We start from the raw sequence: 57671 nt of genomic DNA on the forward strand, positions 1-57671 counted from the left end.
CCAAGCCGTTAGTGGTTAAGCCTAAACAGCCTAAACTGAACGATGAGCAACAGTTATTGAAACTTGAAGAAGACCCAAGACTAAATCAATTGCTTGACCAACTTGAAGAAGGTCGCGATTTATCTGACACGGATCAAAAGTGGTTGAACAATCAATTAGACAAGATTGAGCAACTGATGTTAAGTTTAGGCCTTACTGAAGGTGATGATACGCCAACGGCCAGCCCTAAAAAGCAACTGAGCGACGATGAATTATTAAATCGTTTTGAATCAGGTGCTGATCTGCTCAAAGATTATCAACACAAAGATTAATCTGCTTGATGACAGTAATACCAAGCTATTTCTTGGTTTGATATAAAAAAACTGGCGCATCTTGCGCCAGTTTTGTATTCAGAAAAGGATAAATTGTGTCAACAACCGCCATCGTTATTGCTTTGCTCATTATTGTTGCCCTTGCAGCCTACGCAACACACTTACTGTTAACGCTTAAACGTCAAACACAAGCTAATCAGCAGGCATCATCAGAGCGTAAGGCCAAAGCTGACGAGCGTAGACAACAAATACTTACTGATATTCGCTACATAGCAGCGGCGATGTTAGAAGATCGCTGTGAACTGTCTGAAGGCGTTGTGCGCATAGGCAAATTATTTGATGTCTTATCACTGTCAGAACAAGTTGCGCCTGACTTCCCTAACCTATTTATCCATTATGACCTCATTAGAAACCATCCCATCATGGAAGCGCGTCAAGCCTTACCTAAACAACAACGAATGAAGTTTGATTTTGAGCGGATGAAATCAGAAGCAGAATTAGAACAAGGCATCCTAGAAGAAGCCAAATCCATTGCTAAGTTTGATAAACCGACCACTCACTAGCACTTTTCAACCGATTAGATCACCTCAACCCGGGATGATAAACCGTTATTGCAGCGCTATTGACCCTCTAACGGCGTCGCACTCACCATCGCCCAAGCTATTGACGTGTACATTTGCCTTGTTAGCAAAGCAAACAGCAAGTTTGAAGTAAAATACAGAACATATTCAGACACTTATCGATTCATCCTATCTACTATCCTCGGTTGAGCTTAAGCGTCGAATTAGCACGATGATAGGTTATGCTGAGATCACATAAGCTAACGGGGCACATCACAAGGTATAACAAACCTATATTAGATGTGTTTATTGTCCGATTAATATCAACCCCTTAGATAATGCACAGTAACAACAAGAAGCTTAATAAAGCTCAATAATTGGGATCACATTATGTTTAGTTCACTTTGCTCTGGGTTACTCAAAATACTTGGTTGGAAATTAGATGGTCAACTTGATAAAACCAAACCCTGCGTCATCATTGTTGGCCCGCATACCAGTAATTGGGATTTCATTATTGGCATTATCGCCCGCAGCGCCTTAGGAACTAAAATACACTTTTTGGGTAAGCATCAGCTCTTTATTCCGCCTTGGGGATGGTTATTTCGCGCCATGGGTGGTAGCCCCGTTGATAGACGTAAATATAATAGCTTAGTCGATGGCGTGGTACTGTTATTCCAACAAGATCCACTTTATAAACTGGCCTTAGCACCAGAAGGTACACGCAGCCCAGTAACCCGTTGGAAAAGTGGCTTTTACCATATTGCAGCCAAAGCGGATGTTGATATTGTGCCAATCGGATTAGATTTCGGCCGCAAAGCGATTGTGATCGCCAAGCCCTTAAGACCGACAGGAGATATTGAACGAGAAATAAATCAGTTAATGGATTTCTATCGTTCAATCAAAGGATGTCATCCCAAAAAGATCCCCAATTATCAACAAAGCAGTGACGTTAAAAAATAACTACAATTCAATATAATCATCTGTGAGTGCTAAGAATAAAGAAAAATAACACGCTGCGGTGCGCTACAAGACACTTTCTAAACTCTCAGAAGCTAACACGTAGCTGCCACCTAAACGGGTAATATGTGTTGGTGTATGGATCCGCACTAAAGATAGCACCAACCGCGTCGACGCTTGTGATATAAACACAGGAGAACTACCCCAAAATGTTACCCCGGCTAAATCAAACCGACTTTGAGTACTATTAATTCCACCCAAAAAATGAGCATCTGTGGCGCTAATAGTACTGCGCGTTATCATCATTTTGTTTAACGGTACACCTATGCGGCTAGACTTAATTGTCACAATCGAGTCGCTGATAGTGAGCTCGTTTACATCAGCATTATCTACAAACACCAACTTACAGTCATCAATCATTAGCTGGTCATAGTGCCCCGAAAAATATTGTTGGCTATCTTGATAGCATTTGCCAATGCGCTTACTTTGATTTTCAGAGCCTTGTTCGCGAGCTAAAGGCGTCGACGCAAGGCTGGTTAGCAGCATCTGATTAAAAATGCGTTGATGAGACTTCATCGGGACATGTCCGGCACCGTCAATAACCCGTAGTTGTGCCCTAGGTAATATATGCAGTAGTGCTTGAGCGGTTCGCAATGGTGCAACCTGATCATCCGCTCCCCAAATGAGCTGCGTAGCGGGCATCTGTTGGTAATTAAGCACAGAGAAGTTTTGTTCCATTAATGCTAATGCCGCATTGGTATTCGTTTGCTCGCCAATGGTCATATTACGAATAGACTCGTTGCGACTCAGCAACTGAGTGGGATCAAACCCTGTCCCTGTTTTCTCTAGTATTTTGTCAGCAAAATTATCAACCCGCGCCAATAGTCGGCGAAAACCTTGTGGTAATTCGCTATTGGCCATGTTCCTCTTAGAAATTTGCTTTAGATAGGCTGTACGGTCCAAAATACCAGCAGCATCGACCAACACAAGTTGTTCAACGTTGCCAGGATATTGGCTAGCATAGTATAAACTGATCGCCGCCCCCATCGAGTGGCCCACTAAATGCACCTGAGCATCTGGATGGCGGTAACGGCTTACAACCCAATCGATAACCTTGGCATATTCTTTTGGCGAGTAAGTAAATACAGCACCTTTTGATAAGCCAAAACCGGGTAAATCAATAGCAACAACATGGTACTGCTTTGCCAATGCAGGAATAACCGTTAACCAGTCTTTAGAGGCTAAATCGCCTAAACCATGAATAAGCACAACCGTGTCACTATGCTCAAGCCCAGCTTGCAGCACAAACAGCGGCGCTTGGTGGCTGGGTACTATCACGCGTTCAAATTGATAGCCCGCAGGGTAATCGGCTAATTCTGCCGCGGTTAACGGTTCAACCATCAATGGTTTTTGGTTACCGATTGCACCAACTTGCTTACTGATGTCATTAAACCAACTGGCTGGCACGGGTATCGCCCACAAGAACGACACCATTAATAGCAAGAGTAATAAAGGTGATTTAACCACCGCAGAAGTCCGCTTTCTGGCAGCTTATCACTCTTGTTCGGTGCATTGCTTTATGCTGCGAATATCGGTTCCTGTCGGAATTTGAAACGCGCGCAAACCAAACTCTGGTAACACGGCAAAAATGTGGTCAAAAATATCCGCTTGAATGGCTTCATAATAGGTCCAACGAATATCATTGGTAAAAATATACAACTCTATCGGCAGGCCTTCAGTCGTTGGGGCTAGCTGCCTAACCATCAATGTCATGTCTTTATGTACTTTTTCATGACGATGTAAATACTCTTGTAAGTACGCTCTGAATGTTCCGATATTGGTTAAATGACGGCCGTTCACCTTCATCTCGATATCACTCACATTGGCATTAGCGACACTAATTTCACTAAAGATTTGTGGCAAGTATTCTTTTAAGTAATTCACCTTGCCCAAGCGTAAACGCTCTTCATCCGTTAAAAATTGAATACTATTAACATCAATATTGATTGAACGCTTAATCCGTCGACCGCCAGACTCAGACATGCCGCGCCAGTTCTTAAATGCATCAGAGACCAATGCATAGGCTGGGATCATGGTGATAGTATTGTCCCAATTGCGTACTTTGACTGTCGTCAATGTCACGTCTTCAACTGCGCCATCTGCAGCGTATTTATCCATTTGGATCCAATCGCCTTTACTCACCATGCGATTAGCGGCAAGTTGAATCCCAGCAACAAAGCCTAAAATGGTGTCACGAAATACCAGCATAACAAGACCGGTTGCAACCCCTAAACCACTAAAGAAATAAACAGGCGACCGGTCGGCTAGCACCGCAAACACAACAATTAACCCAATGAAAAACAAGAATAACTTAGTCAGTTGAACAAAACTTTTTACCGGTAAACGGCGATTAACATGATTAACATCGGCAATTTCATCGATGGCATTTAATCCGCCATACACAGCTCGAATAATAAAAAACACTAACAAAGCGCTAAGTAAACGGTCAATAAACGCACTGATCAACTCGAGTTCAGTTAACACTATGGGGATCAATAAATCGAGGATTAAAATGGGCACCAAAATAGCGAGACGCTCAAACACCTTAAAACGCATGAAAATATCGTCCCAAGTCACCGAGGAACGACGGATCACAGCATTCACACCGTGAACCACAAATCGGTGAGTAATGAAATAACTTAAACCTGCCACAATCAAACAGGCAAAAATCAATATCAAGGTGGCGACGCCATCCGATGGTTGGCTACTAATACCTAACTGGGTTAACCAAGCCGCGATTTCAACTCGAACATCTATATTCACAAACAAATCCTTAGCAATCTTTTATCTTTACTCAATCAACAGACTTAAATTAGCCCGCATAAAAACAATGAAGCTCTCGTAGGCTTATCACTATACTCATTATGCCCTGTGTTGATGTAGAACGTTAATGAAACATCAACACTATCAGCCAAGATACCGAATATAAATGCAAGCCACTCTTTTCACTATTATTTTAAATTTTTGACTTATCTGAGTATCCCCATACAAGATTAGAAAAAATGATCTTTTTCCCCATGGAAAACAAAAGACAATAAAAAAGGACCTTGCAGTCCTTTTATCCAATTTATCATCAATATAGCATGCTAATAATATGTTACTTAGCCCAACTAAAAGCTCGGTAACATACCTTGTGGTAACAGCCTGTTGAAGCTCGCGCGACACAACAAGTTAACCGAATTGTCGATATCGGGTGAAAAATAACGGTCTTTATCATAAAACGTCACGATTTCACGCAGTTCAGCTTTGGCCATTGCGACGGCCGCGCTCGGTTGCAACGGCGCTCTGAAGTCTAAGCCTTGTGCGGCAGCTAACAGCTCAATCGCCAACACGCCACGGGTATTTTCGCTCATGTAACGTAAGCGCCGTGCAGCAAACGTGGCCATCGACACATGATCTTCTTGGTTAGCCGAAGTGGGCAAACTGTCTACCGATGCCGGGTGAGCGTAGGTTTTGTTTTCAGAAGCTAACGCCGCTGCGGTTACTTGAGCAATCATAAAACCTGAGTTGACACCACCGTTATCCACTAAAAATGGCGGTAACTTAGACAGGCTAGAATCAATCAATAACGCCATTCGGCGCTCCGAAATTGACCCCATTTCAGCAATCGCAATCGCAAGATTATCAGCCGCCATCGCCACGGGTTCAGCATGGAAATTACCACCCGAAAGAATATCGCCCGTATCTTGGAATACCAAGGGGTTGTCGGTAACCCCGTTGGCTTCAGCACCCAACACTTCTGCCGCTTGGCGGATTTGGGTTAAACACGCGCCTAACACCTGCGGCTGACAGCGCAGTGAGTAAGGATCTTGCACTTTTTCGCAATTGCTGTGACTTAGGCTAATTTCCGATTCGTTAGTGAGCAAATGACGGAAAATGGCTGCCGAATCAATTTGACCTTTTTGCCCCCGGGCAGCATGAATACGCACATCAAACGGACTACGACTGCCCATCGCGGCTTCAACGCTCATAGCGCCAATCACCGAGCTGGCGGCAAATAAATCTTCGGCATTAAACAAGCCTTCAAGTGCAAGTGCGGTCGATGCTTGGGTACCGTTGAGTAACGCTAAGCCTTCTTTCGCCGCCAATTCCAATGGCTCAAGCCCAGCGATTTTAAGGCCTTGTGCTGCTGAAATAATCTGCCCTTGATAACTCATTTCGCCTTCGCCTAATAACGGCAAACACATATGCGCTAATGGCGCTAAATCACCCGAGGCACCGACTGAACCTTTTTCTGGTACACACGGATACACACCGGCATTCACTAGCTGAATGAGAAACTCAATCACCTCTAAACGAATACCCGAAAAGCCGCGGCTTAATGAGTTAATTTTTAACACCATCATTAAGCGCACAGTGGCATCTTGCATGTATTTACCAATACCCGCGGCATGGGATAATACAATAGAGCGTTGCAGTAATTGCAGATCTTCTGGGACAATTTTAGTATTAGCCAATAAACCAAAGCCAGTATTGATACCGTAAACAGTGCGGCCTTCGCGCAACACTTGTTGGACGATTTCGGCACTTTGATTAATGTCTTTAATGGCTTCTTTCGCAAGGGTCAGCTTGACACTCTTACGACTGATATCGCGGGTTTGTGCCAAGGTTAACGTCCCTGGTGTAAGTTCAAATGAATAAGTCGACATGGGTTACGCTCCTAACATCGGCAGGTCTAAGCCTTGCTCTTTGGCACAATTTTTTGCAATCTCATAGCCAGCGTCTGCATGACGCATTACCCCAGTAGCGGGGTCGTTCCACAATACTCGGCCTAATCTCACGGCAGCCTCATCAGTGCCATCGGCCACGATCACCACCCCAGAATGTTGACTAAAGCCCATGCCAACGCCGCCACCATGATGCAGTGATACCCAAGTAGCACCACTGGCCGTATTGAGTAAAGCGTTCATTAATGGCCAATCTGACACCGCATCTGAACCATCTAACATGGCTTCAGTTTCACGATTTGGACTGGCAACTGAGCCAGAATCTAAATGATCACGACCAATCACAATGGGTGCCGCTAACTCACCGTTTTTGACCATTTCATTAAAGGCTAACGCCAAACGAGCGCGATCTTTTAAGCCGACCCAGCAAATACGAGCAGGCAAACCTTGAAACGCAATACGCTCACGCGCCATATCTAACCAATTATGTAACTGCGGATTATCAGGGATCAGCTGTTTGACTTTGGCATCTGTTTTGTAGATATCTTCAGGATCGCCCGACAAGGCGACCCAACGGAATGGGCCTATGCCTTCACAAAATAACGGCCGCACATAGGCTGGCACAAACCCAGGGAAATCAAACGCATTCGCCACGCCTTCTTCAAAGGCCATTTGACGAATATTATTGCCATAATCCGTGGTTGCCGACCCTGCCGCTTGCAATGCCAACATGGCTCTAACTTGAACCGCCATTGACTGTTTAGCGGCTTTCACCACTGCAGCTTCGTCGGTTTTACGCATTTTAGCTGCGTATTCTAAGGTCCAGCCTTGAGGTAAATAGCCGTTTAAGGGATCGTGAGCCGAGGTTTGGTCGGTGACCACATCGGGGGTAATACCCCGAGTCACTAACTCAGTAAACACATCTGCGGCATTGCCGAGTAAGCCTACCGAAACAGGCTTGCCGCTTTGATTGGCTTCATCAATCATCGCTAAGGCTTGGTTTAATGAAGTGGCTTTTTTGTCGACATAACCGGTGCGTAAGCGAAAGTCGATACGCGTTTCATCCACTTCACAGGTTAAGACTGAATAACCCGCCATGGTGCCTGCCAATGGTTGTGCGCCGCCCATGCCACCTAAGCCACCGGTTAAAATCCACTTACCGGCTGATGAACCATTAAAGTGCTGTTTAGCCATAGCCACAAAGGTTTCGTAAGTGCCTTGAACAATGCCTTGCGAACCAATATAAATCCACGAACCCGCCGTCATTTGGCCGTACATCGCCAAGCCTTTTTTATCCAGTTCGTTAAAATGCTCCCAATTAGCCCAATGTGGTACTAGGTTTGAGTTAGCAATAATCACTCGCGGCGCATTAGTGTGGGTGGTAAACACCCCAACGGGTTTACCCGATTGCACCAACAAGGTTTCATCATCTTCAAGACGCTTTAGCACCTCAATAATTTTGTCATAACTTTGCCAATCGCGCGCGGCGCGACCAATACCACCGTACACCACTAAGTCTTCTGGGCGCTCGGCAACATCTGGGTGGAGGTTATTCATTAACATCCGCATTGCCGCTTCGGTTAACCAGCTTTTACACTGTAATTGAGTACCGTGCGGCGCAATTATGCGCCGGCTTGGGTCATGTCGTTTATCCATATTATCCTCTTCAACCGACTATCTTAGGTTTGGTTTTTTTATTAGTCTTGTTGGTTTATGTCTTATTGTTATGACTGTCAGCTAAGGTTTAAAGTGATACTTATTCGTATCATCTCTTAACCAAAGCTGAGGTTAATTTAAACTTACTGCCCGGATGCACTAAGCGTGCAAAACTGACCACACCTTGGCGTGACCAGGTACGACGTAAAATTTGTAAACAAGGTTCAGTCGCCGCAATAGCCAAACGTTGCTGTAACAGCTCGTTAGCCATAATGGCTTCAACGGTATGCCGAGCTTCTGTCAGTGGCGCCACGGCCGATAAATATTCATGGGGAGTATGTATAATAAAGTCTTGTTGCAGGTAATCAGGCACAAGCTGTGGGTTAACAAAGCGCTCTTCAACTTGCAGTGGCAAGCCTTGTTCGCAATGCACTAACACCGAGTAAAATACTGGACTGCCAACCTCTAGCCCTAGGGCATTAGCCACAGCGGTCGTAGCATCGATTTGTTTCAATTCGAGCTGTTTGACACTGTATCCATGACCGCGGTCTTTTATCTCGTCGGCAATATTACGAATAGTCAGTAATGACGATTGCGATTTAAATCCTGCCACAAAAGTGCCTATGCCTTGGGTGCGCTCTAACACACCTGACTCCACCAGCTCAGTCAAGGCACGTCTTGCGGTCATGCGGCTGCAAAAAAATATCTCGGCCAATTGGTTTTCAGACGGCACGCGATCGTTCTCTTGCCATTCGCCTGTCTCAATACGCGACAAAATAAATTGTTTTATTTGGGCAAACTTTGCTTGGGCCATGTCAGCAGATCTCGGTTTTGTAGACAATTATGTCATTGCTGTTTAAAAACACATCAGTCATCCTACCTTGTATATACAAGTTAAAACAAGTATTGTTTAGCGATTGGTTAATAACTCATTTTCAGAGGTTTTTATGTCGTGGGATCAGGTGTGGATTGATGTCAATATTGCAACCATGGACCCGAGTGTTCAACGGGCTTACGGGGCGATAACTCAAGCAGCTATCGCAGTAAAAGATAGCAAAATAGCCTGGGTTGGTCCGCGCAGTGAGCTACCTGAATTTGATGTACTGGCAACGCCGGTTTACCGAGGTAAAGGAGGCTGGATAACGCCCGGGCTTATCGATGCACACACTCACTTAGTGTTTGCCGGAAATCGCGCCGATGAGTTTGAACAACGTTTACAAGGCGCAACTTATCAAGATATCGCCCGTGCTGGCGGCGGTATTATCTCGACCGTTAACGCATGTCGCGATGCAGACGATGTCGAACTGTTTGAACTGGGTCGACAACGCTTAAACGCCTTAGCCAGAGAAGGGGTCACCACGGTTGAAATTAAATCCGGCTACGGCTTAAACACCGAAACCGAGCTTAAGTTACTCCGCGTAGCACGAGAACTCGGCGAACATCACCACATTGATGTTTGCACCACGTTTTTAGGCGCTCATGCCATTCCACCTGAATATAAAGACCGTGCCAACGAGTATGTCGACTTAGTGATTAATGACATGCTCCCCGCGGTGATTGCCGAAAACCTTGCTGATGCTGTGGATGTATTTTGTGAAAACATCGCCTTTGACCTTGAGCAAACGGAGCGGATATTAATCGCAGCCAAACAAGCAGGATTACAGTTTAAACTGCATGCCGAGCAATTATCCAATATGGGCGGCAGTGCGTTAGCCGCTAAACTAGGGGCTAAGTCGGTTGATCATATTGAGTTTTTAGACGAAGCGGGTGTTAAAGCCATTAGCGAAAGCGGTACCTGCGCAACCTTGTTACCTGGGGCATTTTACTTTTTACGCGAAACCCAATTACCGCCAATTGATTTATTGCGTCAATACAAGGTGCCAATGGTGATTGCCAGCGATTTTAATCCTGGGTCATCGCCTATTTGCTCAACTTTATTAATGCTTAATATGGCCTGCACGCTATTCAAACTTACCCCTGAAGAAGCCTTACAAGGCGTAACCATTAATGCCGCTAAAGCCTTAGGCCTCGAAGCAAAAGTCGGTCACCTTGCCATAGGTATGCAAGCTGATTTTTGTTTATGGGACATTACCACCCCAGCACAACTAGCTTATGCTTATGGAGTTACCCCTTGTAAAACCGTAGTGAAAAAGGGTCAAGTGGTTGCCTTACCCAATTAAGTCATAGTACTCAATTTGTATCATTAAACTCACCCGCCACTAAAGCCAAAACACTTTGTTATTTTATCGTCACGAGTGCTAATACGTTATCACTCGTGACCTTGTTATTGGCGTCATCTCGAAATACGGAACGAATATTATTAGTAAACGTGACAATAAAACCGTGATTTTAAGGTCAGTTTCATTTAGGCTGACTATATTAATGAACAATCGTTCAACTTGTTAACGTCAGTATCACTGACAACAACAGTGAGATGAATACTCGATAAATTCTTTTTAACCAACATCACATTGCCAGAGGTTTTATGAAAATCCGTATTTTATTATCGCTTGCGACTGCTTTTTTTATGCTTAATACCAGTAGCGCGTTTGCTAAAGATCCAGCAAATACTACGGTGCAACCCTCATTAGTTAAGCCTAAAGTGATTATTTTTGATGTTAATGAAACCTTGTTAGATCTTGAAAATATGCGCGCCTCTGTGGGTAAAGCACTTAATGGCCGTGAAGATTTACTGCCATTATGGTTCTCAACCATGCTGCACAATTCTTTGGTTGTTTCAGCGACAGGTGATTACCAAACGTTTGGCAGTATTGGCGTTGCGTCACTGCAAATGGTCGCCGAAATCAACGGCATTGCCATCACACCAGAACAAGCTAAAACCGCCATTCTAACGCCACTTCGCTCATTACCCGCTCACCCAGATGTAGCCGAAGGTTTAGCTAAATTGAAGGCCCAAGGCTACAAACTAGTGACCTTAACTAACTCATCATTAGAAGGCGTAACCTTACAGCTTAAAAACGCTCATTTAAGCCAGTATTTTGATGCCAACTTAAGCATAGAATCTGTTGGGGTATTTAAGCCGTATTTAAAAACTTACCAATGGGCCATTAAAGATTTAGGCGTTAATGCAGATGAAGCGTTAATGGTTGCTGCACACGGCTGGGATATTGCCGGTGCAGATAAAGCCGGCTTACAAACCGCCTTTATTCGTCGCCAAGGTAAAGTGTTGTTCCCGCTAGCCGCACAACCAGACTACAAGGTACTGGATGTTATTGAACTCGCCAGCATATTGGCTAAATTTAACTAAATATTTCGGTCTAAATATAAGTCTCAGTCTAAATAAAAGTCGAAAAAAACATCGCCCAGCATTTTGCTGGGCGATTGATAAAACCAGCATCTATCTCCAACAGCATTAACGCTGCGCATCAAAATCAGCTTAAATCCTATTCTTGCTTAGTGACAGCTCTTGCCATTAACTATTATTTAACATTTAATAAGTGCTGAATAAATGGTCGCATGAAAAGGGATAATAAGATGAAAAAAGGGTATTTAGCGCTATCGGTTGCATTAGGTTTTGCAGGGTTAAGCGCCAGCAGCATGGCACAGACAACCTTGGTGCATCACGTTAATGGCTACACACTGGTTAATGGAAAATTACAGACCTTTAATGCGATTCAATTTACCGATGATAAAATTGATCGACTATTTACCTTAAACCAAACCTTACCGACAGCGACAGATATCACCTCAATTGATGGCCAAGGTAAAACCTTACTCCCAGGCTTAATCGATGCCCACGGTCATGTGCTGGGTTACGGATTGAGTTTATTAACCGCCGATTTAACCAATACCAGTAGCGAGCAAGATGCCGTTGCACGCGCACAAGCATTCAACAGCAAAAATCCAACCGATGGCTGGTTAATGGGCCGCGGCTGGAACCAAGAATTATGGGATAGTAAGCAGTTTCCGAATAAAGAAAGCCTAGATAAGGCCTTTAGCGCTAATCCAGTGTCATTTGGCAGAGTCGATGGTCATGCTATTTGGGTTAACAGCAAGGCGTTAGCACTCGCGGGCATTTCGTCAACCACAGTGGCACCAGAAGGCGGTGAAATTGTTAAAGACGAGCAAGGTAATCCTACTGGTGTGCTTATCGATAATGCGATGAGCTTAGTGTTTAACGTCATCCCTGAGCTTAACCCGCAACAACTTGAATCGACTTTAATCCTAGCGATGGACAGTTTGGCGTCATATGGACTCACCAGCGTTCACGACGCTGGGATCAGCATTAACAACATCAACGCCTATCAGCAATTAGCCGCAAAAAAGGCCATGAGCTTGCGCGTCAATGGCATGTTGTCGGTAGAAGACCCCCGCTTTGATAGCATATTTAAACAAGGTTTTATCACCACGGCTGACGACATGTTTAAAGTCGATAGCGTAAAAATATCTGCCGATGGCGCGCTTGGCAGCCGCGGCGCTGCGTTAATCAAAGAATACTCAGATCAGCCAGGCCATAACGGTCTACTGCTTTATTCAGACGAGCAATTAGGTAAACTTATTTTACAGTCGATGAAAGCCGGATTTCAGGTCAACACCCACGCCATTGGCGACAACGCCAACCAAGTGGTACTCGATAAATACCAAACCGCCATTGCAGCAACAGACTCAAAAGCACTGCGTCACCGCATTGAACACGCACAAGTTCTCGATTTAGCCGATATACCGCGTTTTTCTAAACTTGGGGTAATTGCCTCTATTCAAGCAACTCATGCCACCAGCGATAAGAACATGGCTGAAAACCGCTTAGGCAAAGCTCGCCTAGCCGGAGCTTATGCGTGGCGCAAACTGTTAAACGCCAACGCCGTCATCGCCAATGGTTCCGACTTCCCCATCGAATCTCCCAATCCATTTTTCGGTTTGCATGCCTCCGTCACCCGCCAAGATCATATAAACAAACCACTGGGCGGCTGGCTCGCCACTGAAAAACTCTCACGCATTGAAGCATTCAAAAGCTTCACCATCGACGCCGCCTACGCAGGCCATCAAGAGAAGCTCTTAGGCACATTAGAACCCGGCAAAAAAGCAGACTTTATTTTGGTCGAAGATGATTACTTTGCAATAAACCCACAAAAAATTTGGCAAAACAAAGTCATCGCCACCTGGGTTGATGGACGCAAAGTGTTTGCAAAAGAGTAAACAATGTTGAGCAAAGCTTATTGGTAAGCAAGATAAGTGGAATGGGTCTTGAACACCTTATTAGCCCGTGTGCCAAAGTGACACCTAGATTGATTTTTGAACAATTTAAGTTCACAATACTCATGTGACATTTTGGCACAACTGGAGGTTATATTATGACGACTTTACCTCGCATCACCGCTAGAGTTGATGTCGACACCCAAGATTTACTGGCTAAGGCAGCAGCGATCGCTGGCATGTCGAGCATTAACTCATTTGTTCTGAGTGCGGCAATCGAAAAAGCCAAACAAGTGATAGAACGTGAACAAACGCTAAAACTTAATCAAACAGATGCAATCTTGCTTATGGAAGCGCTAGACAGTCCTGCAACACCAAACTCAAAACTCAACGAGGCTGCTGAACGTTACGAAAGCAAAACCCAATCATGAATACGGTACTGCTTGATAAAGCTAAACACGATAGAAACCGATTTAACTGTGGTATTGAAGTGCTTAATAACTACCTGAAAGTCATGGCGAGTCAGCAAGCCAAGAAAGACAACAGCAGAACTTTCGTTTTAGAAGATGATAACGATAACTCGCATATCATCGGCTTTTATACATTAACAATGACGACGATTGACTTGAAGGCTTTGCCGAATAAGCTACACAACAAGTATCAGTCATCCACCTCTGGCGGCCTTATAGCCCGCTTAGCAATTGATGAGCGCTACAAAGGACAAGGCTTTGGTGAATGGTTGCTTATTGATGCACTACGAAAACTGTTAGCAGCGAGTGATAGCGTGGCATTCCCTGTGGTCATTGTTGACTCAAAAGATGGCGCAAAATACTTCTACGAACGCTATGGATTTCAGGCCTTTCAAGACGCAGAAAACAAACTGTTCATCACCATTGCAGATGTAAGAGCAAGCTTAAACTAGTTAACCACAAGCCTTTAGCAAACTCATCAGAGTCCAATTAACAGTTTGCTAAAATCTGGAGCTAAGTGGAACTCACAGTTTTCCCATTTAAATGCCTTTTAGCTTTCATTTGAAAGTAAAACAATTAAACCTGTTCATGTTTCCAATTCATTGATATTGTCGAAGAAAACATCTCCCGCTCAGGCCATCAAGAACAGATATTGAGTTCATTAGAACCAAGTAAAAAAGGCGACTTTATTCTAATCGAAGATGATTACTTTACAGTAGACCCACAACAGATCTGGCAAAATAAGTGGAATACGGTCTAACGCATTTTTGGGTAAAACGCTTTAGAGCTAATGCTTATTGTCATTAGGAAAACAGGTGATGATAGTCGTTAACGCCTTAATAACAGGCAAAATTTGGTTGGCTAAAATACGAGCGAAGCGAGATCGTCAATCGTATTTTATTATTGTTTATTAACTTGTTAGGTTCATTTATAGCTTAGAATCTCGATGTGACAAACTTTGTACTAAGCTGACCAATTTTTCTTTATCAATTGACTCTATGCTGTTAATACTAATTTCAGTATTTAATACAGATAAAAATTCAGAACCACAATGATGCAGAATAAAACTTAATAGCATTTCTTCTAATTCATGAGTAGCCGTGACATATCTGGGGGAAGAATATTTATCAGATTTGTCAGATTTGTCAGGTAAAATAAACAAGCAATCTTTATATGTTAGAGGCACAACAATAAATACCCCATTGCTTACATTTGAGAAAATATTGCATATATCCGGCAACAAGATCTTATTATTTGGAGATCTAATTAGAACCCATTGATTCTGATTTAGTGGTTGAGCAACTTTAGCATAAGCGTCATTGTTATTATAAAGACTCTCATAAATTTCCCTTTGATGGGACGGATCGTTAGCCTTATCTACTCCATAATGTTCGATAACTTTTGGACTTAAAGATTTGGTGTAACTTTTGATAAATGCTGGATTCCGAAATCTCTGGATAACGATAAAACCAATTAATGCTTTTTTCTGAGGATAATTCAAAGGTTCAACGTTAAGTACTTTTTGAATTGGTATTGATGCATCACCTTCAATTAAGCCAAAGTATGCTTCTAACCTGTCACTATATAAATTCTTAACAAACCCCCATTGACTAAAAGGAATATTTTTAGACGTTATTGTTGTACCAGTTATCGTATTTCTTCGTATATTTCCTTTTTTAGACCAATATTTACGTATAAAAGACTTGGGTATAAAGTGATTATCATTAACCTCTTTAATTATAAATTTTGTTTTCTTAGGTTTATTCTCTTTAACTAAAGCTGATCGTGTTTTTAGCTTCCATCGTTCATGATATTTTCGTAACCAAATATTTTCAGCAATTATTTTTCCTGTATTCAAAATTTTACTGTGGCCATCGACACCAAAGCACCTATGTTCTTCTTCAACATGGTTAATTTCATTAGGATCAATTTGCTCTGTATTAGCCTCAACTACTTTGCTAACGATATGAGTCCGTAATTTAGCATGCTCTAATATCACTTCTTCTTTGAGATCAATATGCAGTTCAGTCATTTCTGGAGAAGATATTCTTTGTACTTCTTCAAATATTAAAGTTACAACTTTTTCCCATATTATCGACAAGTTTTTAGCTTGGTCTGCTCTAATGTGTGGAAACAACTTTATTAATCGACTATAAACCACGAACTCTCCTAGAACCTAACGCCGCGTTAAACAGCGATGAAATTGAGCGACTTTTTGCGGTCTTTTTGCAAAAATTGCGCAATGTTTTAGCGTCCGATGTCAACGCCTTGTTATGCCATACACTACGCCAATGAAAGTAAGTCACGGCTAAAATTACCATATGATTTCCAGCCTAGTAGATCAACGATATCAAAAGCCATATTACGGTTTAAGTATTGAGAGTATTTTTGATCCACTTCAGTATCTAGGGCATTAAAGCACTTATTAACACCTTGTCGAAAGTTAGCCTCTTCCCAATGCAATGACTGGTTCCTCGCCTCCCATACAATGTTTTTAAGGCTTTGAGATCCGATAATTCGTCCACTGGGACAGTTTGCCAAACCACCATGAGCTAACGATATGCCTTGTTTTGCATGTTGTAAAAGAGATGCAGAAAGCGAGGCAATAGAAAAGGCGTGAGACGCCACTTTATTCGCTAACTCCTGTCGGTTCTGGTCTGTATGGTAAAGTTGCTTATCTTCTCCAAAGTAATTATTCCAATACATACCAACACCCATCATTACGTCATCTGGATCTTCGGCAAACTGTTGAATATCAACAGCTCTACTATAATTCTCTTCAACTACTGGCTGTAATTTTTCTATCTCTTCTTCAATCTTCTGAAGTTTGAGTTGCTCACTCCATATTGCGTCGATGAGACTGAGTGCAGCATGTTCGACCTCAGAAAGGTAATCAGGTATTCTCATGTTCTTGCTCCATAACGACAACTTCTACGAGGGCATAACGTTTTAGTATTTATGCGTTGCGCTGTTTGCATGGCACAAATCGCTTGTTGGACTTGGCCGATGCCGAGTCCAGGTTAATTGGTACGCTTTATGCTATAGGAATTTGCTTTTTTTGATGCTGGCTATGGGCTACAGAGCAGTTTGGGATCAATTGACATCGAGTAGTAGGTAAGTTTTTCATTGAAATTCCTTTTCATCGTATTTTTTTATCTTACATCTTTAAGCTTAACTGTTTCAATGAGGATTATATACTCAATTGGAACTTTTGTTGGCTCCGCGCAGCGGCTTAGTTCAACAGCTTATTGAACGGCTCACGAAATAAAGTTGGCCGCTTAAGTTATTGATTAATATCATCCTACATTTGCTATATCTTTGATGTAAAGCTATAAATTATTCGCAAAATCCAAAAGCAAACCGAGGTTGCATGGTGATTAATCTCGAGCGATCCCCATAAGTGATCGAGCACTACAACTTAAGTGTCATTAAGCCACAATACAAGCCACTCAGTTTCTTATGAGTTTAAGGCCAACAGAATGCGTGATCACACTTAAACCTACAGGATTCAATTACCTTGAGGACGTTGAAGAAAATAGCGTGAGCTGGCCAAGGACGGCCAGCTAGCTTTCGAGGGGAAGGGTCGTTCATTGGCATCCATGCCACCACGACATTCGTGAATCCATTCACATCAGATTCCCATCGGAAGCGTTAGCATTTTCGAATAAGGCCGAGGCAACCTACAAAAGAAGTCAAAAGCTGGATAAATCCCCATGGCGACCTTTTCGCTTTTTGAAAATGTTGCGGGGCGGCTGGGAGTTCCAAGAGGGAACAGCCGTTGGTTTCCTCTTGGTCTGGTGTGGGCGAAGCGCCACGACCTTAGTGGCCGCAGGCCATAAAAATAAGAATAAGAATATTGCTGAGATAGCAGCAAAAATAGACCATGTCATCACAACCTAAGTGGTGACATAGCCAGAAAAAATGCTGAATAAACGAATTAAGCTTGAGAAATCTGCTGGTAAAGCTTGTCTTTGAGTACTGTTCGGTCAAGCTTGGCTTGATGCATAAAGTCATCGCTTGTTGGAGAGTTTCGTAACTCCAGCTTACGAATTTCAGTATCTAATTTATGATACTGCTTCGCATCTTCTACAAACTCAGTATCACTCGCGGTTAACAATAAAATCTTATTTTGATACTCAGGAAAATCAACTAATAGCGCATGGCTTTCACCTAACATACCTCTCTCCTTTTCATGTCAATGTCTAGTTAAGTTAGACCATATTTAAACGTCATCGTCAAATTTACCCCCACATCTTTCAATAAAATGGACATAAAAACTGCAACAACGTAACCGTTATAACTGTTAGGATGTCGTCATATTCCTACTTGAATGCCGCGATTAACTTAATGAGTAATCAATGAAAAAATTTTTCCATGTCTTAATCATAAGCCTGCTAGCCACCGCTTGCTCCGACTCTACCACCGCGGACAATAACTCAAACGCTGCAAGCTCCCAAACAGATAGCTCAGCCACCAAGCTCAGTCTTAAGCAGCAAGTAAAATCGATCACTAAAGACTATTTCCTACTAAGGCCCGAAATTGCCACCTACTATGGCGTGAGTGATGCCAGTATCGATGCCAATGTCATGTCTAAACTCACCGACTACAGCCCTAGAGGTGAAACCAATCGCCGCCAAGGCCTTAAAGCAATACTAGGCCAGCTCAACGATATTGATGCAGCAAGCTTAAGTTCATCCGATAAAATTAGCTTAAACGCGATAATCTCGGAAGTAAAAGGTGCATTATTACCCGCTCAAATTGTTAATTATGGCAATGTCCTGGGCGAGTATGGGGTGTGGTTTCTACCCTATGCGGTTAACCACTTGTCGGGTTTGCAAATTGAGTTCCCCGGCTATATGGAAGACAAGTTTGCGGTGACCAATACGGCCGAAGCCAATGCCTATTTAACTCGTTTGAACATTTACCCTGCGGCCATGGGCACTCTGGTTGACAAACTCAACCACGACGTTGCCATGGGCGTCATTCCACCAGACTTTGTTATTGATAATACTCTACGCGGCTTAAGATCACAGATCAGTGGCCCAGCAAACATGCATCCTTTAGTCACCAGCTTTAACGCTAAACTTAACGCCGCCAAAATGGCAGATAGCGCTGCTTTGGTAAGCTCTGCCGCCGAATTAGTCGATACCAAATACTATGCCGCCACCCGTCAACTTATTATGGCATTAGAAGCCGTGCGCCCAAAAGCGACCCATGACGCCGGAATAGGTCGTTTACCCCAAGGCGCTAAACTGTATAAGGCACTTATTCAGCATTTAGGTAACTCAAACAGAACCGCCGATGATATTCATCAACTAGGGTTAACTGAAGTGGCGCGGATCAGCACCGAAATGGACGGATTACTTAAAGAAGTCGGTTATGTTGACGGCACCGTGGGTGAACGCATGCAAGTGCTACTCAACGACCCGCAGTACCTTTACCCCAATACGCCTGAAGGTAAACAACAGCTGATGGCAGATATTGATGCTGACCTGGCCTTAGTTAACGCAAAATTACCAGACTGGTTTGGCCTATTACCCAATCAAGATGTGGCTATTGCAGCCGTACCAGTCAGCCGCGCAGCCTCTACTAGCGGCGCGTTTTACGATGCACCCTCACAAGACGGTTCGCGCAAAGGCACCTTCTGGATCAGCTTGTATGACACCGCATCACTTCCCTCTTATTCATTGCAAACCTTGACCTACCACGAAACCAATCCAGGTCATCATTTACAAACCATAATTGGCTTATCTGATGAACTCCCCTTGATGAGCACAGTCTTTTACTCTAATGCCGCTGGTGAAGGTTGGGCCTTATACGCCGAGCGTTTAGCTGCCGAAATGGGCATTTACGCTAATGACCCTATCGATAACATTGGTCGCCTCCAATCTGAACTGCATCGTGCAGTTCGGTTAGTGGTTGATACTGGTATGCATGCCAAAGGTTGGAGCCGCGAGCAAGCCATTGATTATGCTATTGCTACCGAAGGCATTCATTTGTCTGAAGCCACTGGCGAGATTGAACGTTACGCCGTCTGGCCAGGCCAAGCACTAGGCTATAAGTTGGGAGAATTAAAGATTATCGAACTCCGCAAAAAAGCCAAACAAGTGTTAGGAGACAAGTTTGATATTAAAGTGTTCCACGATCGTCTACTTGAAAATGGCGCTTTGCCACTTGATTTAATGGAGCAAAAAATCAATCAGTGGTTAGCCAGCGAAACTGCTGCGTAATCAACCTCAGCTCGAAATAATAAGCCTCAGCTCAGAATAATATTGTTTGAGCAGGTTAGACAATAAAGCCACAGGACGAATACTCGTGCTGTGGCTTTATTGTCATTTATCTTTTTTCTAGTTTGGTTTAGCTTGGTTTAGCTTGGTTTTGACACGCTTAGTTTGAAATGCTTAATTTTGAAACGCTGCTAGTTGCTTAGTGTATTTATTTTGATAGAACGGATGGTCGGTACTCGCTAACGCTTGTTGTTCAGCTTCGATAGCCTCACTCATTTTACCTGTAGCAGCATAAACACTGGCTAACTCATGGTAGGCCGAATGCGCTTTAGGGTAGGCTTTCAGCGTATCTTGATAAACCCCGACCGCTTGCTCTGGCGCTGCGTTAACTAAGCTATTACCTAAGGCTAACAGTGAATCAATTGCTGGCACATCAAAGCCATAAACCTCATCAGATAAGCGTTTATAATAGGCTATAATTGCTTGAGACCCCTGTTGCGATATCTCTGAATCAGCAGCTAAAACAGTGTGAACATCATTAAATATCATCTCTATGCCCAACGCCGTCGCCAAGATAGGTTGAGTCATATAATAGCTGCCGTCAAAACGCTTTATTTGATAGTTCAATTTACTATTGGCATTGGTTTGAATCATATCTTCCAGCTTAGCAAACGAATCAAGCTGCCTTTGCTCAAAGTCGCTATCACTGGTGCTAACAAATAGAAATCTTGGTTTGCCTTGCATGTTTTTGAGCTTTTTAGGCGCATCATTTAGCACATAAGCAAAGTCTGTTGATAACACTGGGCTGGCAGCAATATAGGCATTAAATAAGCTAGGACGATTAATTAAGCTGAATAGCACTAAACCTGCATTACCAGTAAAGCCGTTAAAAATACGAAAGCCATTGGTGCGATAGCGTTTATCAATTGCGGGCAGTAAATCTTGCTCAAAAAAGTCCAGTAGTCCTTGATCGCCTTGTTGCTCAATGGCACGCTGTTTTAACTTCCCCAAGCCTTGGTGGCCGTCGGGCGCGGTAACAATAATGGTTTCTAACCACGGCCAGCCACCGTTATGGCTCATCCAGTCGTGCATGCCCGCTAAATACAAATGGCTACGTGGATGTAAGTCAAATAACACCACGTAACGCTTATCGGTTTGCTTGGTATAACTGTTTGGTAAGGTCACCAAAAAATCGGCTTGCTGGCTAAATAATGCGGACTTCACACTTAGTATTTCAGTAGTCTGCAGTGGCAATATTTCTGTGGAAGACACTACACCTATGTGAAAAAAACTTAATAATAACGTGCATATAGACAGGCTTTGAGCCCATAATCTCGACCATTTTAAATAACGTTTTATCCCTATTGTAAGCATGGTTTCTTCCTTGTGAAACGTGACAGTTAAGTAATCCCTGAAGCTACCAGACCACATCACTCAAGGCAATTTAGCATTACCTAAACCCAGCTCACATCTTGTACTAATAGTCAGCTAACAAGAATGTTATATCATCAATAGCACTAGCCTTAATCGCCAATAAAGCATAGGATCATCATTAAGTTAATTAATTGTTTTGGAGTAACAAATCTTATGAGTATTAGAGCTATCATCGTTGATACCGCCGGTACCACTACCGATCTTAACTTTATTCAGGATGTGTTATTTCCTTACTCAAGAAAGGGGATGGCTGATTTTCTTGAGCAAAACCAACATAACGTATTAGTTGATTATTGCATTAGCGATGTTAAAGATATCGCCCTAGAACCAGATGCATCACTCGAGCGAGTTATCGAGATTTTACAACAATGGATCGACGAAGACCGTAAAGTTACGCCACTGAAAACCCTGCAAGGACTCATCTGGAAACAGGGTTATAACCGCGTTGAGTTTACCGGTCATATTTATCCAGATTTTATTGACAGCATTGAACGGATTAAAGATAAAGGCATTCGTATATATAGCTTTTCATCTGCCTCAGCTGAAGCGCAAAAACTGCTTTTTAGCCATACTAACTCAGGTGATTTAACCCATTATTTCAATGGCCATTTTGATACCCGTACAGGTAATAAATTAGACAAACAAGCCTACTGCAATATTTGCAATACGATTAGCTTGAAGCCAAAACAGATCTTATTTGTATCTGATGTAGCAGAAGAACTCAAAGCCGCAGAAGCAGCAGGCATGACCACGTGCCAAATGATCCGTTTTGCCGACCAACGTCAAGCAAAGTGCAAAAAAATCAGTAGCTTTAGTGAATTATCCTTCGATTAATGCTTTTTCATTAGCGATAAAAAAACGACCTTTTTAGGTCGTTTTTTTTATTCACCTTGTCTGCTAAAGAGGAAAAGCAGGAGAAATGCATTTTTTTACTTCAAAATGATAGCCATACTCTGCCTTTATATCAGGTGTTATCTCGAGGATTTCGTAATCATTAAGCTCGACCACATGCGACTGAGGTAGCTTTTTACAACGCGATTTAACATTAGCTTCCAACTGAAACGCAAACAACGCAATCGCTTTACGTACACCGGTAAAGTACTGGCTACGTAAATGATTATAAGGCTGCTTGGCTATCTCATCTATTGCAGCTAATTCTTGTTCGTGAACTATCTCATCAGCCGTCATGACCATTGGAGATTTATCGGCTTCTTTCTCAACGGACGGGGCTTTCACTATGGTAAAGCCATCGTCATCGAATTCGGTTTCTGCTTCGACTAACGTCACCATTTGTGGATCGTCTAAGGCCTTTTCAAACTGACCATACAAATCCATCAGCATGGCTAAGTGGTATAACAATACCGCCGCTAGAATAACCCGCACCCAAAAGGTACAGCGATGAAAATGCAGATGGTTAATTAACCGAAAGTTTTTTACCCCCAATGGACGCAGCAAAAAAGAAACGGTGAACATTAATGGGAAAATCAACTGTAACATTAGCAACACAATGCAGCTCATTACCACGCTCCATGCGGGTAAATAGAGCAAAATGGCAAAGTTATGGGTGTAATTAAAATTGCTGGCGGCCACGCCCACCACATCATTGACGACTGAACTTGAGCTAGCCAAGGCAAAGTTGGCCACGATGGCGTAAAACAATAACAACACCGCTTTGCCCGCCAAACTGTGCCACATACGTTCAAACAAATGCCAGAATTCAATCGACATGGCTATCACACTGATCATTGCGACCCACACCACCGAATCGGTGGTAAACAATAATACTATCGCCACAAAATATAGCTTTTGCGGCAAACTCAGTTGATTTTGTAAAACGGCAATGCGTGCCGATAACACCGCTTCACATGACGATAGCCATGAACGTGACTGAGTTAAAAAAGCCAGCTTTTGCAAAGTTAAATCCTCATAAGTGTAATGACCTGTATGTCGGTATTATCAGCTTAAATTGACTCTTGTTGATCACCTGTATGGCTGATAGATTAACGCTGCTCATTTAAACAAGCGTTTAATTTATAATCCATAACAGAGAACCGCCATGAATGACTTTTTAGCACAACACTCTATTAGCACCGATATTCAAGTAGCATGGGGTGACATGGATGCACTGCAACACGTTAATAACTCGGTGTATTTTAAGTACTTTGAAACAGCTCGTCTCGATTTTTTTAATCAAATCAACCTACTTGGCGATCTTAAATCCACTGGTGTTGGCCCAGTACTTAGCGAAACCAATGCCCGCTTTAAGCGCCCAGTGACCTTTCCTGACTCAATCGTTGTCGGAGTCAAGATAAGTGATATCCATAAAGAGCGCTTTGTCATGCATTACACAGTGTTCAGCAAGGCACAACAAGCCGTTACTACCATCGGCTGGGCTAAAGTGGTTATGTTTAACTTTAAAACCGGCAAAAAATCTGAGTTAACCCCAGAATTACTTCAAGCCCTAAAACAACATGAATAGCGATATGAAGATCAATATGAACAACAGCACATACAACACCTGCCCGACCAACATCGTTTTGTGGTCGTCATTCAAGGTGTTGAAGTCATGCTTGAATATCACCTAGATGATAAAAATATCGATTTTTACCGTGCCTTGGTACCGCTAACATTACGCCGCCAAGGTATTGCCGAAAAATCAGTTCGCACTGGGCTGGCATGGGCTAAAACAGAAGGTCTTAACATCAGTACCCGCTGTAGTTATGTGGTCAATTTTTTGCGCTGACACCTTAAACTACACCGGTTAATGCTGCCAATTGCTGACGCACAGGTTCAGCAAGCGGCTCACTTTTTTCTGTTTGGTAATTGTAGTGCACCATGGTCGTAGTTGCTTCGGCAGTTTTTTTACCCTGCTGCCAGCAGCTTTGCAATACATCAAAGCTGCTATTACCTAAACGGCTAATGTGGGTTTTTATCGTCACTTCCTCGCCGTAATAAGTGGGCGCACTAAAAGCAATAGTAAAACCAGCAATGATCATGTTCCACTTAGTTAAATCTTGCCCTGGATGAACAATTTCAAAAATCGGCTCGCGCGCGGCTTCAAACCACACCGGGATCACTGTGTTGTTAATATGCCCTAATGCGTCTGTTTCACAAAAACGCGGTTTCAAAGTCATGCTACATTGGGTATCTGCCACAAAAATTCCTTTATTATTATTTTAATACGATGGCTATAAATTCATTGTTTTTTTCTTGATGCAAAAAGCGCCTTTGCCCCATTCTAACGACTCAACTTGTTGCAGGTCATCAAAAAAATAATCGTAACCGTAATAAACCTGGTAACGATTATCCTTAAACGGCTTAACGTCAAGCAGGCACTGCAGATTGATTAACCATTGATGCACGATTTACGCGCCGTGAAATCCCCAGCATTTCAGGATAATCATCGCGCCACCACATCGGGGCACAAATAGCCCCCAACGGTTAGCCATTTCGGCATAATTGTCGCGTGAGATCCTTAACTTTGCGGATCAAAGTCGTTTTGATACGTTACCTTACATAATAGTGCATAACCTTCATATAGGTCGCGTTTGAGTTTTTTCCAATCAATGCTATCGGTCGAATAAGACCTATTTAAGCTTAAGAAAGATCACCGCTCTGTGAGTCATCAACAAAAAAGGACGCGAATGCGTCCTTTTTTGTCTTTCACACTATGATTTAATGCCCATACATGGCATTAATTTCATTATGGTATTTACTGTAGATCATTTTACGGCGCAGCTTTAATGTGGGGGTGATTAAGCCGGCTTCCATTGAAAAGGCTTCATGTAATAGGGTGAATTTTTTAATTTTTTCAAAACCGGCCAATTCATGTTGTAACTCTTTTAAGCGCTGCTCAAAATGGGCGACCACTTGTGAATGACGCAACAAATCAATCGGATTTTCAACATAAATACCTTGGGCATGGGCCCAAGATTCTAGGGCGGAAAAGGCTGGCACAATAAGCGCTGACACGTAATTACGCGCATCGGCAATAATGGCCACCTGCTCAATAAACGGGCAACACCCCACTTTACCTTCAACCCGCTGTGGGGCAATGTATTTGCCGTTAGAAGTTTTCATCAGTTCTTTAATGCGATCGGTCATAAACAGATTACCCTGCTCATCAATGCGGCCAGCATCGCCGGTTTTTAACCAGCCGTCTTCAAAGGCTTCAGCAGTATCTTCGGGGCGATTGTAATAACCGCGCATTACCGTGTCGCCACGCACTAGAATTTCATCGTCTTTGCCTAGCTTTATTTCCATGCCATCTAGTGGTTGACCGTTCGATCCGGGCACGCGATTGTCTAAGGTGTTACAGGTTACCGTGGCACTGGTTTCTGTCATGCCATAACCACATAACACTGGCACACTAATGCTGTGAAAAAAGCCGCCAACATTAACGTCTAACGCCGCGCCGCCCACTGGCATAAACTTCAAACGGCCACCCAATACTTGCTGCAGTTTGCGGTAAACCAGCTTGTTGGCCAGTTTCCACTGGGCACTTAACCATAAACTACCTGACGCTCGACCTTGGCTGACTTCAAATTGGCGTTTGCCTACTTTAATCGCCCAAGCAAATAGCGCTTGTCGAGCTTTAGGGGCTTGGCCCACTTTATCGTGCACTGCACTGTATATTTTTTCTAAAAATCGCGGCACCACACATAAGGTATGTGGTTTAACCGCAACAAGGGCTTCTTTAATGCGGTTAGTATCATTTAAATACACATTGTGACCGCCACGACACAGTACGTACATGGTCCAACCACGTTCAAATACATGGCTTAACGGTAAAAAAGCTAATGACACATCACCAGGGGTAAACGCTAATTTACTGTCATGTTGGTTGATCATTGAAGCAAAATTACGGTAGTCCAGCATCACACCTTTAGGATTACCCGTGGTGCCCGAGGTGTAGATCAGCGTGAATAAGTCATTTAAATCTGCCGCGTCGAGTCTGGCTGCTAACTCTTGTGCAATGCTTGGATTAAATTGGGTTGTAAGCAAGTAATCAAAATAAACATGATTATCGCTATTTAGGATCACGTTCGCGTCAAACACTACAATATGCTTTACGCAATCTGCTTGTGCGGCAACGGCACATGCCATGTCATATTGTTGTTGGTTACCGGCAAAAATCAATTTTGCTTGGGCATCATTAACAATGAATGCGGCTTGATCTATGGTGCTGGTTGGATACACAGGCACCACCACATTGCGGGCTTTAAGTGCACCAATATCAGCACACGTCCACTGTGGGCAGTTTTGAGCTAAAATCACCACTTTATCTTGCACTTGTAAACCAAACTTAATTAACAACTGTGCGACTGAGTCTGTGACGGTATTGAATGCATTCCAGGTCACAGTATGCCACGGCGCGGGCATATCAAAGCCTTCAAGCGCAATGTTATTAGTTAATAACTGGCTCTGCTGTTGCATGAGTCGTACGACATGGTATTGATCTAGTGACATATTACAGTGCCCTCTTAGCTTACAAGTGTTCCGCTTTTCTATTCTACCTTAAGCGACTAAAAATCATATGAGTTTTTGCTCTATTTTTGAGCTTGAAGTCACGTTCATACTAAAAATTGACAACTTATTAAGCTGTGGTGATGCCATTTTTCCACAATTTTCGCTTACCTCTGGCTAGGGCTCCAACACCTATGGCGAGCAATGGGATGTCGATAAACAATACCCTAACCGCTCTAGCAACGGGTTCGCCTTGGGTATCCACCAGCACACGTTGACCTTTTTTTGATCAAGGCAACATGGCTAGCAACGCGCGCTAAGTCTGAGGTGATACCCAATAAAAATATCACGGCAGCCACGAATCAAGCACAAGATCAAATAAGTCGTTTATAAGCTGGCATCTGACAGTGGGGTCAAGACTCGGGATGGGCTCATCGAGTAATTATAAGTGGGGCGATACGCCATTGTCATAGTTAATGCCATAGTTAATGCCATAGTTAATGCCATAGTTAATGCCATAGTTAATGCCATTGATTGACACTGAGCAACAGACAATTTTTGCATCGCTTGAGTGACATCTAAATCAAAATAAAAATCAAAATATTTCAGTCAATCTTGTTCGAGTATTCTATCACCGTTAAGGTTGGAGTTTAGGTGTGGTTTTTACGTTTATCTATGATGAAATCTTCATAGATAAAAGGCTGTTGCGACACATAATAAATGTGTTCTTTTGCTTATATTGACAGGGCTGTAGGTGTTTAATCGAGAGTTAAAATATCCCCAGCCTCAATACCGACAAGGCCTAAGACACAGCGCATAAAGGGTCGACTGACCGGCACCATTTTAACCGAATAATCTGACCACAGTGCCAGGGTAAAGTGTCATCGACAGATCAACCAACACAGTGTTACCGCGGTAGATTTATCTTTGGTGGCAAAGAGTTTGCTCACATGATTAACAGTAAAACGGGTTGTTGTTCAAGTTCCATTGTCGACTTCCTTGAGGGTGTTGTTAACAAAATCGACTTAATTACCGCTGTTTTTATTCCAAAATTGTTCCAATAAAATCTGTAACTGGTCATAATCGACCCCTAATTGTCGCGCTTGCTCAACCAATGCGGTTAATTGCGGTGCCAACAAACTACCGCCAGAGGTATTATTAGCTGACGTTTTTGCGGCAATCCGCGATGGCTGACCACGACGGCGTTCAATCCAGCCTTGCTCAGCAAGTTGCTGCATTGCTCGCGATACTGTCATTGGGTTTACCGCTAAATGCTCGGCAAGATGGCGCACCGAAGGCAGAATCTCTTCAGGGTGCAACTGCCCGCCGACAATTAAGCGCACGATTTGATCGTGCAACTGTCGATAGATGGGTTCACCACTGTTAGGGTTAACATTTAATAATTCTAACATTCGCCTTTAACAACTGTATTAACGCATTGATACACTCATACACTAAATGCTAAGGTAGCATAATCGCCATGAAATGCAAAAAGGAAACATTCCGATGATCAACAGGAAGTTTGTCAACACAGCCTTGGCTCAACCGGTTAGCCGCTCAGGGTTATGCCAATCGGCAACACTTACCAGCCGTTGGCTCGCGGTGGCCATTGTTATTTTATTCGCCAACTATAGCTATGCCGACACACAGGAAGCCAATGAGATTGCGCCCGCTAAAACTACAGCTTGTTACTTAGACGGTTTAGACGAGCAATTACAATGCGGTAAAATGAGTGTGCCAGAAAACCCCAAGCAACCTGACGGTAAGCAAATCGACATTCATTTTGCGATTTTGCCGGCGATTAAAAACACTTATCCGGATGAAGCTTTACTCGCCATAGCGGGTGGGCCAGGCCAATCGGCTATCGAAAATGCCGCCAGCTTTAATCGTATGTTGTCAAAAGTCCGCCAGCAGCGTGATATTTTACTCATCGACCAACGCGGTACAGGCCAATCGAACATACTATCTTGTGACGATGACACCACAGCAATACTCAGTATGAATGATGATGATATGGATATCATTGCTATGACTGAAAAGTGCCTAGCTCAAATTGATGCCGACGTGACTCAATACGGCAGTAACTCAGCGTTAAAAGACTTCGAAGCGGTACGCCAATTTTTAGGTTATCAAAAACTGCATCTCTATGGCATTTCATATGGTTCACGCATGGCACAGCTTTATATGCGTCATTATCCAGAAGCCTTATTAACAGTGACATTAGATGGTGTGGTGCCAATGCAACAGAGTGTTGTCGCGATTGGTAGTTCAATAGAGCGTGGCTTAAATGTGTTATGGCGTGACTGTAAAAGTACACCGGCTTGCCAGCAACAGTTTCCTGATTTGGCAGATGAATACAATAAAGTCGACCAGCTGTTGGCTAGCGCACCGATTAATCAGCAGGTGCGCGATCCACAAACTAATCAACTTAGCGACTTTCTACTCACCCGCGGTAAGTTTTCTGGTGCTATTCGGATGGCAATGTACATGGCCAATATTCGCGCACTACTCCCCCATGCTATTCATCAAGCGGCACAAGGTAATTATCAATCGATATTAGGTATTTACGCGTTAACCATCGACAGCACAGGTATTGCCATGGGCATGCATGCATCGGTAGTTTGCGGCGAAGACATTCACCGCATTAGCGAACAAATGCGTAAAGATGCCAAAGAGTCGTACATTAGTAGCAGCATGTTAGATGGGTTAGAAAAAACCTGCCAAGCTTGGCCGATGCCAACGGTTGACGATAGCTTTAGCGAGCCTATCCACAGTGACATACCAACCCTACTCTTGTCTGGTGAACTAGATCCCGCCACGCCGCCAAATTGGGGTGCCTTAGCGCAAGAGAAACTCACTCAGTCAAAGCACTTGATTGCCCCCTACGCGACTCACGGGGTGGCTGGTCAAAGCTGTGGTAATGATTTAGTCGCCCAATTAGTTGATCAAGGTTCGGTAAAAGACCTCGATGGCGCATGTTTACAAAAAGACGTACGTCGCAGTTTTTACCTCAACGCCAATACTGTAGAAGCACTGCCGGTTACCGACAACCCAGCCGACATCGAAACCAATCTCGACACAACGGCGCCAGCGAATATCGCTACAGAGAAGGAATAGTCATGATTACTGTTGCAAACTTAACCAAAAAGATTGGCGATATTCAAGCGTTAGATGATTTAAGTTTTAGCGCTGAAAATGGTCAGATCACCGGTTTACTCGGCCCAAATGGCGCCGGTAAAACCACCTGTTTACGCACCTTGTTTGGATTGCTCAAACCCGATTCAGGCACTGCCACGGTAAATGATATTGATGTAGCCGATGATCCGATTGGAGCCAAGAAGCAGTTGGGTTTATTCCCCGACCCTTTTGGTTTGTACGAGCGCCTTACCCCACGGGAATACATTAGCTTTTTTGCCGAACTGAGCGGTATGTCGCGTAAACAAGCTAAACAAGCCACCGCAAATGTCATTGCACAATTGAAGCTTGAAGACATTAGCGACCGTCGCTGCAAGGGCTTTTCCCAAGGTCAACGGATGAAAACCGCCTTAGCACAAGCGATTGTACATAGACCAAGTAACATTATTTTAGATGAGCCGACTCGTGGACTCGATGTGATGAACACCCGCCTATTGCGCGATATCTTGCTACAACTCAAAGCCGAAGGGCATTGTGTACTGTTTTCAAGCCATGTAATGCAAGAGGTCGCCGCCTTGTGTGACCGCGTCATCGTGATGGCTAATGGTAAAGTGATCGCCATGGGCAGCCCTGACGAACTGTGTCAGCAAACCGGCAAAGACTCACTAGAAGATGCATTTATCGAACTTATCGGTACTGACGAAGGAATTGCAGCTTAATGAAAATGATACTCGCAATGGTGCGCAAAGAACTCGTCGATGCCGCACGTGACAAGCGTTCGGTAATGGCTGGGCTGTATTACGCCATTGGCACGCCGCTGCTCATGTGTGGCATGTTTATGGTGTTAATTGGTCAACTGTCTAGCCCAGAAGATTTAAACATCAATATAAACAACGCAGATAATGCACCCGATTTAGTACGCTACTTAAGCAATAACGGCATTAACCATGGTGAAGGCGAAGACGCCAACAAAATCACCTTAACCATTAGCGACAATTACGCCACCAACATGGCCAAAGCCAAACAAGCTGAAGTATTATTAATCGCCGATAATTCAGATGAGAAGCTGCAAAAGTCTATCAGCCGACTAGAACGTCAGCTGCAAACTTATAGCGCCGAAATGGGCAGCATACGGCTAATTGCACGTGGTATTAATCCACGTATTACCCAACCACTCAAAATCAATGTCGAAGACCAAGCCACCCCAGATTCTAAAGGCGGAATGATTTTAGGCATTGCCATTTTCACCATGATGTATTCGGTGTTCATCTCGGGCATGAACCTTGCTATCGACACCAGTGCCGGCGAGCGTGAGCGTAATTCACTGGCACTATTACTCAGCCACCCAATGAGCACCCGCCAATTAGTGATAAGTAAAATCATTGCCGTAAGCTGCTTTGCTTTACTTGGTTTAATCCTGATTTTATTAGTCTCTAAAGTGGCGTACGCCTTTGTCCCGTGGCAAGAAATAGGCTTTACCGTCAATATTACCCAAGACTTTATGGGCTTAATGTTCATTGTAGGGATCCCGGTTGCCTTGATGGCCGCAACTTTACAACTGTATGTGTCGTTTATGGCTAAAACCTTTAAAGAGGCCCAGTCATATTTAACCATGGTGCTGTTTGTGCCACTGGCACTATCAATTGCAGCCAGTTACAACATCGCCCCAGACGTATTGCAGTGGTTACCCGTATCGGGCCAGCAACAAGCCTTAATGGACTTTATCAAAGGTCGTGAAATTCCGATGCTGCAGCTAATTATTTCATCAATCACCACGCTGATCATTGCCATTGCATTAGCCGCAGGTTTAGAAAAGTCGCTTAAAAGTGAAAAAGTCGTCTTTGGCTTATAAGGTTTATCTTAAAAATACCGTAGATCAATCCTCACAAAAATGCCGTCAGATGTTGACGGCATTTTTAATTAAACTAACTGTTAGTTTGTAATAGTGAGTTGCTAATGGTTACTTAGCTTTTGGTCTAAATGGCTTGATCACTGCTTCGTCACACACCAAAAACGGTCCATCCATTAAGTCGATACAGTATGGAATGGCTGGGAATACCGCATCCAAACATTCGCGAATAGACTTAGGTTTACCGGGCAAATTGACAATCAGCGAATCGCCGCGTAATCCTGCAGTTTGACGTGATAAAATAGCAGTTGGTACAAACTTTAATGACTCGGCGCGCATGAGTTCACCAAAACCTGGCATCATTCTATCGCACACCGCTTCGGTAGCTTCTGGGGTAACATCGCGTTTGGAAGGACCCGTTCCACCAGTGGTCACGATTAAACAACAATCTTGGTTGTCGGCTAAATCAATTAATGTGGCTTCAATAACGTCACCCTCATCTGGGATCACCTTGTAAACAGGTTCCCATTCAGAGGTTAAGTATTCAGTTAATACATCAATAATAGCTTTGCCCGACAAATCTTCATATATACCCGCGCTGGCACGATCGCTCACGGTAACGATGCCTATTTTAGCTTTGCTCATGGTTATCTTTCCCTAATGTGGGTAAATCAATCTCAGCTAGAGTTGAGGTTAAATCAATAATGCACTTATAGACCGACAATCTACCAAAAAAATGTGAGTTCACAAAATAACAGATCGATAAATAGATCACTGTTTACACAATGACATCACCTAAGGGGCTATTGATACGCTAGGACGGTTACCTTTACTGAGTTTGATTATTGATATCAAAAAAGAGTTATACATATACATAAAAATCGACAGCGCGGCTTTACCCTTATCGAACTAGTTGTAGTGATCATTATTTTAGGTATTTTGGCTGTGGTAGCTGCGCCGAAGTTTATTAACCTAATAAGTGATGCGCTTATCGCCAATTTAAATGGCTTAAAAGGCGCATTAAAGTCGGCCAATACCTTAGTGTATTCTAAAGCAGTATTAACTGGTCAAGAAAAGCTCGAACCCGGTTCGGTGGCAGTTAATGGCACACCGATTAGCACCACTGTGGGCTACAATTACCCCTCTTGGTACTAATATCGCAGTGGCGATTGAGGGTTCTTTTGAAGTGATGACTAACGCAAATGATACGATTACCGCGGACTGGGGACTCTTTGATGTGTCAGGCGGTAACGTGTATATTTTCCCTAGGGATATGACATTAATGGCAGCTGTAGCTTGCGATACAATGTTGATTCAACGAATACCACCGAACCGACGTTTTACAGTATTACCAGCAGCGGCTGTTAGGGCTATATGAACAAGGAGTAACAAACAAAAGAGTCAATATTGAGAGAAGATTGAGACGGTAAAAGATACTGTGAAAATTACAGTATCAATTGATTTACTGAACGGCTAGCCTTAGTAACCGAGTTAATAAGCTACTGAATAAGCTACTTAGGATTGACGTATAAAATTAAAATACCTGCAATCGCCATGCTAGCGACTTGCTGCAACTCTTCAATGCTTGCCCCTTCTGATGCCTGAATCGACATTCCCTGAAACAAGGTGCTAATGAATCGCGCTAACACTTCAGGCTGACAATCTGCATTTAACTCACCTTGATGTTTGGCTTGCTCAAATCGGGCAATCAACTGGAGCTTATGCTGCGCTTTGCGCTCTAAAACAGCTTGTTTAATAGACTCGCTCGCCTCACTACATGAAAGGGTGCTGTTAATTAATGCGCAACCTTGAGGGTGGCTACAGTCAGTAAACTTGGCTGCAGCGCCAAGCAATAAGCCGCGAACCACATCAGCAACATGTTGATGTTTAAAAGCCGTATTAAATAATGAATCTGGGCGGTTTTCGTATAAATCGATGGCTTTTAAAAATAGCTGCTCTTTATTACCAAATGCGGCATACAGGCTAGGCTTCTTGATCCCCATTGCCTCGGTTAGCTCGTTTAAAGAAGTCCCTTCATATCCATGACGCCAGAAAACATTAAGCGCTTGCTCTAATGCTAAGTCGATATCGAACCCACGAGGGCGACCAACGCAAGCTGCTTTTGTGATTGTCATAAATAGTACCTCATATATTAACGCAGCTTTACTTATCAGAAACTTAACTGGCTTTCTAATGACAAATAACCCACATACTTTAGCATAATATTAAGCCATCTTAGGGTTAATATTGTGCAGATTTGTCGCAATTATAACAATTGAACAAGTATTGATTAACGCTATTTCATCGCAACAAATCACCTTGTAAGTAGTGATGTTACTTTATCTTCCCGCTAATTGAACCTCTTGTCAAAATAATTTAATACCTGTCGGTACAAAAGTCATTGACAGGGTTATTTTAATCTATATATTACCGTTCGGTACAGAACATTTTTTACCTATCGGTATAAAATTAATCCGCACACCAATATAACGACCCTATAGCCTGCTGAAAAAAACGTAAATGCTATTGATTAAAGGACCGCACCATGAAGACGTTAACATCAATTAAAACCACTTTATTAGTCAGCCTAACGGCATTGCTATTAGTGGCGTGCGGCGAACAACCTGCACAACAAGCCAATACATCTGCAGCGCCTAAGGTAGATGTTGCTAACGTGCTTTATGAGCGCATTACCGAGTGGGATCAATTTACCGGACGCTTACAAGCCCCTGAAAAGGTCACTTTAGTGCCTCGCGTATCGGGCTATATTGAATCGATTAACTTTAAAGAAGGCGCGCTAGTGCAAAAAGGCGATGTGTTATTTACCATCGACTCGAGTGTTTTTATTGCTGAATATGAACGCCTTAAAGCAGAATTAACCAGTGCTATATCGGCCAATCAACTCGCTAAAAATGACTACGCACGGGCAAATAAACTTTTTTATCAACAAGCGGTATCAGAAGAGCTAATTGATACTCGTCGCTCTACTATGCATCAAACTGCGGCAGCGGTTGCGTCAGTTAACGCCGCATTAACGCGCGCACAACTTAACGTTGAATACACCCATGTTACCGCTCCCATCACGGGTCGTGTTTCATATGCCAACGAAACCGCAGGTAACTTCGTTACGGCAGGACAAACACATCTCACCAGTTTAGTATCAACATCGCATATGTACGCTTATTTCGATATCGACGAGCAAAGCTATTTAAAATATGCGGCCTTATCGTTCGAGAATAAACGCCAGAATCCTCGTTTAGGTAACAATGCCGTGGTTATGGCGCTTGCCAATGAAACCAGTTTTAATCACCAAGGCGTGATCGACTTTGTTGATAATGCAGTAAACCAACAAACCGGTACTATTCGTGTTAGAGCCAACTTTGCGAATCAAGACAATCAGTTACTTCCAGGCTTATTTGCTCGCATCAGCATTGCTGGTAGCGAGTCGTATCAACGTATTTTAATTGACGACAAAGCCATTATGACTGACCTAAGCAACAAGTTTGTCTTAGTGGTAAGCGACAAAAATATCCTTGAATATCGTGGTGTTAGCCTCGGAGCGAAACTTCATGGTTTGCGTATTATTACCGCAGGGTTATCGCCTAACGACACCATCGTGGTTAACAGCCTGCAAAAAGTACGTCCTAACGTCACTATTGAGCCAAACCAGACCGACATGGCAGGTGACGGTCAGCTTGAAGCCTTGCATCAAGCGCAACAAATCCTCGATAACCAGCCTCTCACAGCACACGTTGCTGATGACGCTAGTCAAGGTTAAGGAAACTACACTATGTTGTCTCAATTTTTTATTAAAAGACCGATTTTTGCCGCTGTTCTGTCGCTACTGTTCTTTATTTCAGGCGCGCTGGCGGTATGGCAATTACCGATCACCGAATACCCTGAGGTAGTACCGCCAACAGTCGTTGTTACGGCAAACTACCCAGGCGCCAACCCAAAAGTAATCGCCGAAACGGTGGCGTCGCCGCTGGAGCAAGAGATAAACGGCGTAGAAAACATGTTGTACATGTCTTCACAAGCCACATCCGATGGCCGCATGACGCTAACCATCACCTTTGCGATTGGTACTGACGTTGATTTAGCTCAAACCCAAGTGCAAAGCCGTGTAGAGCGTGCAAAACCTCGCTTACCAGAAGAAGTACAACGCTTAGGTATTGTGACCGAAAAGTCATCACCGAGTTTAACCATGGTGGTGCATTTAACCTCGCCCGATAACCGTTATGACATGTTATATCTGTCTAACTATGCGGTATTGAAAGTGAAAGACGAATTAGCCCGAATTACCGGTGTAGGGGCGGTGCGCGTATTTGGCGCAGGTGACTACAGTATGCGTGTATGGCTAGATCCTAATAAAGTGGCAGCAATCAGTTTATCTCCGAGTAATATTGTTGCCGCTATTCGTGAGCAAAACCAACAAGCAGCAGCAGGAAGCCTAGGCGCACAACCTAGTGGCGACAGTGATTTCCAATTATTGATCAACGTTAAAGGTCGTTTATCCAGCGTTGAAGAGTTCGAGAATATTATTATTAAAGTGGGCGATGAAGGTCAGATCACCCGTTTAAAGGATGTTGCTCGGGTTGAATTAGGCGCATCAACTTATGCCCTACGTTCAATGTTAGACAATAAAGACGCTGCTGCACTACCTGTTTTCCAAGCGTCGGGTTCAAACGCGATTCAAATATCTGATGATGTCCGTTCTAAAATGGCTGAATTGTCTCAATTATTTCCAGAAGGATTAACCTACGACATCGTCTACGATCCAACCGTGTTCGTCCGCGGTTCAATAAAAGCGGTAGTGCAAACACTGCTCGAAGCTTTATTGCTGGTAGTACTCGTCGTGGTACTGTTTTTACAAACGTGGCGCGCATCCATTATTCCATTAGTGGCCGTTCCGGTATCGCTTGTGGGTACCTTTGCCTTTATGCACCTATTGGGCTTCTCACTGAATGCCTTATCATTATTCGGTTTGGTATTAGCCATCGGTATTGTCGTTGACGATGCTATCGTGGTGGTTGAAAACGTTGAACGAAATATCTCTGACGGTTTATCTCCTGTTGCTGCCACCCAAAAGGCAATGAAAGAAGTGACCGGCCCGATTGTCGCCACCACACTGGTTCTAGCAGCAGTATTTATTCCAACCGCCTTTATGTCAGGTTTAACCGGCCAGTTTTATAAGCAGTTCGCGCTGACGATCACCATTTCCACCTTTATTTCAGCGATTAATTCGTTAACCCTAAGCCCAGCATTATCGGCATTACTGCTTAAAGGTCATCACGAGAAAAAAGATGCGCTTACTCGTGGCATGGATAAACTGCTGGGAGGCTGGCTATTCAATCCATTTAATCGCCTGTTTGCGCGCATGTCTGAAGGTTACGGTTGGCTGGTTAAAAAGATCATCCGTTTTGGTGCGGTTGTCGGCATTATTTATATCGGTTTAGTCGGCTTAACAGGCTTACAATTTGCCAACACCCCTACTGGTTATGTACCAGGGCAAGATAAACAATATCTTATCGCCTTTGCACAATTGCCTGATGCCGCGTCATTAGATCGCACTGAAGCTGTCGTGAAAGAAATGTCACGAATTGCCTTAGCGCAACCTGGTGTCGCCCATGCGGTAGCCTTTCCAGGCTTAAGCATTAATGGCTTTACTAACAGCACCAATAGCGCCATTTTGTTTACCCCGTTGGATGACTTTGCCGATCGCAAAGATCCATCATTATCAGCAGGCGCAATTGCAGCAGCGTTAAATCAACAGTTTGCCGCCATTGACGGTGCGTATATTGCGATTTTCCCACCACCGCCAGTACAAGGCTTAGGCACCATTGGTGGCTTTAGATTACAAATTCAAGACCGGGCAAACTACGGTTATGAAGAGTTGTATAAAGTGACCATGGAAGTGATGCAAAAAGCATGGGCAACGCCAGAGTTAGCGGGGGTGTTCTCGAGTTATCAAGTGAGTGTGCCACAACTTGACGTGAACATTGATCGTACTAAAGCCAAACAACAATCGGTGTCGTTAGACGAATTGTTTTCCACATTACAGGGTTACATGGGCTCGGTTTACGCCAACGACTTCAACCAATTTGGCCGCACTTATCAAGTTAAGGTGCAAGCCGATGAGCTGTTTAGACAAACGCCAGAACAAATAGCCCAACTTAAAGTACGCAACAACCAAGGCGAAATGGTGCCTATTGGTTCATTTATTAATGTGACCAATACATCAGGCCCAGACAGGGTCATGCATTACAACGGTTTTACCACTGCTGAACTTAACGGTGGTGCTGCGCCAGGATACAGTTCTGGTGAGGCACAAGCTGCGATTGAAAAAATATTGGCAGAAACCTTACCCAATGGCATGACTTACGAGTGGACAGAGATCACTTACCAGCAGATTTTGGCCGGTAATGCGGGTACCTATATTTATCCGTTAATTATCTTATTAGTGTTTATGGTATTAGCGGCGCAATATGAAAGTTTAACCTTGCCATTAGCCATTATTCTTATTATTCCAATGACACTATTGTCAGCATTAACAGGGGTGCTTATCTACGGTGGCGATAACAATATCTTTACCCAGATTGGTTTGATTGTACTGGTGGGGCTGGCAACCAAAAACGCCATTCTGATTGTTGAGTTTGCCAAGGAGTTACAAGACAAAGGCATGCAACCATTAGAGGCGATACTTGAAGCGGGTCGTTTACGTTTACGGCCTATTTTAATGACCTCGATTGCCTTCATTATGGGGGTGGTACCTATGGTATTCTCGAGCGGACCAGGTTCAGAAATGCGCCAAGCAATGGGTGTTGCAGTATTCTCTGGCATGATTGGGGTGACTATTTTTGGCCTTATCCTCACGCCACTGTTTTACTATGCTCTGGCTAAGCGTGGCAAACATAACGCCGAGTTAGCTGAACCAGTCGAGTCGCACGACTAAATACCTAATGGGATCAATCATCACAAAAAAGAGCTAACCCTAGGGTTAGCTCTTTTTTATTGACCTGCCACTAACTCAAGCACCTGCTGTACATGAACCTTATACTAAAATACAAATAGCCAATACAAATCAATATCTTAGATAAAATAGCATTAGGTAATCTAACCCTTTAAAATATAACCGATGTCGATATTCACATTGAACAGAAAAATAGCACCTGCTCATTAGGCTGATGGCGCATTATAAATTGTCTTGCTGTTGAACATGATCAACAAGACTGGCTAGCGACATGTTTTGCTCAAGCGTTGGGTTTTTTAAGCGTGTTGCAAACCAAAAACGCGGCTTCCAATAGATATTATTCAAACTCGAAATTTTGACCCCTTTTTTAGTCGAGGCATGTAAAAAACGATTGTTGCCCATGTAAATACCGACATGGCGAACGGTTCGAGTGGTTTTAAAAAACACTAAATCGCCCGTTTGCAACTGAGCTCGCGGCACCTCTTTACCCATAATACGCTGCGCGTTTACAGTACGAGGTAATTTGTCACCGACAATATTAAGGTAAGCCAAATACACAAATCCTGAACAATCAATACCGTTTTTACTCAGCCCACCTAAACGATAAGGGGTACCTTTCCATTCGTTATGAAAACTTAGCAGGTTTGACTCGCTCCATTTTGGCGGCGGTTGCAACATAGGCGGTACCGCCACAGGTATAGGCGCAACCACAGGAGGCTTTGCCGCACACGCAGACAACAACACCACTACACAACCAATTAATAATCCTTTAGTCAATTCGACCCACTCCAAGACCCGAAAAATCACCTAAAATATAAACGTGTCACAATACTCAATCGAAATCACGCTTGCCGATATAGACGTTTAACGAGTCATCATTTGCATGCACTGCACTAAAGCCCGTTTAGTCGCTATTTTATCCGCTTTAATTTGTGAGCGTAGCATAGTTCCTTGCCAGTTTGACCAAAAAACACTCGCTAATATTGATGCCGATAAGTCGGCACGAATATGCCCTTGTTGTTGACCTTGTTGAATAAGTGCACTCAATAAACCTAACCATTTATCGTAAAGATGAGTCAATGTTTGATGCAATAATGGTGATTGTGGACTCACCTCAACCATCAAGATACCGATAACACAGCCGCGAGGCTGATGACCACTAAAAAGCTCATCAATGAGTTGATGATAGCCATTCAATAGCGTCGATAAATTGGCTTTAAAATTCGCACTAGGATCAATCGCAATGGGTTGAATGCGTTGTTGGAAATAATGTTCGGCAACGGCAGCTGCAAACGCTTCTTTACTGGCAAAATAATGGTAAAAAGAACCTTTAGGAATGCCGACTTCATCGAGGATCAATTTAATGCCTACGCCACTGTATCCATGCAAAGCAAAAAGCTTTTCGCCTACGGCACAAATCGACTGTTTACTGGTGGTATTTTTGTTCATAGGGCCTCCCATTTTAGTGACAGAATAAACAAGAATAGACCAGTCGTCTACATTTTTGCGAAACATCGAGTCTGTTATTGTATTGTCATGGTAAAATAAGCATTATTAGTGAGTATTTGGCTTAATACTCTCGTCCAGCCGTTGATTGTCGGTGCGTTTCAGCGCAACCGTGGTCGATATGCTGATGACCCCTTTTCTGGCACTGTTTGCGCTTGTACAACACTCTTCAGCTGCCACTTAACAACAAGATACAAGTACATATCAACTCAGTAAAATAACCGCTTGCGGTATTAATTATCCCAACCAAAAGCTAGCGACTTAGCAAACATTCGCTAAAGGTGTTTACTGACATTAGGTATAAACACCTTTAGGGACTTGGGCTTGACTTTAATACACAGATCTTCAGATTCAAATAACTCACCGTCAATCACATATTGGCATGACGAATCAGTATTTAAGTAGATTTTCTTGGCTTGTACATGCCGAATTCCACTCACTTGATCATCCTCACGCGCTCCGGTTAAGCCAGCAAATAGCAGCTCGGTCATACTCAATAATTGTTGTTGTGATACTTCACTTGACTCAATCCAAGTAATGTCTAACAAGCCATCGGTGATATTGGGTTCACCATTACCTTGTGCTAACAAACTGGTAAAGGGTGCAGCATTGGCAATCACTAGGCTAGTGGTGTTAATCACTTGAATTTCACCACCATCAAGCTGTAACCTCATCGACAATGGTTGGTTTTCGTCTATCGCCTCCCACAAACCATTAAGATATGCCCACTGGCCTAGCTGATCTTTTCGGTCACGATCAGCTTTTTCAATCATTTTTTGCTCAAAGCCTAATCCCACCAGCAACAACATCAACTGATTATTACAAATGGCGGTATCAATTCGCTGACAATGACCTTGAATTAAAATATCAAGCGCTTGCGACACAGGAACCAACTTACTGGTTACGCCAAATAAGGTATGACTTAGTGCGTTGGTGGTTCCCATCGGAATAATACCTAAGAAAATATCAGTATCGACAATAACCGATGCCACCTCGTTAACTGTGCCATCACCACCGCAGGCCACAATAATATCCGCACCCTTGTTTTTGGCATGTTCGGCGAGTTGCACAGCTGACTTATCTTTGGCGGTATGCAGCACTTCAAGCTGAAAATAGTCCGACAAGGTTTGGATTATATGATCAGCTTCATCATGCCACTTGCCACCACCTGACACTGGGTTAACAATTAACCAAGCGCGTTTGTGGATGTTAATTTGGTTCCGGCTATGCATTTTCTCTACCGCAGCCAACTGCCATTTATTTAACCGTGCCGTTTGACGAATATTATTAATGGATTTAAGCACATCACTAAAATCACTGTGCTGATCACGACACACCAAATAAGCCGCTAACACCAACACAGAACGTCCTCGACCTAAGGCACAATGCACCACCACATTTTTGCCGTTACCGACTTGAGTGTGCAACCAATTGATGGCTTGATTTAACTGCGCGACAGTCGGCACGCTGTGATCCAATACGGGAATATTTAAATAGGCGATATGTTCATCAACCAAGGTCCACTCTAATGCGTCAAATTCGGCAGTAACATCCAAAATCGCATCAATTTTTCTTTCCTTAAGCAGGCTAATATCACTCGGAAACAATCGACAAGCCAAATACAACTGCTTATCAATTTTTTGGATTGCGGGCACTTTATCGTGCTGTCTCGCCCAAGCGTTATACACTTGGCAACCCATTAAAAATGGAATAAAACTCCAACTGATATACCAAGGAATACTGCCATCTTGGCTTTTACGGAATATGCCTGCGCTATTAACCCAATACGCCGAACTCACCAGCCCCAAAGACAATGCAATCCAGCCAAAAATGAGCTTAAGTACCACGTAAGGAAGCGCCACACATAAGCACAAAGCCAATATTACGCCAAGGGTATAATAATATTTAATATGAATTCGGCTGTGCATGGGGGTCCTCCTGCGATAAAAAAGCAGCACATGTGTGCTGCTTGGGCTAATGCTTATTGTAATAACACTCTGGTCTCTTCGTGGCAGTCACTCAAGTATTCCACTTCAGCTTACATTAGCGTAAAGGCAATTACCCCTACATCAATACTCCTAAGCTAAAAAGCTTAATGGCTCTGAACGGATAAAATAGTTAATTAGATAGCTTTGGTCGTTAACAGTCTGGATCTTCTGCTTTCATACCTTCTTTTACATCTTCACATGCATCTTCAACAGCATTACCTGCATCTTGGATCATTTCATCCACTTTCTCGCCAGCATTCTCAGCTTTGTTATCTGAACAGGCTGATAAACCAGCGGTTAAAAACACCATTAAACTTGCCATTGTGAGTAATTTTAATAATTTCATATTCATCTCCAAGATGATGGTTGTAATCGAATAATTTTATATCGCTAACCTTATCTCGAGTTAAGAGATCAGGTTAACTACTATGCTCGGGGACCTTTGCCTCTAATCGCATTGGCTACTAATGAAATCACCAGTAACACAATAAAAATAAAGAAAATAATTTTCGCGATACCTGCTGCGGCACCGGCAATACCCGTAAAACCCAATAGACCCGCTATAACGGCTATAACTAAAACATTAATGTCCAGCCCAACATAAAAACCTCCTTGGTGTACGGTTCACATTGTGATGTGCGTTGAATTTGCGCTGACGGTTGACACAAATATCTTATCTCTATCGTCAAAATTAACGATTCACACCACGACTATGTGTTAGTTAAAGCTAACATTGTGCCAACTTCAACAAAAAACTATAAGACCATGATTTGTAGATATTTTAATTTAAGGTAAGAAGATCAATAATGAAGAAGCCATAGTCGAGCAGGCAATTTTTACCGATGATACGGTAAGGGTTTCAGGCTATCACGGTTAGGTAGCGAAATATCGATATGTAAACAAAAATGCATCTAGTAGCTGTAATGGCTTACCCTTTATGAGGCAACTTAAGTGAAATTAAGGCAGCAAGAGCGACAAAACTACTGGATATCCATAAACAGGCTTCTAAGCCATATTCTTGAAACACCCAACCTGAAAGTACTGTACCCATTAACCGTCCCATGGCATTAGCCATATAGTAAAAGCCCACATCCAGTGACACCCCATCACTGCTGGCGTAGCTAACGATTAAGTAGCTGTGCAGTGATGAATTAATCGCAAACACCGCGCCAAATAACAATAAACCCGCTATTAATGTTACCTGGATATAAAAGTCAAAATGCAGAGTGAGAGCAATAGCCGCCGGGATCAGTAATAAGTAGCTTGCCCATGCAAATGCAGCTCGACCGCTCGGCACTTTGCCCTGCCGTTTACCGGTGAAATAAGGTGCAATAGATTGTACGATCCCATAACCAATTACCCAGCTAGCCATAAAGCCGCCAACCCACCAATGATCCCAGCCAAAGGTTGTCGCTAAAAATACCGGTAATGCCACCACAAACCATACATCTCTGGCGCCAAACAAAAACATCCGCGCCGCCGACAGTAAGTTAATCGCCCGACTTTTCGAAAAAATATCTTTGAATTTGGGTTTGTTTTTAGCTTTGCCTAAATCATCTTTTAAGGTCACTAAACTAAATAACCATACAATGCCTAATAACGTGGCCATTAACATAATAGCCCCTCTAAATCCTAAGCCCGTAAGCAACACACCACCTAAAAAGAACCCCACCCCTTTTAAGGCATTTTTAGAACCGGTTAACAGCGCCACCCACTGATAAAGCTTACCCTCGGCATCTGCTGGCACCAGAGTTTTAATGGCACTTTTGGCGCTCATTTTATTCAAATCTTTGGCGATACCCGACAAGGCCTGCGCTGCCATCACGTAAACCACTGTGAGCATGTCAGCAGGCACGGTTAGCATGGCTAACGCCACGATTTGCAGGCCTAAGCCAATATTCATGGTGTTATTAAGGCCAAGCCTTGCCCCTAACCAACCGCCAATAAGATTGGTGATCACCCCAAAGATTTCATAAAACAAAAACAACATAGCAATATTTAACGGGCTGTAACCTAGCTGATGAAAGTACAGCACCACCAGCATACGCAAGGCGCCATCGGTTAAGGTAAATGCCCAATAATTACCGGTGATCAGCAAATACTGCTTTATCGATGGTGGTAAGCTACGCAATGAAACCAGCCCCATGAACGCTATTCCTTATCAGCTAAGCCGACTTTGCGCGCCAGCTCTGCAGTGCGATTAGCGTATCCCCACTCATTGTCGTACCACACATACAGCTTAACTTGGGTGTCATTGACTACCATGGTCGACAAGGCATCGATAATGCTTGAACGTGGGTCGGTTTTATAATCTACCGACACTAATGGACGTTCTTCATAGCCCATAATGCCTGCAAGTTCTTGTTGTGATGCCTGCTTAAGCAGCTGATTTACTTCTTTAACTGTAGTGCCTCGCGCCACTTCAAACACGCAATCGGTAAGCGAAGCATTAGCTAACGGCACGCGTATCGCATGGCCATTTAACTTGCCTTTTAGCTCAGGAAAAATATGGGTGATGGCAGTCGCTGACCCCGTGGTGGTCGGAATTAAACTGATGCCACAAGCCCTTGCGCGGCGTAAGTCTTGATGCGGTGCATCCAAAATAGTTTGGGTATTAGTAATGTCGTGGATTGTCGTCATCGAGCCATGCTTAATGCCAATTTTCTCATGGATCACTTTCACCACTGGCGCCAAACAGTTGGTGGTACAAGATGCCGCGGTCACTATAGGGTGGATGGCTTTATCGTATAAATGCTCGTTTACACCCATCACAATGTTTAACACGCCGTCTTCTTTTACTGGCGCAGTCACCACAACCCGTTTTACACCTTGATCTAAATAAGCTTGCAGCAAGGCTGTGGTTTTTATCTTACCTGATGCTTCAATCACCACGTCACATTTTGACCAATCGGTATCTTTAGTCGCAATATTACGACTACAAGGAATGGCGTTACCATTAATCACTATCGCCTCCCCATGATGGGTCGCCTCATGATGCCAACGGCCATGCACTGAATCAAAGGTCATTAAATGGGCCAAGGTCGCAGCGTCGCCAGCAGGATCGTTAATGTGCACTATTTCAACATCGTCCCAATCATATGCAGCGCGCATAGATAAACGTCCCATACGGCCAAAACCGTTAATGCCTATTTTTATCGTCATAATGGTGTCCTACTAAATAAAGTTAACTAACCTCAACTCGAGTAAAAGATGAGGTTAACAATTAAAAGCATTGAAATAATCGCGTTGGATCGGATGCGTCAGTGCTTTTGGCCGTAAGCTTTGCACCGCAGTTACTGCTTTATCTTTTGGCCAACCAAGGCTGGCAAGAATTAACCCAATCACTAACCCAGTGCGTCCCGAACCGCCTTTGCAATGCACCGCAATGGTGCCTTGGTTATTAATCACCTCGATAATCTGCGCTTTATTAGCTAACCAATTAGCTTCAAATTCGGCACCGGGTGCGGCATCGTCTAAAATGGGCAATTGCACCCAGGCGATCTGTTGTTTGGCGCATTCTGTTGGTAGTTCGGTAGCATTATTGCGCGCCATTTCGTCATCGAACATCAAGGTGATTAACATCTGCGTGCCGGCACTTTTTAATGTGGCAAGCGACTCGATTAACGGTTCATCTTTGGTACCAGGGCACGGGGTAAAAATTAATTTGGCGCCATTCTCACACAATGAGTCTAATGGCGAATCTAACGCTAAGATATCGAAAGGATGTTGCTGCATGATTAATTCCACTGTTAATTTAGAACGTATTATTTCGTCGTCATAAAAAACGTATTCGAAATACTTACCAAAATAATCGCCAACATTAATGCTTAAACCAATGTTGAGTACGATTAATAATCGCCACCAGCGACAACATCACCGGCACTTCTACCAACACCCCAACCACAGTGGCTAAGGCTGCACCCGAGTGCAAACCAAACAGGGATATAGCTACCGCAACGGCAAGCTCAAAAAAGTTAGAGGTACCAATTAAGCAAGCTGGACCAGCAATATTGTGCTTTAATTTCAATAATATAGCAGCAACATACGCTATCGCAAAAATCCCGTAAGTTTGAATCACCAATGGCACCGCGATTAAGCCAATGGTTTGTGGGTCGGACACGATAACCTTGGCCTGAAACCCAAACAGCAACACCACAGTGGCCAGTAAGCCGACAATCGACCATGGTTTTAATCTTGCCACTAATCGATCCACTCCTGATGTGCCGCCTTGATGATTAAGCACATAACGCGTGGTCACACCCGCCATTAATGGCAGTAATACATACAGCACCACTGAAATAAGCAAGGTTTCCCATGGCACCTGAATGTCACTCACCCCCAGCAAAAATGCCGAAATAGGCGCAAAGGCAAAAATCATAATCACATCGTTAACCGACACTTGCACTAAGGTGTAATTAGGATCGCCCTTAGTTAATTGCGACCATACAAATACCATTGCCGTACAGGGTGCAACACCTAATAAAATCATCCCTGCGATATATTCTTGTGCCGATGCGGGGTCAACTAAGTCGGCAAACACCACTTTAAAAAATAACCAACCTAATGCGGCCATGGTAAAAGGTTTAATCAACCAGTTAACGACAATCGTCAGTAATAATCCCTTGGGGTTTTTACCCACATCTTTAATGGCTGAAAAATCAATTTGCACCATCATTGGGTAAATCATTACCCAAATAAACAACGCCACCACAAGGTTAACGTGGGCAACTTCAAGACTCGCAATGGTCTGAAATACTTGTGGTTGCCATAGCCCTAACAGCACTCCGGCAAGCATACTTAAGCCAACCCATACCGATAAAAATCGTTCAAACAAGCCCATTACGATCACTCCTATTTTGCTGAATCAGCGACAAAAACTCACTTTATTAGGCCGGTTTTGCATAATATCTAGTCGTTGTAGATGAGCCATAATCAAGCCAATATTGTTCTCGGTCGTTGCAGCTATTACAGACTTTGCCCATAACGGTAAATTAGGGTTAATTCGATAAAATACCCACTGGCCATTTTTTCGGTCGCTAATAATGGCGGCTTTTTTTAACAACGCTAAATTGCGAGACACCTTAGGTTGGCTGTCCTCATTCAATGCCTCCATCAGCTCGCACACACATAACTCACCATGATAATGAGTCAGCATTAGGCTTTTTAAGCGAATGTCATCGGTTAAGCATTTATAAAATGCGATGGGATCAACATCGGCGAATACCTCGGGAGGTGTTTCATTTGCGCCAATGACGTCTACCTTGGCGGTCACCTCCGCCGTGGTCTTAGCCTTGGCAGTAACATTGTTTTCCACCAGTAGAAACATCGACAAGCGGTTATTCAGCTCAGCTAAGGTACTTGAAAAGGGTTGATGACCTGCGCGGCTTTTAGGATCGGGAAAATCCCAAGCCAGTTGTTTACCTGCACCAGGAAAACGACGGCATTCTGTATTGGCTTTATCACAAAGGCTAATCACGTAATCAAATGCTTTACCTGCAAACGTTTGTACGTTTTTAGACACTAAACCACCCGTATCAGCACCAAAACGCGTTAAGGCTTCAATCGCCCTGCTGTCGATATCTTCGGGCTGAGTCCCTGCACTAAACACATCAAATTGATCAGACGCTTTACTTCTTAGCAAAGCCTCTGCCATTTGAGAACGCGCCGAATTGCCGGTACATAGAAACAACACAGTTTTCTTTTTCATTGGTGGCACATCCAATTAAAACACACTGAACATTGTATATATGCTTTTTTACATATACAACCAAGAAAAACAAAAAAGCCTATTCTGTAAATGAATAGGCTTGAATGGTTAACTTAAATGAAGAGGTCGCTTTAGTGCTTATCTAACCAGTTAAGCGCCAGTGGCCATAAGGTTTGCGACTTACTGCTAAAAAACTTCATATGGCCAATGTCTGATAATCCATAATCACTTGGGGTTAAGGTTAAGGTTTGCCCGTTAAGCTTAGGAAACACCGACATCATGTCTGCTACGTTGGCGTTATTGGCAATGTCATCATCAACGGCGTTAACCCACAATGACGGTAATGTCAGCTCATTGTAATAATGCTGGTGCACGGTTTTACCAAAAGCAGTTTTGACATACCCTTGACCATTGCACCATTGCTGCCATTGTTTGGCGACATCCTTTGGCAATGGCTCTCCCATACCCAGCCACTGAGACTTGGTATGACCAAACATCGCATTACTGAAAGGAATAAAAAAGTTCATAAAAAAATGCGCTTGAATCAGATAAGCCAATTTCATATTTTTTAACTGACCAGAAGAACAGGCAAAATTGAACATTGAACTGATGTCCATCGCATTATGCATTAACCCAATGAGTTGACCACCAGCACTGTGGCCCACCAGATGATAGTTTGTATTCGGAAATACCTCTTTTAAACATTCCAACACCGCAGGCATATCTTTTTCACCCCAACACTGTAACGACGAGGCACTCTTCGCAACTGGCACCGTTGATGAGCCACCAATACCCCGGTTATCAAACGTAATAACGCCATAGCCATTGCTGGCAAGGTAGTTAGCAAAATTTCCGTAAAACTGTCTTTTGATCCCAGTAGCAGGCGCCATCAATATCGCACCCTTCACTGTGATAGTTGGCTCATAAACAGTTGCAGCAAGTAACTCACCATCGCTGCACTTAATTGTCGTTTGCTTTACATTCTGCTGATTCATCGTTTTTAGTTACGCCAATTGGGTGTTAATGCAAATTATCTATATGCCAAGATATTTTGTACCATGGGGGGTATTAAAACGACAGTTTTAATCTTCTGTTTAAAGTAAATACTCGGCCACACTGGCATGATAGAACATCCATTACCTTTATAAAGAACAAGCCGTTTCCACTGGTGTCTTTCTATCAAGGTCGTTTTATGGCTTGTTATCTAGTGTCGTTACTGTTGAAAAGTCTGAGGTTGAGTCCCTTGTTCCCAAAGGGGCCAATCTTGAAAACTTAACATTGGAAGGCTTAGCGTTAGAAGGATGGCATTCAGATAATAAGACTGGTTGCCATTTATCTTCTGCAGGGGTTTATTGCTTACAGCTATCATCCTTAATATCACTCGACACTCAACATATTCCTTATTGCTGTTAAACAGCGATAAGCCCACCAACATCCCTTGGTGATTTCAGCTCACCGCTTTTACTGGTTACTTCACCACTTAAAATCCCCAGACTACTGGTTCTTTTATAATAGTTACATATCTAAACGGCCAACCCTGCCGCGACACCAGAGCTCCAGGCCCATTGAAAATTAAACCCTCCTAACCAACCACTTACGTCCATTACTTCACCAATAAAATACAATCCTGGGACCTTGTTGGCTTGCATGGTTTTAGATGACAGTTCATTGGAGTCAACACCACCTAAAGTGACTTCTGCCGTGCGGTAACCTTCAGTGCCATTCATGATGATTGACCAATTATTTAACTCATTGGCGAGCTTTTCACGCTCGCCATGACCGAGTTGGTTTAGGGCTTTATCTAATTGAGACTCTTCAAATAGCGCTTCAACCAAGCGTTTAGGTAACCATTGGCTTACGGTATTACGTAGACTTTGTTTTGGGTGATGTTTTAAGGCAAATTCGATTTTATCTAACGCGCTTTCACCCGGCAACAAGTTGATTGAGATAGCTTCACCTGGTTGCCAAAAATTTGATATTTGCAGTACCGCTGGGCCTGATAGACCGCGATGGGTAAATAATAATGCCTCACTAAACTGGGTGCCATCTTGCGCGGTAATGGTTGTTGGCACGGCAATGCCAGATAACGGCTCAAAACGAATTTTTTGATCGCTATGCCAAGTGAACGGTACTAGGCCTGCACTGGTAGGTAACACTTTTAAGCCAAATTGCTCTGCCAACTTATAGCCATAAGGCGTGGCACCCAGCTTTGGCATCGATAAGCCTCCGGTGGCAATAACCAGTGAATCACAGCTTAAATCACCGTTAGAGGTATTTAAATTGAAACCGGCTTCAGTCTTGCTAACCGAGAGTATTTCAGTGCGCAGCTTTACCTTGGCACCTGCCCATTCGCACTCGGTCATCAACATAGTGACGATTTCTTTAGCGGAGTCATTACAAAATAACTGCCCATGGTCACGTTCATGGTATTCAATCCCGTGTCGCTCAACCAGTTCAATAAAGTCGCTTGAGCGATAGCGGGCCAATGCCGATTTCACAAAGTGCGGATTACCACAAATAAACTGCTGCGGCTCAACTTTTTGATTGGTGAAGTTACAACGTCCGCCGCCACTGATCAGAATTTTTTTGCCTGCTTGTTTGGCATTATCCAGCACCAACACATCACGACCTCGATAGCCCGCGGTAGCAGCACACATTAACCCTGCCGCACCGGCGCCGATAATGATTACGTCATGATGTTTCACGTTTTACTCCACACGGTTTAAATGGGTTACTTGGTTCTTAATTGATAACTATTAAATGCAAAAAAGGATGCTATTTTAGCATCCTTTTTACTAGGGTCTGTTAACCTTTATGGCTAACTTAACTACTGTGCCGCACTATTTTTTGAGTGTTTCAGACTTTTTATCTCGGCTGAGTAACACTTTTGACGCTTCAACAGGAGATTTACCTTGGTAAAGCACTTGATAGATTTGCTCAGTAATCGGCATTTCTACCCCTAGGCGTTTGGCTAAGGTAAACACTTCTTTGGTATTACGGTAGCCTTCGACTACTTGACCAATTTCTTGTTGCGCGGTGATCACGTCTTTGCCTTGACCTAAAGCCAAGCCAAAACGACGGTTACGCGACTGATTGTCGGTACAAGTTAACACCAAGTCACCTAGACCCGCCATGCCCATAAAGGTTGATGCATCAGCGCCAAGCGCGACACCTAAACGGCTAAGTTCGACTAAACCACGGGTTATTAATGCCGTACGAGCATTAGCACCAAAGCCAATACCGTCAGACATTCCAGCACCAATCGCAATCACGTTTTTAACCGCGCCGCCTAGTTGTATACCAGTAAAGTCGTCATTGGCGTAAACGCGCAGACGTTCTGGACTGTGGAGTAGCTCAACCAAATCATGAGTAAACTGAGGGCAAGTACCGGCAACCGAAATGGCTGTTGGTAAACCAGCCGCTAATTCTCTAGCAAAGGTTGGACCTGACAATACCGCCAATGGATACTGTTCGCCTAATTGCTCGCGGGCAACATCTTGTAATAAACGACCGGTTTCGGGTTCTAGCCCTTTAGTCGCCCACACAATCCGAGCATCTTCACGCAATAACGGCTTAGCTCGTTTGAGTACATCACCAAATACATGGCTAGGGACTACCACTAAGATATTTTTGCTTGCCGCGAGTGCCTTTCCTAAATCAGCTTCGATGGCTAAACAATCAGGAAACTGAATACCAGACAGAAACTCCTCATTACTGCGCTGCTCAGTTAAGCGCGCCATATGATCGGCTTCATGACCCCAAAGTAATACCTTGTGGCCGTTACTGGCTAAAGAAATAGCAAGGGCGGTGCCATAAGAGCCCGCCCCTAATACCGTGATTTCGGCAGCGTTATTCATAGCTTATGCTGTGACTTCTTCGGCAGAATTTGCTTGTTCTGCTGCAGTTTGACGCTGTTGAACGTACTGAGCAAATAGCGCATCAAAGTTAACTGGAGCAAGGTTTAGTTGTGGGAAAGTACCACGGCCAACTAAATTACCCACTAATTCACGTGCATATGGGAATAATACGTTAGGGCAGTATGCACCTAAAGAATGAGCAAGTTGTTGCTCAGTTAACCCAACGATGGAGAAAATACCCGCTTGCTGAACTTCACATAAAAATGCGGTGTCTTCGCCGTTTTTAGCCGTAACGGTTAACGATAAAATCACTTCATATGTGTCGTCAGACAGCTTGTTGCTGCGAGTATCTAAATCTAATTTTACTTCTGGGTTCCATTCTTTCTGGAAAACAGCTGGGCTGTTTGGCGTTTCAAAAGACAAATCCTTTGTATAAATACGCTGAATGTTGAACTGTGGTGCTTGCGCTTCGTTGTTTGCTACTTCAGCCATAATTTCCTACCTATCGATGTTATTTAGCTTTTCTGTGAAGCTAATTGTGTTGGGCTTGCTCTTAATGTATATAGAATTAATCTAACATTAGTGCTATCCCGTAAAGTTGATCCGGCTCGATAAATGGTAACGAACAAGATCTTGATAATAAACAGTGTTAGCTCATTCCCAAACTTGTTAACACTGAATACCATTAAGCAACAGTATTAACGCTTGCTTTTAACTACGGGTAAATTTGCACCCTTCCATTCGCCCATGCCACCTTTAAGGTTAGACACGTTTTCAAACCCTTGTTTAGTAAGAAGTTGAGCGGCTTGAGAAGATGTAGTACCTGAGTCACATACTAATATAATGGGGTTGGTTTTGAAATTTTCAAGGCTAGTGACTTGATTATTTTTAATTTCTGATAAGGTCACATTAAGCGCATCAACAATATGGCCTTTTTTAAATTCTTCTTTACCTCGCACATCAACGACTCTGGCATCTTGCTTATTCACCATGAGTGTTAGCTCTTGATGACTGACAAGTTTCACTTTTGATATACTTGATTTAATGACACTGAAAACAAGCGTTACAAACAAGCCGACCCAAGCCAAACTTAACATTGGGTTCGCTTTAAAAAATTCCATATATTCTTGCATAATTACTAATTTCTCTGACGATGACTAAGATGAGATGGCCTCGAGTATATCGTTTTGCTCGGCAGTTTTCATTAAAGAAACACCTAAAATAGACGCTTTAAGCCGACTTATTCGTGACTGGTCCCTCGTTATTAGCTGCTTTAGTTATATCTTCAAACCTATATGCCTTTTGCACATTATCAAGAAGTAGTAATATTCATACAATTGAAATTTTATAACACTTCTATTTTCAACTTAAAAGGTACTTGCATGACGACAACAAAACGTCCACTCGCATTACTTATCCTTGATGGCTGGGGTTCCCGTGAAAACACGCAAGATAATGCGATTTTTCATGCCAACACCCCTGTTTTAGATAAGCTCAATGCGCAATATCCTCACAGTCTTATTTCGGGTTCTGGTATTGACGTCGGATTACCCGATGGCCAAATGGGTAACTCTGAAGTAGGCCATATCAATATTGGTTCAGGCCGAATTGTGTATCAAGAACTCACCCGCATCAGTAAAGCGATTGCCGACCATGAGTTTGAGAAAAACCCAGCACTTTGCGATGCGGTAGACAAAGCCATTACCGCTAATGGTGCCGTTCACATTATGGGGCTTTTGTCTGCCGGTGGCGTTCACAGCCATGAAGAACATATTGAAGCTATGTGCCGTATGGCCGTTGAGCGCGGCGCAACCAAAGTGTACTTACATGCCTTTTTAGATGGCCGAGATACACCTCCGCGCAGCGCTAAAAATAGTTTGCTTCATTTTGACGAGCTATTTGCCTCACTAGGTCATGGCCGCACGGCATCGATTATCGGTCGTTACTTTGCCATGGATCGTGATAACCGTTGGGACCGCGTATCGCAAGCCTACGAATTAATCACCGAAGGCAAAGCCAAGTTCGCTTATGCTTCGGCAGCAGAAGCGCTGGACGCTGCATATGTTCGAGATGAAAACGATGAATTTGTTGCTGCATCTACAATTGTTGATGATCAAGGCGAGGCAGCCGAGCTAAACGATAACGATTCGCTCATTTTTATGAATTTCCGCGCCGATCGTGCCCGCCAAATTACCCGCTGTTTTGTCAATCCTGATTTTGATGGTTTTGCACGTAATAAAACACCAAAAATCAACTTTGTGATGCTGACTGAATACGCGGCCGATATTAACGCCGCAGTAGCCTATCCATCTGATAATTTGGTGAATACCTTAGGTGAAACCCTGCAAAAGCAGCATAAAACTCAACTGCGCATTTCAGAAACTGAAAAATATGCTCATGTGACCTTCTTTTTCAATGGCGGTAAAGAAGAGCCATTTGAAGGCGAAGATCGCATTTTAATTCAGTCTCCTAAAGTCGCTACCTACGATTTGCAACCTGAGATGAACTCAGCAGAACTGACCGACAAACTGGTCGCGGCTATTGAGTCTGTAAAATATGATGTGATAATTTGTAACTATCCAAATGGTGACATGGTTGGCCATACTGGTAAATTTGATGCTGCCGTTAAAGCCTGTGAAGCGGTTGATGCTTGCATTGGTCGTGTAGTAGAAGCATTAGCCAAAGTGGATGGCGAGTGTTTGATTACCGCCGACCATGGTAACGCAGACCAAATGACCGACCCGATAACAGGTCAACCTCATACGGCCCATACCAGTGAGTTAGTACCGTTTATTTATGTTGGCCGTGACGCCACAATAAAAGACAACGGGCGATTGAGTGATATTGCGCCAACTATGTTAACCTTGATGGGCCAAAGCATCCCAAAAGAAATGAGTGGACGCTGTATTATTGACCTTAAAGAGTAAACATTAACTCGTGATAACTCGTTTATTTGTTAAAGCCAGCATTGTTGCTGGCTTTCTAATCTTTTCATTTGTGGCAACTAGTGCTGATTTGTCTTCACGCCAATCGGCTTTGAAGTCTATTCAAGCACAAATAAACCAACAACAAAATTCGCTTAAAGATACAGCCAAGCAACGCGAAAAGCTTAATTCGTTACTTAAAAGTGATGAACAAGCCATTGCAAAAGCAGCTCAAAAAGTTAATCAATCACAAAACCAATTATCTGCGGTTAACCTAAAAGTTAAAGAATTAGATAAACAACAAGTTAATTTAGCCGAACTTAAACTGAGTCAGCAAAATACCTTATCAAAACAGCTTTCTAGTGCTTATTTGGCTGGTAATCATGATTACACTAAAATGATGCTTAACCAGCAAAACCCGGCGACGGTTGAACGCATGCTGGCGTATTATCAATATCTCAACAATGCCCGTATAAAAGCTATTCAGCAACTAAAGCAAACCAGCATTGATCTTAATAAAATCAAACAACAGCAAGTCACAACTCAACAAAAACTCAATGCTTTAGTGATAGATCAAAAACAACAGGCACAGCAATTAACCAAAGAGCAAAGCCAACGTCAACAAACTCTGACTCAATTGCAACGAACCTTATCCACTAAAGGCGCAAAATTAGAACAACTGCAAATAGAAGAGGCGAGTTTAAAACGCATCGTACAACAAGCTATGATTGCCGCAAAAGCCAATCCAACGATGGATGGATTAGTCAGTCAAAAAGCTAAATTAAAATGGCCAACCAAAGGCCGATTAAGTAAACGCTTTGGTAGCAGCCGCTCAGGACAAATTGTGTGGAAAGGTGCAGTACTTGCTGCACCAGAAGGACAAGATATTCATGCTGTGGCGTCAGGGAAAGTGATTTATGCCGACTGGTTACGTGGTTTTGGTATGGTGCTCGTCATTGATCACGGTAAGGGCTATATGAGCCTCTACGGTCACGCCCAAACACTATTAAGACAACCTGGTGATATGGTAAAAAGCGGCGAGTCTATTGCGCTCGTGGGTCGATCTGGGGGGCAAAGTGAGCCAGGATTATATTTCGAAATCCGTAATAAAGGTAAGGCCGTTGATCCTGCCTATTATTGTCGTTAGCCGCTCAAACACCCGGCATTGATATTCCATGATGTAATGCATTGGTTTAGCGCATTATTGAACACCGCCGAACACTGTCCCCAATATGGCGATAAACAGCCCTTGCAATTAGCACGGTATCAATAGAGATATTCATGACTATAATCAATCTGTTATGCTGCTATACTGATATGAATAATAACTCACAACTAGATAAGCTAAACTTGTGCGCAATCGACTCCTAATCCTATTCTGCCTATGCAGCATCATGCCTGCTACCGCCGCTAAATTAGCCATCATCATTGATGATATTGGTTATCGCCTAACTGACGAAGCCATATTGTCATTACCTAATGCCATCACTTTATCGGTATTACCCCACACTCCTTTAGGGCAAAAACTCGCACAAGATGGTTTCGATAAAGGTCATGAGATTATGCTGCACCTCCCCATGCAAGCCTTAAATGGTAAAGCACTTGGACCTGGAGGGTTAACAAATGACATGACTGAGGTGCAAATTAAACAGAAATTACAAAGAGCATTCGCTAACATCCCGTTTGCTAAAGGGGCGAATAATCATATGGGTAGTTTACTCACTCAGATGGATGAGCCGATGCTATGGGTAATGCAAAGCCTCAAACAGCAACAATTGTTTTTTGTCGATAGCTTTACTACTAAATACACCAAAGCGGGTAGCAAAGCCTTACAGCTTGGCGTACCAGTACTAAGAAGGCATGTTTTTTTAGACAACAATATTGATGATCGAGCTCTTGAAAAGCAGTTCCAACAGATAATTAAGCGATCAAAGCAACAGGGTCAGCTCGTCGCTATTGCACATCCTTACCCTGAAACCATTCGATTTTTAAACGCTAATTTGGCTCGTTTAAAAGACAATGGCATCACATTAGTGCCCACATCTCAATTATTTGATGACGTGAATGTTGCGACAACAAGCCAGCCTAATCCATCTGCAACACTGAAATAGATAAGTCCGGTAATGTAGACAAAATCTCTGCTTTGTTCGATATAATATCGGCTAAAGTATATTGATCAAGTACAGCCAAATAGGCGGTAACCGCTTGGCCTAAGACTCCTTTTAATCGACATATTGGCGTAAATCGGCAATATGGTGATTCACAATTGATGGGCGATAATGAATGTTCTAAATCGCGAACCAATTGACCAATTAGTACCTCATCCGCGGTTTTTGCCAATCTAAAGCCACCGCTTTTACCTCTGACAGTTTGTAAATATCCCAGCTTTCCCAATTGATGGATAATCTTAGCGACATGGTTTGAAGAAAGATCAAACACACTGGTCACTTCTGCAATTCGAAATAAACTTTCGCGTTCAGGTTGTACCGCAAGATACATTAAAATGCGAATACCAAAATCTGTATATCGAGTTAGTTGCATGATCTAAAATATCCAAGGTAAATAAAACGGGCAGATTAGCATGTTGAAGACTCTAAATCAGTGATCAACCATAAAGCTTGTTCATTTTTGGTGCCACACACATCAATACTTGCACTAAACTCGGCACATACAACTGGACGATGTGGCTGACCGAAGATCATACACAGATTATCATCATTTAATTGAATACAACGCACCCCAGCAGGTTTACCATTTGGCATACCCGGTATTG

At 43.2% G+C, this 57671-nt stretch carries 53 protein-coding genes and 1 pseudogene (2 of these 54 cut by a window edge); 21 read left to right on the forward strand and 33 right to left on the reverse strand.

Annotated elements, in window-relative coordinates:
• The 3 genes from yihI to CXF80_RS13575 form a co-directional block, all read left to right on the forward strand.
• Positions 1-311, forward strand: the 3' portion of a protein-coding gene (yihI, locus tag CXF80_RS13565) for a Der GTPase-activating protein YihI (protein WP_101033360.1). It extends 238 nt beyond the left edge of the window; 311 of the gene's 549 nt are visible here — the last part of the coding sequence; the start codon falls outside the window, past its left edge; it ends in the stop codon at positions 309-311.
• A gap of 95 nt (positions 312-406) precedes the next feature.
• On the forward strand, positions 407-874 hold the full coding sequence (locus CXF80_RS13570) for a DUF2489 domain-containing protein (RefSeq protein WP_101033361.1): 468 nt from the start codon (positions 407-409) through the stop codon (positions 872-874).
• Positions 875-1261: 387 nt separating this feature from the next.
• On the forward strand, positions 1262-1831 hold the full coding sequence (locus tag CXF80_RS13575) for a lysophospholipid acyltransferase family protein (RefSeq protein ID WP_101033362.1): 570 nt from the start codon (positions 1262-1264) through the stop codon (positions 1829-1831).
• A 63-nt stretch (positions 1832-1894) separates the two neighbouring features.
• Here CXF80_RS13575 and CXF80_RS13580 read toward each other — a convergent pair whose 3' ends face one another.
• From CXF80_RS13580 to hutC, 5 genes are all read right to left on the reverse strand, one after another.
• Positions 1895-3355 (reverse strand): alpha/beta fold hydrolase, encoded by a 1461-nt coding sequence (locus tag CXF80_RS13580; protein WP_101033363.1) that lies wholly within the window; start codon positions 3353-3355, stop codon positions 1895-1897.
• Between the two features lie 27 nt (positions 3356-3382).
• Positions 3383-4651 (reverse strand): mechanosensitive ion channel family protein, encoded by a 1269-nt coding sequence (locus CXF80_RS13585; RefSeq protein ID WP_101033364.1) that lies wholly within the window; start codon positions 4649-4651, stop codon positions 3383-3385.
• 347 nt (positions 4652-4998) lie between these two features.
• Positions 4999-6537, reverse strand: coding sequence for a histidine ammonia-lyase (hutH, locus tag CXF80_RS13590; protein WP_101033365.1), 1539 nt, complete (start codon positions 6535-6537; stop codon positions 4999-5001).
• Between the two features lie 3 nt (positions 6538-6540).
• Positions 6541-8211 carry a urocanate hydratase gene (hutU, locus tag CXF80_RS13595; protein WP_101033366.1) on the reverse strand — a complete coding sequence of 557 codons (1671 nt, stop codon included), beginning with the start codon at positions 8209-8211 and terminating at the stop codon, positions 6541-6543.
• Between the two features lie 109 nt (positions 8212-8320).
• Entirely contained in the window at positions 8321-9025 is a 705-nt protein-coding gene (gene hutC / locus CXF80_RS13600) for a histidine utilization repressor (RefSeq protein WP_101033367.1), read from the reverse strand.
• Between the two features lie 133 nt (positions 9026-9158).
• Here hutC and hutI point away from each other — a divergent pair, with 133 nt between their 5' ends.
• The 5 genes from hutI (at position 9159) to CXF80_RS13625 (ending at position 14287) form a co-directional block, all read left to right on the forward strand.
• Positions 9159-10391 carry an imidazolonepropionase gene (gene hutI / locus CXF80_RS13605; protein ID WP_101033368.1) on the forward strand — a complete coding sequence of 411 codons (1233 nt, stop codon included), beginning with the start codon at positions 9159-9161 and terminating at the stop codon, positions 10389-10391.
• 311 nt (positions 10392-10702) lie between these two features.
• The gene (locus tag CXF80_RS13610; protein ID WP_443019090.1) at positions 10703-11479 is read left to right on the forward strand and encodes a haloacid dehalogenase type II; all 777 of its coding nucleotides are present in this window, start codon (positions 10703-10705) and stop codon (positions 11477-11479) included.
• Between the two features lie 227 nt (positions 11480-11706).
• Positions 11707-13368 carry an amidohydrolase gene (locus CXF80_RS13615; RefSeq protein ID WP_101033370.1) on the forward strand — a complete coding sequence of 554 codons (1662 nt, stop codon included), beginning with the start codon at positions 11707-11709 and terminating at the stop codon, positions 13366-13368.
• A gap of 152 nt (positions 13369-13520) precedes the next feature.
• Positions 13521-13796 carry a type II toxin-antitoxin system TacA family antitoxin gene (locus CXF80_RS13620; protein ID WP_101033371.1) on the forward strand — a complete coding sequence of 92 codons (276 nt, stop codon included), beginning with the start codon at positions 13521-13523 and terminating at the stop codon, positions 13794-13796.
• The gene (locus CXF80_RS13625; RefSeq protein WP_101033372.1) at positions 13790-14287 is read left to right on the forward strand and encodes a GNAT family N-acetyltransferase; all 498 of its coding nucleotides are present in this window, start codon (positions 13790-13792) and stop codon (positions 14285-14287) included. The genes CXF80_RS13620 and CXF80_RS13625 overlap by 7 nt, the downstream gene beginning before the upstream one ends.
• 476 nt (positions 14288-14763) lie before the next feature.
• On the opposite strand, the gene CXF80_RS13630 is transcribed toward CXF80_RS13625, so the two are convergent.
• The 3 genes from CXF80_RS13630 to CXF80_RS13640 form a co-directional block, all read right to left on the reverse strand.
• Entirely contained in the window at positions 14764-15996 is a 1233-nt protein-coding gene (locus tag CXF80_RS13630; RefSeq protein WP_198554765.1) for a DUF4238 domain-containing protein, read from the reverse strand.
• A gap of 122 nt (positions 15997-16118) precedes the next feature.
• Complete coding sequence (locus CXF80_RS13635) at positions 16119-16742, reverse strand: hypothetical protein (protein WP_101033373.1); 624 nt, start codon at positions 16740-16742, stop codon at positions 16119-16121.
• Between the two features lie 1030 nt (positions 16743-17772).
• The gene (locus CXF80_RS13640) at positions 17773-18012 is read right to left on the reverse strand and encodes a YdcH family protein (RefSeq protein WP_101033374.1); all 240 of its coding nucleotides are present in this window, start codon (positions 18010-18012) and stop codon (positions 17773-17775) included.
• A 181-nt stretch (positions 18013-18193) separates the two neighbouring features.
• Here CXF80_RS13640 and CXF80_RS13645 point away from each other — a divergent pair, with 181 nt between their 5' ends.
• Positions 18194-20065: a DUF885 domain-containing protein gene (locus tag CXF80_RS13645; protein WP_101033375.1), complete on the forward strand. Its 1872-nt coding sequence runs from the start codon at positions 18194-18196 to the stop codon at positions 20063-20065.
• A 171-nt stretch (positions 20066-20236) separates the two neighbouring features.
• Here CXF80_RS13645 and CXF80_RS13650 read toward each other — a convergent pair whose 3' ends face one another.
• Entirely contained in the window at positions 20237-21334 is a 1098-nt protein-coding gene (locus CXF80_RS13650) for an alpha/beta hydrolase-fold protein (RefSeq protein ID WP_418895981.1), read from the reverse strand.
• A 315-nt stretch (positions 21335-21649) separates the two neighbouring features.
• On the opposite strand from CXF80_RS13650, the gene mtnC reads away from it, so the two are divergent.
• On the forward strand, positions 21650-22330 hold the full coding sequence (gene mtnC / locus CXF80_RS13655; RefSeq protein ID WP_101033377.1) for an acireductone synthase: 681 nt from the start codon (positions 21650-21652) through the stop codon (positions 22328-22330).
• A gap of 63 nt (positions 22331-22393) precedes the next feature.
• Here mtnC and CXF80_RS13660 read toward each other — a convergent pair whose 3' ends face one another.
• On the reverse strand, positions 22394-23410 hold the full coding sequence (locus CXF80_RS13660; protein ID WP_101033378.1) for a hypothetical protein: 1017 nt from the start codon (positions 23408-23410) through the stop codon (positions 22394-22396).
• Between the two features lie 142 nt (positions 23411-23552).
• Between CXF80_RS13660 and CXF80_RS13665 the strand changes: the two genes are divergently transcribed.
• Both CXF80_RS13665 and CXF80_RS13670 read left to right on the forward strand, forming a co-directional pair.
• Complete coding sequence (locus tag CXF80_RS13665; protein WP_101033379.1) at positions 23553-23975, forward strand: acyl-CoA thioesterase; 423 nt, start codon at positions 23553-23555, stop codon at positions 23973-23975.
• A gap of 60 nt (positions 23976-24035) precedes the next feature.
• The gene (locus CXF80_RS13670; RefSeq protein ID WP_332871107.1) at positions 24036-24239 is read left to right on the forward strand and encodes an N-acetyltransferase; all 204 of its coding nucleotides are present in this window, start codon (positions 24036-24038) and stop codon (positions 24237-24239) included.
• A 4-nt stretch (positions 24240-24243) separates the two neighbouring features.
• Here the strand turns inward: CXF80_RS13670 and CXF80_RS13675 are convergent, their stop codons facing one another.
• From CXF80_RS13675 to CXF80_RS13685, 4 genes are all read right to left on the reverse strand, one after another.
• On the reverse strand, positions 24244-24630 hold the full coding sequence (locus CXF80_RS13675; protein WP_443019092.1) for an acyl-CoA thioesterase: 387 nt from the start codon (positions 24628-24630) through the stop codon (positions 24244-24246).
• Positions 24631-25171: 541 nt separating this feature from the next.
• Complete coding sequence (locus tag CXF80_RS13680) at positions 25172-26965, reverse strand: AMP-dependent synthetase/ligase (protein WP_101033382.1); 1794 nt, start codon at positions 26963-26965, stop codon at positions 25172-25174.
• A gap of 127 nt (positions 26966-27092) precedes the next feature.
• A complete protein-coding gene (locus tag CXF80_RS20160; protein ID WP_157822234.1) occupies positions 27093-27233 on the reverse strand; it encodes a hypothetical protein in 141 nt (46 codons plus the stop codon).
• Between the two features lie 754 nt (positions 27234-27987).
• Positions 27988-28374 carry a GntR family transcriptional regulator gene (locus CXF80_RS13685; RefSeq protein ID WP_101033383.1) on the reverse strand — a complete coding sequence of 129 codons (387 nt, stop codon included), beginning with the start codon at positions 28372-28374 and terminating at the stop codon, positions 27988-27990.
• Positions 28375-28468: 94 nt separating this feature from the next.
• Here CXF80_RS13685 and CXF80_RS13690 point away from each other — a divergent pair, with 94 nt between their 5' ends.
• From CXF80_RS13690 to CXF80_RS13700, 3 genes are read left to right on the forward strand one after another with little or no spacing between them, the layout of a single operon-like run.
• The gene (locus CXF80_RS13690) at positions 28469-30079 is read left to right on the forward strand and encodes an alpha/beta hydrolase (RefSeq protein WP_101033384.1); all 1611 of its coding nucleotides are present in this window, start codon (positions 28469-28471) and stop codon (positions 30077-30079) included.
• Positions 30080-30081: 2 nt separating this feature from the next.
• Positions 30082-30816: an ABC transporter ATP-binding protein gene (locus tag CXF80_RS13695; RefSeq protein WP_101033385.1), complete on the forward strand. Its 735-nt coding sequence runs from the start codon at positions 30082-30084 to the stop codon at positions 30814-30816.
• Positions 30816-31949, forward strand: a complete 1134-nt coding sequence (locus tag CXF80_RS13700) for an ABC transporter permease (protein ID WP_101033386.1) — start codon at positions 30816-30818, stop codon at positions 31947-31949. The genes CXF80_RS13695 and CXF80_RS13700 overlap by 1 nt, the downstream gene beginning before the upstream one ends.
• Positions 31950-32057: 108 nt before the next feature.
• On the opposite strand, the gene mog is transcribed toward CXF80_RS13700, so the two are convergent.
• The gene (gene mog, locus CXF80_RS13705; RefSeq protein ID WP_101033387.1) at positions 32058-32591 is read right to left on the reverse strand and encodes a molybdopterin adenylyltransferase; all 534 of its coding nucleotides are present in this window, start codon (positions 32589-32591) and stop codon (positions 32058-32060) included.
• 225 nt (positions 32592-32816) lie between these two features.
• Between mog and CXF80_RS20700 the strand changes: the two genes are divergently transcribed.
• Positions 32817-33101, forward strand: a complete 285-nt coding sequence (locus CXF80_RS20700) for a type II secretion system protein (protein WP_332871120.1) — start codon at positions 32817-32819, stop codon at positions 33099-33101.
• Between the two features lie 356 nt (positions 33102-33457).
• Here the strand turns inward: CXF80_RS20700 and CXF80_RS13715 are convergent, their stop codons facing one another.
• Positions 33458-34081 (reverse strand): TetR/AcrR family transcriptional regulator, encoded by a 624-nt coding sequence (locus tag CXF80_RS13715; protein ID WP_101033388.1) that lies wholly within the window; start codon positions 34079-34081, stop codon positions 33458-33460.
• Positions 34082-34491: 410 nt separating this feature from the next.
• On the opposite strand from CXF80_RS13715, the gene CXF80_RS13720 reads away from it, so the two are divergent.
• Both CXF80_RS13720 and CXF80_RS13725 read left to right on the forward strand, forming a co-directional pair.
• Positions 34492-35724, forward strand: a complete 1233-nt coding sequence (locus CXF80_RS13720) for an efflux RND transporter periplasmic adaptor subunit (protein WP_101033389.1) — start codon at positions 34492-34494, stop codon at positions 35722-35724.
• A gap of 12 nt (positions 35725-35736) precedes the next feature.
• The gene (locus CXF80_RS13725; protein WP_101033390.1) at positions 35737-38898 is read left to right on the forward strand and encodes an efflux RND transporter permease subunit; all 3162 of its coding nucleotides are present in this window, start codon (positions 35737-35739) and stop codon (positions 38896-38898) included.
• A gap of 240 nt (positions 38899-39138) precedes the next feature.
• Here the strand turns inward: CXF80_RS13725 and CXF80_RS13730 are convergent, their stop codons facing one another.
• The 15 genes and pseudogenes from CXF80_RS13730 to CXF80_RS13800 form a co-directional block, all read right to left on the reverse strand.
• Positions 39139-39693 (reverse strand): C40 family peptidase, encoded by a 555-nt coding sequence (locus tag CXF80_RS13730; RefSeq protein ID WP_232772108.1) that lies wholly within the window; start codon positions 39691-39693, stop codon positions 39139-39141.
• Positions 39694-39780: 87 nt separating this feature from the next.
• Entirely contained in the window at positions 39781-40365 is a 585-nt protein-coding gene (locus CXF80_RS13735; protein WP_198554766.1) for a TetR/AcrR family transcriptional regulator, read from the reverse strand.
• Between the two features lie 332 nt (positions 40366-40697).
• Positions 40698-42350: a diacylglycerol kinase family protein gene (locus CXF80_RS13740; RefSeq protein WP_101033393.1), complete on the reverse strand. Its 1653-nt coding sequence runs from the start codon at positions 42348-42350 to the stop codon at positions 40698-40700.
• Between the two features lie 211 nt (positions 42351-42561).
• On the reverse strand, positions 42562-42756 hold the full coding sequence (locus tag CXF80_RS13745) for a hypothetical protein (protein WP_101033394.1): 195 nt from the start codon (positions 42754-42756) through the stop codon (positions 42562-42564).
• An 80-nt stretch (positions 42757-42836) separates the two neighbouring features.
• Positions 42837-43012: pseudogene (locus CXF80_RS13750) on the reverse strand (DUF1328 family protein).
• A gap of 326 nt (positions 43013-43338) precedes the next feature.
• Positions 43339-44556, reverse strand: coding sequence for an organoarsenical effux MFS transporter ArsJ (gene arsJ, locus CXF80_RS13755; RefSeq protein ID WP_101033395.1), 1218 nt, complete (start codon positions 44554-44556; stop codon positions 43339-43341).
• A 5-nt stretch (positions 44557-44561) separates the two neighbouring features.
• Positions 44562-45572 (reverse strand): ArsJ-associated glyceraldehyde-3-phosphate dehydrogenase, encoded by a 1011-nt coding sequence (locus CXF80_RS13760; RefSeq protein WP_101033396.1) that lies wholly within the window; start codon positions 45570-45572, stop codon positions 44562-44564.
• A 54-nt stretch (positions 45573-45626) separates the two neighbouring features.
• A complete protein-coding gene (locus tag CXF80_RS13765; protein WP_101033397.1) occupies positions 45627-46145 on the reverse strand; it encodes a phosphatase domain-containing putative toxin in 519 nt (172 codons plus the stop codon).
• An 85-nt stretch (positions 46146-46230) separates the two neighbouring features.
• Positions 46231-47250 carry an ACR3 family arsenite efflux transporter gene (gene arsB / locus CXF80_RS13770; RefSeq protein ID WP_101033398.1) on the reverse strand — a complete coding sequence of 340 codons (1020 nt, stop codon included), beginning with the start codon at positions 47248-47250 and terminating at the stop codon, positions 46231-46233.
• Between the two features lie 24 nt (positions 47251-47274).
• Positions 47275-48117, reverse strand: coding sequence for a metalloregulator ArsR/SmtB family transcription factor (locus tag CXF80_RS13775; protein WP_198554767.1), 843 nt, complete (start codon positions 48115-48117; stop codon positions 47275-47277).
• A gap of 131 nt (positions 48118-48248) precedes the next feature.
• Positions 48249-49112: an alpha/beta hydrolase family protein gene (locus CXF80_RS13780; protein ID WP_101033399.1), complete on the reverse strand. Its 864-nt coding sequence runs from the start codon at positions 49110-49112 to the stop codon at positions 48249-48251.
• Between the two features lie 528 nt (positions 49113-49640).
• Positions 49641-50822 carry an NAD(P)/FAD-dependent oxidoreductase gene (locus tag CXF80_RS13785; protein ID WP_101033400.1) on the reverse strand — a complete coding sequence of 394 codons (1182 nt, stop codon included), beginning with the start codon at positions 50820-50822 and terminating at the stop codon, positions 49641-49643.
• A gap of 135 nt (positions 50823-50957) precedes the next feature.
• Positions 50958-51974 carry an NAD(P)H-dependent glycerol-3-phosphate dehydrogenase gene (gene gpsA / locus CXF80_RS13790; protein ID WP_101033401.1) on the reverse strand — a complete coding sequence of 339 codons (1017 nt, stop codon included), beginning with the start codon at positions 51972-51974 and terminating at the stop codon, positions 50958-50960.
• A 3-nt stretch (positions 51975-51977) separates the two neighbouring features.
• Positions 51978-52466, reverse strand: a complete 489-nt coding sequence (secB, locus tag CXF80_RS13795) for a protein-export chaperone SecB (RefSeq protein ID WP_101033402.1) — start codon at positions 52464-52466, stop codon at positions 51978-51980.
• A gap of 206 nt (positions 52467-52672) precedes the next feature.
• Positions 52673-53107, reverse strand: coding sequence for a rhodanese-like domain-containing protein (locus CXF80_RS13800; protein ID WP_101033403.1), 435 nt, complete (start codon positions 53105-53107; stop codon positions 52673-52675).
• A gap of 249 nt (positions 53108-53356) precedes the next feature.
• On the opposite strand from CXF80_RS13800, the gene gpmM reads away from it, so the two are divergent.
• The 3 genes from gpmM (at position 53357) to CXF80_RS13815 (ending at position 57009) form a co-directional block, all read left to right on the forward strand.
• On the forward strand, positions 53357-54901 hold the full coding sequence (gpmM, locus tag CXF80_RS13805) for a 2,3-bisphosphoglycerate-independent phosphoglycerate mutase (protein WP_101033404.1): 1545 nt from the start codon (positions 53357-53359) through the stop codon (positions 54899-54901).
• A 10-nt stretch (positions 54902-54911) separates the two neighbouring features.
• Positions 54912-56045: a murein hydrolase activator EnvC family protein gene (locus tag CXF80_RS13810; protein WP_101033405.1), complete on the forward strand. Its 1134-nt coding sequence runs from the start codon at positions 54912-54914 to the stop codon at positions 56043-56045.
• A 247-nt stretch (positions 56046-56292) separates the two neighbouring features.
• The gene (locus tag CXF80_RS13815) at positions 56293-57009 is read left to right on the forward strand and encodes a divergent polysaccharide deacetylase family protein (protein WP_101033406.1); all 717 of its coding nucleotides are present in this window, start codon (positions 56293-56295) and stop codon (positions 57007-57009) included.
• Here CXF80_RS13815 and CXF80_RS13820 read toward each other — a convergent pair.
• Positions 56984-57439, reverse strand: a complete 456-nt coding sequence (locus CXF80_RS13820; RefSeq protein WP_101033407.1) for an Rrf2 family transcriptional regulator — start codon at positions 57437-57439, stop codon at positions 56984-56986. The genes CXF80_RS13815 and CXF80_RS13820 overlap by 26 nt on opposite strands.
• Before the next feature lie 35 nt (positions 57440-57474).
• Positions 57475-57671 carry the 3' portion of a YkgJ family cysteine cluster protein gene (locus CXF80_RS13825; protein ID WP_101033408.1) on the reverse strand. The gene runs 55 nt beyond the window's last position, so only the last 197 of its 252 coding nucleotides appear in the window; its start codon lies beyond the right edge, outside the window — the gene reads right to left on this strand; it ends in the stop codon at positions 57475-57477.

Source organism: Shewanella sp. Actino-trap-3 (assembly GCF_002836275.1).
In the GTDB taxonomy this organism is placed as follows: Bacteria; Pseudomonadota; Gammaproteobacteria; order Enterobacterales; family Shewanellaceae; genus Shewanella; species Shewanella psychromarinicola.

Bases quoted from the DNA above. Each gene is read 5' to 3' on its own strand.
- CXF80_RS13575 (WP_101033362.1), top strand. From the start codon at position 1,262: ATGTTTAGTTCACTTTGCTCTGGGTTACTCAAAATACTTGGTTGGAAA.
- hutH (WP_101033365.1), bottom strand. From the start codon at position 6,537: ATGTCGACTTATTCATTTGAACTTACACCAGGGACGTTAACCTTGGCA.
- hutU (WP_101033366.1), bottom strand. From the start codon at position 8,211: ATGGATAAACGACATGACCCAAGCCGGCGCATAATTGCGCCGCACGGT.
- hutC (WP_101033367.1), bottom strand. From the start codon at position 9,025: ATGGCCCAAGCAAAGTTTGCCCAAATAAAACAATTTATTTTGTCGCGT.
- hutI (WP_101033368.1), top strand. From the start codon at position 9,159: ATGTCGTGGGATCAGGTGTGGATTGATGTCAATATTGCAACCATGGAC.
- CXF80_RS13615 (WP_101033370.1), top strand. From the start codon at position 11,707: ATGAAAAAAGGGTATTTAGCGCTATCGGTTGCATTAGGTTTTGCAGGG.
- CXF80_RS13635 (WP_101033373.1), bottom strand. From the start codon at position 16,742: ATGAGAATACCTGATTACCTTTCTGAGGTCGAACATGCTGCACTCAGT.
- CXF80_RS13640 (WP_101033374.1), bottom strand. From the start codon at position 18,012: ATGTTAGGTGAAAGCCATGCGCTATTAGTTGATTTTCCTGAGTATCAA.
- CXF80_RS13645 (WP_101033375.1), top strand. From the start codon at position 18,194: ATGAAAAAATTTTTCCATGTCTTAATCATAAGCCTGCTAGCCACCGCT.
- mtnC (WP_101033377.1), top strand. From the start codon at position 21,650: ATGAGTATTAGAGCTATCATCGTTGATACCGCCGGTACCACTACCGAT.
- CXF80_RS13665 (WP_101033379.1), top strand. From the start codon at position 23,553: ATGAATGACTTTTTAGCACAACACTCTATTAGCACCGATATTCAAGTA.
- CXF80_RS13675 (WP_443019092.1), bottom strand. From the start codon at position 24,630: ATGACTTTGAAACCGCGTTTTTGTGAAACAGACGCATTAGGGCATATT.
- CXF80_RS13680 (WP_101033382.1), bottom strand. From the start codon at position 26,965: ATGTCACTAGATCAATACCATGTCGTACGACTCATGCAACAGCAGAGC.
- CXF80_RS13685 (WP_101033383.1), bottom strand. From the start codon at position 28,374: ATGTTAGAATTATTAAATGTTAACCCTAACAGTGGTGAACCCATCTAT.
- CXF80_RS13690 (WP_101033384.1), top strand. From the start codon at position 28,469: ATGATCAACAGGAAGTTTGTCAACACAGCCTTGGCTCAACCGGTTAGC.
- CXF80_RS13695 (WP_101033385.1), top strand. From the start codon at position 30,082: ATGATTACTGTTGCAAACTTAACCAAAAAGATTGGCGATATTCAAGCG.
- CXF80_RS13700 (WP_101033386.1), top strand. From the start codon at position 30,816: ATGAAAATGATACTCGCAATGGTGCGCAAAGAACTCGTCGATGCCGCA.
- mog (WP_101033387.1), bottom strand. From the start codon at position 32,591: ATGAGCAAAGCTAAAATAGGCATCGTTACCGTGAGCGATCGTGCCAGC.
- CXF80_RS13715 (WP_101033388.1), bottom strand. From the start codon at position 34,081: ATGACAATCACAAAAGCAGCTTGCGTTGGTCGCCCTCGTGGGTTCGAT.
- CXF80_RS13720 (WP_101033389.1), top strand. From the start codon at position 34,492: ATGAAGACGTTAACATCAATTAAAACCACTTTATTAGTCAGCCTAACG.
- CXF80_RS13725 (WP_101033390.1), top strand. From the start codon at position 35,737: ATGTTGTCTCAATTTTTTATTAAAAGACCGATTTTTGCCGCTGTTCTG.
- CXF80_RS13735 (WP_198554766.1), bottom strand. From the start codon at position 40,365: ATGAACAAAAATACCACCAGTAAACAGTCGATTTGTGCCGTAGGCGAA.
- CXF80_RS13740 (WP_101033393.1), bottom strand. From the start codon at position 42,350: ATGCACAGCCGAATTCATATTAAATATTATTATACCCTTGGCGTAATA.
- CXF80_RS13745 (WP_101033394.1), bottom strand. From the start codon at position 42,756: ATGAAATTATTAAAATTACTCACAATGGCAAGTTTAATGGTGTTTTTA.
- arsJ (WP_101033395.1), bottom strand. From the start codon at position 44,556: ATGGGGCTGGTTTCATTGCGTAGCTTACCACCATCGATAAAGCAGTAT.
- CXF80_RS13760 (WP_101033396.1), bottom strand. From the start codon at position 45,572: ATGACGATAAAAATAGGCATTAACGGTTTTGGCCGTATGGGACGTTTA.
- CXF80_RS13765 (WP_101033397.1), bottom strand. From the start codon at position 46,145: ATGCAGCAACATCCTTTCGATATCTTAGCGTTAGATTCGCCATTAGAC.
- arsB (WP_101033398.1), bottom strand. From the start codon at position 47,250: ATGGGCTTGTTTGAACGATTTTTATCGGTATGGGTTGGCTTAAGTATG.
- CXF80_RS13775 (WP_198554767.1), bottom strand. From the start codon at position 48,117: ATGAAAAAGAAAACTGTGTTGTTTCTATGTACCGGCAATTCGGCGCGT.
- CXF80_RS13780 (WP_101033399.1), bottom strand. From the start codon at position 49,112: ATGAATCAGCAGAATGTAAAGCAAACGACAATTAAGTGCAGCGATGGT.
- gpsA (WP_101033401.1), bottom strand. From the start codon at position 51,974: ATGAATAACGCTGCCGAAATCACGGTATTAGGGGCGGGCTCTTATGGC.
- secB (WP_101033402.1), bottom strand. From the start codon at position 52,466: ATGGCTGAAGTAGCAAACAACGAAGCGCAAGCACCACAGTTCAACATT.
- CXF80_RS13800 (WP_101033403.1), bottom strand. From the start codon at position 53,107: ATGCAAGAATATATGGAATTTTTTAAAGCGAACCCAATGTTAAGTTTG.
- gpmM (WP_101033404.1), top strand. From the start codon at position 53,357: ATGACGACAACAAAACGTCCACTCGCATTACTTATCCTTGATGGCTGG.
- CXF80_RS13815 (WP_101033406.1), top strand. From the start codon at position 56,293: ATGCCTGCTACCGCCGCTAAATTAGCCATCATCATTGATGATATTGGT.
- CXF80_RS13820 (WP_101033407.1), bottom strand. From the start codon at position 57,439: ATGCAACTAACTCGATATACAGATTTTGGTATTCGCATTTTAATGTAT.